Origin of the sequence: Mitsuokella apri (assembly GCF_051886055.1) — a bacterium.
Taxonomy (GTDB): domain Bacteria; phylum Bacillota; class Negativicutes; order Selenomonadales; family Selenomonadaceae; genus Mitsuokella.
Genome location: NZ_JBJEXT010000028.1, coordinates 115,344 through 160,837, shown reverse-complemented (window position 1 = coordinate 160,837; position 45,494 = coordinate 115,344). Strand labels below are relative to the sequence as shown.

Annotated in this window: 44 protein-coding genes and 1 tRNA gene (1 of these 45 only partly in view); 7 read left to right on the top strand and 38 right to left on the bottom strand. The window is 55.4% G+C overall.

Annotated features, from left to right (window positions below; translation table 11 throughout):
• The 11 genes from ACI4OH_RS03545 to ACI4OH_RS03495 all read right to left on the bottom strand — a co-directional run.
• Positions 1–565: GTP-binding protein (locus ACI4OH_RS03545; protein ID WP_439784186.1), on the bottom strand; the 565-nt coding region annotated here is incomplete at its 3' end.
• 17 nt (positions 566–582) lie between these two features.
• Positions 583–2,661, bottom strand: coding sequence for an elongation factor G (gene fusA, locus ACI4OH_RS03540; RefSeq protein WP_435720712.1), 2,079 nt, complete (start codon positions 2,659–2,661; stop codon positions 583–585).
• A gap of 54 nt (positions 2,662–2,715) precedes the next feature.
• Positions 2,716–3,186: a 30S ribosomal protein S7 gene (rpsG, locus tag ACI4OH_RS03535; protein WP_005842089.1), complete on the bottom strand. Its 471-nt coding sequence runs from the start codon at positions 3,184–3,186 to the stop codon at positions 2,716–2,718.
• Between the two features lie 58 nt (positions 3,187–3,244).
• The gene (gene rpsL / locus ACI4OH_RS03530) at positions 3,245–3,628 is read right to left on the bottom strand and encodes a 30S ribosomal protein S12 (protein WP_005842087.1); all 384 of its coding nucleotides are present in this window, start codon (positions 3,626–3,628) and stop codon (positions 3,245–3,247) included.
• Between the two features lie 70 nt (positions 3,629–3,698).
• Positions 3,699–3,956 carry a ribosomal L7Ae/L30e/S12e/Gadd45 family protein gene (locus tag ACI4OH_RS03525; RefSeq protein ID WP_439784185.1) on the bottom strand — a complete coding sequence of 86 codons (258 nt, stop codon included), beginning with the start codon at positions 3,954–3,956 and terminating at the stop codon, positions 3,699–3,701.
• Between the two features lie 254 nt (positions 3,957–4,210).
• A complete protein-coding gene (gene tkt, locus ACI4OH_RS03520; RefSeq protein WP_439784184.1) occupies positions 4,211–6,214 on the bottom strand; it encodes a transketolase in 2,004 nt (667 codons plus the stop codon).
• Positions 6,215–6,348: 134 nt separating this feature from the next.
• Positions 6,349–6,705, bottom strand: a complete 357-nt coding sequence (gene aroH / locus ACI4OH_RS03515; RefSeq protein WP_435720965.1) for a chorismate mutase — start codon at positions 6,703–6,705, stop codon at positions 6,349–6,351.
• Between the two features lie 183 nt (positions 6,706–6,888).
• The gene (locus ACI4OH_RS03510; protein ID WP_435720715.1) at positions 6,889–8,490 is read right to left on the bottom strand and encodes an ABC1 kinase family protein; all 1,602 of its coding nucleotides are present in this window, start codon (positions 8,488–8,490) and stop codon (positions 6,889–6,891) included.
• A gap of 12 nt (positions 8,491–8,502) precedes the next feature.
• The gene (locus ACI4OH_RS03505; protein ID WP_439784183.1) at positions 8,503–10,122 is read right to left on the bottom strand and encodes an ABC-F family ATP-binding cassette domain-containing protein; all 1,620 of its coding nucleotides are present in this window, start codon (positions 10,120–10,122) and stop codon (positions 8,503–8,505) included.
• A gap of 102 nt (positions 10,123–10,224) precedes the next feature.
• The gene (locus ACI4OH_RS03500) at positions 10,225–11,103 is read right to left on the bottom strand and encodes a glucosaminidase domain-containing protein (protein WP_439784182.1); all 879 of its coding nucleotides are present in this window, start codon (positions 11,101–11,103) and stop codon (positions 10,225–10,227) included.
• A 74-nt stretch (positions 11,104–11,177) separates the two neighbouring features.
• Positions 11,178–12,455 (bottom strand): hypothetical protein, encoded by a 1,278-nt coding sequence (locus ACI4OH_RS03495; protein ID WP_439784181.1) that lies wholly within the window; start codon positions 12,453–12,455, stop codon positions 11,178–11,180.
• A gap of 247 nt (positions 12,456–12,702) precedes the next feature.
• Between ACI4OH_RS03495 and ACI4OH_RS03490 the strand changes: the two genes are divergently transcribed.
• Complete coding sequence (locus ACI4OH_RS03490; RefSeq protein WP_432647038.1) at positions 12,703–13,383, top strand: TVP38/TMEM64 family protein; 681 nt, start codon at positions 12,703–12,705, stop codon at positions 13,381–13,383.
• Positions 13,384–13,393: 10 nt separating this feature from the next.
• Here ACI4OH_RS03490 and amrS read toward each other — a convergent pair whose 3' ends face one another.
• Together amrS and amrA are read right to left on the bottom strand one after the other, a co-directional pair.
• Complete coding sequence (gene amrS, locus ACI4OH_RS03485; protein WP_439784180.1) at positions 13,394–14,266, bottom strand: AmmeMemoRadiSam system radical SAM enzyme; 873 nt, start codon at positions 14,264–14,266, stop codon at positions 13,394–13,396.
• A complete protein-coding gene (gene amrA / locus ACI4OH_RS03480) occupies positions 14,259–15,647 on the bottom strand; it encodes an AmmeMemoRadiSam system protein A (protein WP_439784179.1) in 1,389 nt (462 codons plus the stop codon). The genes amrS and amrA overlap by 8 nt, the downstream gene beginning before the upstream one ends.
• A gap of 172 nt (positions 15,648–15,819) precedes the next feature.
• Between amrA and ACI4OH_RS03475 the strand changes: the two genes are divergently transcribed.
• Positions 15,820–17,070 (top strand): metallophosphoesterase, encoded by a 1,251-nt coding sequence (locus tag ACI4OH_RS03475; protein WP_439784178.1) that lies wholly within the window; start codon positions 15,820–15,822, stop codon positions 17,068–17,070.
• A gap of 103 nt (positions 17,071–17,173) precedes the next feature.
• Here ACI4OH_RS03475 and ACI4OH_RS03470 read toward each other — a convergent pair whose 3' ends face one another.
• Entirely contained in the window at positions 17,174–17,404 is a 231-nt protein-coding gene (locus tag ACI4OH_RS03470) for a hypothetical protein (RefSeq protein WP_432647034.1), read from the bottom strand.
• Positions 17,405–17,410: 6 nt separating this feature from the next.
• Positions 17,411–18,364, bottom strand: a complete 954-nt coding sequence (locus ACI4OH_RS03465) for a magnesium transporter CorA family protein (RefSeq protein WP_295631452.1) — start codon at positions 18,362–18,364, stop codon at positions 17,411–17,413.
• A 311-nt stretch (positions 18,365–18,675) separates the two neighbouring features.
• Between ACI4OH_RS03465 and ACI4OH_RS03460 the strand changes: the two genes are divergently transcribed.
• Together ACI4OH_RS03460 and ACI4OH_RS03455 are read left to right on the top strand one after the other, a co-directional pair.
• Complete coding sequence (locus ACI4OH_RS03460) at positions 18,676–19,098, top strand: PPC domain-containing DNA-binding protein (protein ID WP_439784177.1); 423 nt, start codon at positions 18,676–18,678, stop codon at positions 19,096–19,098.
• Between the two features lie 15 nt (positions 19,099–19,113).
• Complete coding sequence (locus tag ACI4OH_RS03455) at positions 19,114–20,040, top strand: ketopantoate reductase family protein (protein ID WP_439784176.1); 927 nt, start codon at positions 19,114–19,116, stop codon at positions 20,038–20,040.
• 86 nt (positions 20,041–20,126) lie between these two features.
• Here the strand turns inward: ACI4OH_RS03455 and ACI4OH_RS03450 are convergent, their stop codons facing one another.
• The 8 genes from ACI4OH_RS03450 to ACI4OH_RS03415 all read right to left on the bottom strand — a co-directional run bounded on the left by ACI4OH_RS03450 (position 20,127) and on the right by ACI4OH_RS03415 (position 24,245).
• Positions 20,127–20,789 carry a DUF4405 domain-containing protein gene (locus tag ACI4OH_RS03450; protein WP_435720724.1) on the bottom strand — a complete coding sequence of 221 codons (663 nt, stop codon included), beginning with the start codon at positions 20,787–20,789 and terminating at the stop codon, positions 20,127–20,129.
• Positions 20,786–21,013, bottom strand: a complete 228-nt coding sequence (locus ACI4OH_RS03445) for a hypothetical protein (protein ID WP_435720725.1) — start codon at positions 21,011–21,013, stop codon at positions 20,786–20,788. Before ACI4OH_RS03445 ends, ACI4OH_RS03450 begins: the two co-directional genes overlap by 4 nt.
• Positions 21,014–21,225: 212 nt before the next feature.
• Positions 21,226–21,879, bottom strand: coding sequence for a flavodoxin (locus ACI4OH_RS03440; RefSeq protein WP_435720726.1), 654 nt, complete (start codon positions 21,877–21,879; stop codon positions 21,226–21,228).
• A 17-nt stretch (positions 21,880–21,896) separates the two neighbouring features.
• The gene (locus ACI4OH_RS03435; RefSeq protein WP_435720727.1) at positions 21,897–22,367 is read right to left on the bottom strand and encodes a flavodoxin; all 471 of its coding nucleotides are present in this window, start codon (positions 22,365–22,367) and stop codon (positions 21,897–21,899) included.
• A 30-nt stretch (positions 22,368–22,397) separates the two neighbouring features.
• Positions 22,398–23,084 carry an NAD(P)H-dependent oxidoreductase gene (locus ACI4OH_RS03430; protein WP_435720728.1) on the bottom strand — a complete coding sequence of 229 codons (687 nt, stop codon included), beginning with the start codon at positions 23,082–23,084 and terminating at the stop codon, positions 22,398–22,400.
• 39 nt (positions 23,085–23,123) lie between these two features.
• Positions 23,124–23,585, bottom strand: coding sequence for a carboxymuconolactone decarboxylase family protein (locus tag ACI4OH_RS03425; RefSeq protein WP_435720729.1), 462 nt, complete (start codon positions 23,583–23,585; stop codon positions 23,124–23,126).
• Between the two features lie 34 nt (positions 23,586–23,619).
• Complete coding sequence (locus ACI4OH_RS03420; protein WP_435720730.1) at positions 23,620–24,039, bottom strand: cupin domain-containing protein; 420 nt, start codon at positions 24,037–24,039, stop codon at positions 23,620–23,622.
• Complete coding sequence (locus ACI4OH_RS03415) at positions 24,036–24,245, bottom strand: hypothetical protein (protein WP_435720731.1); 210 nt, start codon at positions 24,243–24,245, stop codon at positions 24,036–24,038. The genes ACI4OH_RS03420 and ACI4OH_RS03415 overlap by 4 nt, the downstream gene beginning before the upstream one ends.
• A gap of 195 nt (positions 24,246–24,440) precedes the next feature.
• Between ACI4OH_RS03415 and ACI4OH_RS03410 the strand changes: the two genes are divergently transcribed.
• Complete coding sequence (locus tag ACI4OH_RS03410; RefSeq protein ID WP_435720732.1) at positions 24,441–25,334, top strand: LysR family transcriptional regulator; 894 nt, start codon at positions 24,441–24,443, stop codon at positions 25,332–25,334.
• Between the two features lie 31 nt (positions 25,335–25,365).
• Here the strand turns inward: ACI4OH_RS03410 and ACI4OH_RS03405 are convergent, their stop codons facing one another.
• The gene (locus ACI4OH_RS03405; RefSeq protein ID WP_439784175.1) at positions 25,366–26,490 is read right to left on the bottom strand and encodes an MBL fold metallo-hydrolase; all 1,125 of its coding nucleotides are present in this window, start codon (positions 26,488–26,490) and stop codon (positions 25,366–25,368) included.
• A 141-nt stretch (positions 26,491–26,631) separates the two neighbouring features.
• Positions 26,632–27,801, bottom strand: coding sequence for an iron-containing alcohol dehydrogenase (locus ACI4OH_RS03400; protein ID WP_439784174.1), 1,170 nt, complete (start codon positions 27,799–27,801; stop codon positions 26,632–26,634).
• Between the two features lie 225 nt (positions 27,802–28,026).
• Between ACI4OH_RS03400 and ACI4OH_RS03395 the strand changes: the two genes are divergently transcribed.
• Positions 28,027–28,920: a phosphatase domain-containing putative toxin gene (locus tag ACI4OH_RS03395; protein WP_439784173.1), complete on the top strand. Its 894-nt coding sequence runs from the start codon at positions 28,027–28,029 to the stop codon at positions 28,918–28,920.
• On the opposite strand, the gene ACI4OH_RS03390 is transcribed toward ACI4OH_RS03395, so the two are convergent.
• From ACI4OH_RS03390 to uvrC, 6 genes are all read right to left on the bottom strand, one after another.
• The gene (locus ACI4OH_RS03390; protein ID WP_439784172.1) at positions 28,903–30,264 is read right to left on the bottom strand and encodes an MATE family efflux transporter; all 1,362 of its coding nucleotides are present in this window, start codon (positions 30,262–30,264) and stop codon (positions 28,903–28,905) included. The genes ACI4OH_RS03395 and ACI4OH_RS03390 overlap by 18 nt on opposite strands.
• Positions 30,236–30,775: a tRNA adenosine(34) deaminase TadA gene (gene tadA / locus ACI4OH_RS03385; RefSeq protein ID WP_439784171.1), complete on the bottom strand. Its 540-nt coding sequence runs from the start codon at positions 30,773–30,775 to the stop codon at positions 30,236–30,238. The genes ACI4OH_RS03390 and tadA overlap by 29 nt, the downstream gene beginning before the upstream one ends.
• A gap of 131 nt (positions 30,776–30,906) precedes the next feature.
• Entirely contained in the window at positions 30,907–31,875 is a 969-nt protein-coding gene (locus ACI4OH_RS03380; RefSeq protein WP_439784170.1) for a malate dehydrogenase, read from the bottom strand.
• Between the two features lie 272 nt (positions 31,876–32,147).
• Positions 32,148–32,309 (bottom strand): rubredoxin, encoded by a 162-nt coding sequence (locus tag ACI4OH_RS03375; protein ID WP_432647844.1) that lies wholly within the window; start codon positions 32,307–32,309, stop codon positions 32,148–32,150.
• Between the two features lie 143 nt (positions 32,310–32,452).
• Positions 32,453–33,319 (bottom strand): PHP domain-containing protein, encoded by an 867-nt coding sequence (locus ACI4OH_RS03370; RefSeq protein WP_439784169.1) that lies wholly within the window; start codon positions 33,317–33,319, stop codon positions 32,453–32,455.
• Positions 33,320–33,366: 47 nt separating this feature from the next.
• Positions 33,367–35,196 (bottom strand): excinuclease ABC subunit UvrC, encoded by a 1,830-nt coding sequence (uvrC, locus tag ACI4OH_RS03365; RefSeq protein WP_439784168.1) that lies wholly within the window; start codon positions 35,194–35,196, stop codon positions 33,367–33,369.
• Positions 35,197–35,453: 257 nt separating this feature from the next.
• Here uvrC and accC point away from each other — a divergent pair, with 257 nt between their 5' ends.
• Complete coding sequence (gene accC / locus ACI4OH_RS03360) at positions 35,454–36,818, top strand: acetyl-CoA carboxylase biotin carboxylase subunit (RefSeq protein ID WP_439784167.1); 1,365 nt, start codon at positions 35,454–35,456, stop codon at positions 36,816–36,818.
• Positions 36,819–36,915: 97 nt separating this feature from the next.
• Here the strand turns inward: accC and ACI4OH_RS03355 are convergent, their stop codons facing one another.
• The 7 genes from ACI4OH_RS03355 to ACI4OH_RS03325 form a co-directional block, all read right to left on the bottom strand.
• A complete protein-coding gene (locus tag ACI4OH_RS03355; RefSeq protein WP_439784166.1) occupies positions 36,916–38,127 on the bottom strand; it encodes an alanyl-tRNA editing protein in 1,212 nt (403 codons plus the stop codon).
• A 41-nt stretch (positions 38,128–38,168) separates the two neighbouring features.
• On the bottom strand, positions 38,169–38,816 hold the full coding sequence (locus ACI4OH_RS03350; protein WP_435720743.1) for a potassium channel family protein: 648 nt from the start codon (positions 38,814–38,816) through the stop codon (positions 38,169–38,171).
• 21 nt (positions 38,817–38,837) lie between these two features.
• Positions 38,838–40,169, bottom strand: a complete 1,332-nt coding sequence (locus tag ACI4OH_RS03345) for a TrkH family potassium uptake protein (protein WP_439784165.1) — start codon at positions 40,167–40,169, stop codon at positions 38,838–38,840.
• Positions 40,170–40,225: 56 nt separating this feature from the next.
• A tRNA-Leu gene (locus ACI4OH_RS03340) sits at positions 40,226–40,310 on the bottom strand.
• Positions 40,311–40,368: 58 nt separating this feature from the next.
• Positions 40,369–41,559, bottom strand: a complete 1,191-nt coding sequence (locus tag ACI4OH_RS03335) for a D-alanyl-D-alanine carboxypeptidase family protein (protein WP_439784164.1) — start codon at positions 41,557–41,559, stop codon at positions 40,369–40,371.
• Between the two features lie 101 nt (positions 41,560–41,660).
• Positions 41,661–43,043, bottom strand: a complete 1,383-nt coding sequence (radA, locus tag ACI4OH_RS03330; protein WP_435720746.1) for a DNA repair protein RadA — start codon at positions 43,041–43,043, stop codon at positions 41,661–41,663.
• 166 nt (positions 43,044–43,209) lie between these two features.
• Positions 43,210–45,494: the 3' portion of an ATP-dependent Clp protease ATP-binding subunit gene (locus ACI4OH_RS03325; protein WP_435720747.1), read on the bottom strand. 244 nt of this gene lie beyond the right edge of the window; only the last 2,285 of its 2,529 coding nucleotides appear in the window; the start codon falls outside the window, past its right edge; the stop codon is at positions 43,210–43,212.

The following is a 45,494-nucleotide window of genomic DNA, read 5'->3' as shown; positions in this document are numbered from 1 at the left end:
TCTTCTGCTCTTCGTCGCCTTCGAGGGCCTTCAGAGCGGAACCAGCGATAACAGGAACATCATCGCCCGGGAAATCGTAGCTGGAGAGCAGCTCACGAACTTCCATCTCAACGAGCTCGAGGAGTTCCGGATCGTCAACCTGGTCAACCTTGTTCAGGAAGACAACGATTGCCGGTACACCGACCTGACGAGCGAGCAGGATGTGCTCACGAGTCTGCGGCATCGGGCCATCAGCTGCGGAAACAACCAGGATAGCACCATCCATCTGAGCAGCACCAGTGATCATGTTCTTGACATAGTCAGCATGGCCCGGGCAGTCAACGTGTGCATAATGACGTTTCGGCGTCTCATACTCAACGTGTGCCGTGTTGATCGTGATACCGCGCTCGCGCTCCTCCGGAGCCTTATCGATATCAGCATAGTCTTCGAAAGAAGCTTTGCAGCCCGGAGTCTCGGAGAGAACTTTCGTGATTGCAGCCGTCAGCGTCGTCTTGCCATGGTCAACGTGACCGATGGTACCGATGTTAACATGCGGTTTGGTTCTTTCAAACTTTTCTTTAGCCATTGTGATTTTTTCCTCCCTTATTCACCTTTGTTTTTTGCGACAATCTTGTCAGCAATATTTTTAGGAACTTCATCATAGTAAGCAACTTCCATGCTGTAGTTCCCTCGGCCCTGAGTCTTGGAACGCAGGTCAGTCGAGTAACCGAACATCTCGGAGAGCGGAACGTAGCCAGTGATGACCTGAGAACCGTTGCGCGCTTCCATACCATCGATACGGCCGCGGCGGGAGTTCAGATCGCCGATGACATCGCCCATGTACTCTTCCGGTACGGTGACTTCGACTTTAACATACGGCTCAAGCAGAACCGGATTTGCTTTTTCAGCACCATTGCGGAATGCCATGGAGCCGGCAACTTTGAATGCTGCCTCAGAGGAGTCGACTTCGTGGAAGGAACCATCGAAGACCGTTGCTTTGATGTCGACCATCGGATAACCAGCAACAACGCCGGCTTCCATAGCCTGCTTAACACCATCTTCAATCGGCTTGATGAATTCTTTCGGGATAGCGCCGCCGACAACCTTGTTCTCGAATGCGAAACCTTCGCCCGGTTCCTGCGGCTCGAGTTTGAGCCAGCAGTGACCATACTGGCCATGACCGCCGGACTGACGTACGAACTTACCTTCGGACTCAACGGATTTGCGGATCGTTTCACGATAAGCAACCTGCGGCTCGCCGACTTTGCATTCAACCTTGAATTCGCGTTTCATGCGGTCAACGATGATCTGGAGGTGAAGCTCGCCCATGCCGGAGATGATCGTCTGACCCGTTTCCTGGTCCGTGCGGACGCGGAACGTCGGATCTTCTTCAGCGAGTTTCTGAAGAGCAACGCCCATCTTCTCCTGGTCGTTCTTCGTCGACGGCTCAACCGCAACGGAGATAACCGGATCCGGGAATACCATGGACTCGAGGATGATCGGATGTTCTTCATCGCAGAGCGTATCACCAGTCGTCGTGTCTTTGAGGCCGACAGCTGCAGCGATATCACCGCTGTATACGCGCTCGATTTCTTTACGATGGTTGGCATGCATCTGCAGGATACGGCCGATACGCTCTTTCTTGCCCTTCGTGGAGTTGTACACATAAGAGCCGCCATCGAGGATACCGGAGTAAACGCGGAAGAATGCGAGTTTACCAACGAACGGATCCGTCATGATCTTGAATGCGAGTGCCGAGAACGGAGCCTCGTCACTTGCCGGACGATGATCTTCCTCGCCCGTTTCCGGGTTGACACCAGCGATCGGCGGGATATCCGTCGGAGCCGGCATGTAATCAACGATTGCATCGAGGAGCGGCTGAACGCCTTTATTGCGATAGGAAGTACCGCAGGTAACCGGGCAGAGTTTGCATGCGACCGTACCCTTGCGGATTACTGCCTTGATTTCATCTTCCGTGATGTCTTCGCCGCCGAGGTATTTTTCCATGAAGTCATCATCGAGCTCGGAAAGAGCCTCGAGGAGGATTTCGCGGTATTCCTCAGCCTGGTCTTTCATGTCATCCGGAATGGCAACTTCGTCTTCGACTTTGCCGAGGTCGTCTTCATAGACGATGGCTTCCATCTTGACGAGGTCGATGATGCCTTTGAACGTATCTTCAGCGCCGATCGGCAGCTGGATTGCAACTGCGTTTGCGTTGAGGCGTTCTTTCATCATCTTGATGACATTGTAGAAGTCCGCGCCCGTGATGTCCATTTTGTTGACATATGCCATACGCGGAACATTATAATTCTCAGCCTGACGCCAAACGGTCTCAGTCTGAGGCTCAACACCGCCGCGGGCAGTCAGAACTGCTACAGCGCCATCGAGTACACGCAGGGAACGCTCAACCTCTACCGTGAAGTCCACGTGACCCGGCGTATCAATGATGTTGATGCGATGACCTTTCCAATGGCAGGTCGTTGCAGCGGACGTGATCGTGATACCACGCTCCTGCTCCTGAACCATCCAGTCCATCGTTGCAGCACCATCATGTACTTCACCGATCTTGTGGTTGACACCCGTGTAGAAGAGGATACGCTCCGTGGTCGTCGTCTTACCGGCATCGATGTGAGCCATGATACCGATGTTACGAGTCTTTTCAAGGGAATACTCTCTTGCCACTTTTGTTCTCCTTCTTTGAACCCTCCCCCTGCCTGAGCAGCGGGAGACTGAGTCTTACCAACGATAGTGAGCGAAAGCCTTGTTGGCTTCTGCCATCTTATGCGTATCTTCCTTCTTCTTGATAGCTGCGCCAGTGTTGTTGGCTGCATCCATCAGCTCACCGGAAAGACGCTCATCCATCGTCTTCTCACCGCGGAGACGAGCATAATTGACGATCCAGCGGATGCCGAGAGTCATACGGCGGTCCGGACGGACCTCAACCGGAACCTGGTAGTTAGCACCACCGACGCGGCGTGCGCGAACCTCGAGGACCGGCATAACATTTTTGAGAGCAGTCTCAAAAACTTCGAGAGGATCCTTGCCCGTCTTGGCACGGATCGTCTCAAACGCATCATAAACGACGCGCTCAGCAACGCTCTTCTTACCGGAAAGCATTACTTTATTGATGAATTTCGTAACCGTCTTGCTGTGGTACACCGGATCCGGCAGTACGTCGCGCTTCGGTACGGAACCTTTTCTTGGCATTGTTTTACCTCCTTCTTCATTAGCATATATCTCCCACCCTCAGGCAGGAATCCGTTTCTTATTTCTTCTTCGCTTTGGCTTTCTTCGCACCGTACTTGGAACGGCCCTGGCCGCGATCCTGCACACCGGCAGTATCGAGCGAGCCGCGGATGATGTGGTAACGAACACCTGGCAGGTCCTTGACACGACCGCCGCGAATCAGAACAACGCTATGCTCCTGAAGATTATGACCAATGCCTGGGATGTATGCGGTAACCTCGATGCTGTTCGTCAAACGAACACGGGCAACCTTACGCAGAGCCGAGTTCGGCTTTTTCGGCGTAGACGTGTAAACACGCGTGCAAACACCACGTTTCTGCGGGCAATTCTTGAGTGCTGGTGCTTTGGACTTCTCCTGCATGCTCTTTCTGCTCTTACGAACTAACTGATTGATAGTAGGCATACATGCACCTCCTTCCTTCATATTGAGAATTTATTATTTATTAAAACCCTGAAACAAAGTTCCTGAGTTTTTAACAAATAGGCTGTTTGAGGACTGCCGCTGCTGCTGCGCCGACTTCAATGCCGCAGGCATTGCCGAGGTCTTTCATCGTCGCCGCGTGCTCAACGGGAACACCGTGTTCCCTGCAGAGTTTCTGGAGCGGCTCTGTGACATGTGCATCGGCGTCATCCGCAAGGAAAACGCTTTCTGCAGCACCGCGCTTCACAGCTTTGGTAACCTGCTTGATACCCATCACCCGACTGGCGCCTTTCAGTGCATCCAGTGTCATTGCTTTCACTCTCCTGTATCACTAAATCGTGCGCTTAAATCAGGCACTCCTATAATATAACACCCACCAAAACCCTTGTCAACACTTATTTTATAAAGATTTCTGTGTACACGCCGTCTAGCGTGTCTTTTTTCGTTTATGCCAGAAAAACAGACCTTTTTGTACTCTTACAGCACACATAAAATGAAAATGTTTACAAAAATAAAGGCCTGCAGAAAGCAGGCCTTTACAGTATACAAATTTACTTTTGTAAATTATTTGTTGGCGGCGATGACTTTCATGGCAACTTCCGTCACATGCTCCTTCGTGAAGCCGAACTTCTCGAAGAGCTTTGCTGCCGGTGCCGAAGCGCCGAAGCTTTCCATGCAGACCGTAGCGCCGTCGAGACCGACATAGCGGCCCCAGCCGAAGCTCGAGAGAGCCTCAACGGCTACGCGGGCGCGGACATTCTTCGGCAGGATGCTTTCCTTATAAGCTTCATCCTGTTTCTCGAAGAGGTCCATGCACGGCATCGAAACGACGCGGACATCGAGACCGCTCTTAGCGAGTTCTTCCTGTGCCTCAATGGCCAGCGATACTTCAGAGCCCGTGGCAATCAGAATGCCGTCCATGTTTTCGGCATCCTTGGCTTCCGAAACGACGTAAGCACCCTTGAGGGCTTCTTTCGAGGAGCCGGCGAGCTGCGGCAGAGCCTGACGCGTGAGGACGAGAGCCGTCGGGGTCTTCGTAGCTGTAGCAGCGAGGTACCAGCCTGCAGCCGTCTCCGTGGCATCGGCCGGACGGAAGACGTTGATATTCGGCAGCGAACGCAGCATGGCGAGCTGCTCAATCGGCTCATGCGTCGGGCCGTCTTCGCCAACGCCGATGCTGTCATGCGTGAAGACATACGTCACAGGAATGCCCATGAGTGCTGCGAGGCGGACCATCGGCTTCGTGTAATCACTGAAGACGAAGAAGGTCGCGACATAAGCGCGCAGGCCGCCGTGCAGCGTCAGGCCGTTGGCGATGGCTGCCATGGCGAGCTCGCGGACGCCGAAGTGCAGGTTGCGGCCCGCATAGTTCGTCTTGCTGAAGTCGCCCTCGCCTTCCATATGCGTCTTATTGGACGGCGCGAGGTCGGCGCTGCCGCCGATGAGGTTCGGCATGATGTCTTTGAGACGGTTGATCATCTTGCCGGACAGATTGCGCGTAGCGACGGCCTTGTCCTCATAAGCCCAGAATTCGTCGTTGTTGTAGAGGGCCTCGGCGTTGACGGCCGTGTGGTATTTCTCCCAGCGTGCCTTGTCTTCCGGGAACTTCTCGCAGTACTCGGCAAACATCTTGTTCCAGGCTTCTTCAGCAGCCTCGCCCTTCTTGGCGAGCTCTGCATAGTGGTCGTAAACATCCTGCGGGATGTTGAAGGACTTATCCGGCTCCGGCCAGCCGAGGTTCTCCTTCATGGCCTTGACGTTCTCTTCGCCGAGCGGCTCGCCGTGAGCACTGGCCTTGCCCTGCTTTGCCGGGCAGCCGTAGCCAATGAGCGTCTTGACCGTGATGAAGGACGGATGTTCTTTATCGGCCTTGGCTTCTTCAATGGCCTTGCCGATGGCCTCGAGGTCGTTGCCGTCCTCAACCGTGATGGTCTGGAAGCCGAACGCACGCATGCGGGCCTGAACATTTTCCGTGAAGGCGATATTCGTGCTGCCCTCGATGGAAATCTTATTGGAATCGTAGAGAATGATAAGCTTCGACAGGCCGAGTGTGCCAGCGAGCGAGAACGCCTCGGAGGAAATGCCCTCCATCATGCAGCCGTCGCCGCCGAGTGCGAACGTGTAGTGGTCGACGACCGGATAGCCCGGACGGTTGAACATCGAAGCGAGATGTGCCTCAGCCATGGCCATGCCGACAGCCATGCCCATGCCGGCGCCGAGCGGGCCCGTCGTGGCTTCAACACCGACCGTGTGGCCGTACTCCGGATGGCCCGGCGTCAGCGAGCCGTCCTGACGGAACTGTTTCATGTCGTCCATCGTCAGGCCGTAGCCATAGAAATGGAGCAGCGAGTAAAGAAGCGTCGAACCATGGCCGCCGGACAGGATGAAACGGTCGCGGTTGGCCCATTTCGGGTCCTTCGCATTATGGTTCATGTGGTTGGCCCAGAGCTCATAAGCCATCGGTGCGCTGCCAAGGGGCAGGCCCGGATGACCGGATTTTGCTTTCTGGATGGCATCCGCTGCAAGAACACGGATGGCGTTTACGCATTTGGTGTCGATGTTACTCAAAGTGTATCTCTCCTTACCACTTGATTCTGAAAATTCCTAATGAATCCTCTCACAAGGTATATTCTACAAGATTTTCTAGGAAAAGTACAGGGGCCATTTCAAAAATTTATGACCTGATATCAATTCCATATCGTTCAGGCGATGTCAGGACGCAGGGAAACCGCGCGTCCCATATAGACGTGATGGATATCCGCCTGCTTTTTCTCCGTATCTGCGAGCACAAGCACGCGGATGCACATCGGCAGACTGCCTTCGATGGCACACTGGCGCGCATCGAAGAGCGGCACAAGGTCAAAGCCCGGCAGTTTCCGTACACCGGCCGTCGGAAATGCCGCCGTGAGGTCCTCCGTCATGCTGAAGATCACCGCGCCGATCTCCTCCGTATGCAGTTCATTTTTGGCCAGCAGCTCTTTCATCATCGCCGCTGCTGCCTGCCAGATTTCTTCCTTTTCATTGTGCTCCACAGTCGTCGCACCGCGTATGCCTCTCATGCTCATGCTCGTTCTTCCTTCCCAGATACTGTATTTCCAGATACCATATTGTCAATGCCTGAACCAAAACAAAAATTTCTTATGTTCATTGTCATTCTATCATGTCCTCTCAAAACGCGCCACTCAAAATAAAAAGACCTGCCGCAAAAGCAGCAGGTCTTCATTGACCATTTTATATTTTTGTCAGACGCCCTTGTGAATTTCCCAGATGATGCGGATGCTCAGGAAAAAGGCAATGAGGTAGCCCACAAAGCCGAGCAGCGGGATTTCCATGATTTTCGGGGTCATATTCGTCGTGCAGATGGTGCTTGAACCTAAAAGCAGGGCTGCACAGAGCACGGCCAAAATGATTTTGTTGATCATCTTGTCGAGTCGGTTTAAGGGCTCTTCCGAGCCCGTCAGGTCGAGATTGACCTTGGTCTGGCCGCTCATCGTCATCTTCAGGATGTCCGAGATCTGTTCGGGCAGCTGGGCCGACTTGCGCATGAGCACGAGGCCTTCGCGCTTGACCTTGTCCATTTCGTCGCGCCAGCTGAAATTCTTCTTGAAGTCAAGGGACAGGCTCTTGGCGAAAATCTCCACAAAGCTGACCTTCGGGCAGCAGAGGCGCATGACGCCCTCGATGGTCAGCACGCCGCGCGCGAACATCGAGAGCCCCTGCGGGCAGGCGATGTGATGGACGCGCAGGATGTTCATGATCTGGCGCGTCAAAACGCCCATCTGCAGCGAATTGAAGTCAAGCGAGCTGTACTGCGCCATCATGGCATCGATGTCCTGATACAGGGCCGTGTGATTGATGCGGCCGCGCACGACACCGAGTGACAGCACGGCTGCCTTCATTTCAAACGTATCGTGATTCGCGAGGGCCAGTACCGCCTTGCGGATGGAAAGGCGGTCACGGCTCGAGAGCCTGCCGACCATGCCGAGGTCGAGCCAGATGATGCGGCCGTTGCGAATCCAGATATTGCCGGGATGCGGGTCCGCGTGGAAAAAACCGTCCTCGATGATCTGCTTGACGTAATTTTCGCCGAGATGGCGGCCGAGCTGATTGATATCGTAGCCATTGGCGCGCAGGGCATCGAAATCATCGATGCGGATGCCGTCGATGAATTCAAGCACAAGGATGTGCTGGGTCGAGAGCTGACGGTAGACCTTTGGGCAGCCTACGTAGTCGACATCGCGGTTGAGGTGCTCGAATTCTTCGATATGGTCCGCCTCCATGAGAAAGTCCATCTCCTGTTTGGCAATGGTCCACATCTCATCGAGCACCATGTTGAAATCGAGGACATCCTGCGAATGGCTGATGATCTTGAGGAGGGTCGCCGCCCGCTTTAACAGCACGATATCCTTGCTCATGATTTCGTAAATGCCGGGGCGCTGAACCTTGACGACAACTTTCTCGCCCGTAGTCAGCACGGCGCGGTGTACCTGCGCAATGCTAGCCGAGCCTAAAGCCTCTTCGTCGATGAACTCAAAAATCTGATTCCAGCGGCGGCTGTATTCGCGTTCAATCACCTCGAGGATGACGTGGAACGGCAGCGGCTTGGCGCCGGTCTGCAGCTTCATGAGCTCATCGCAGTACTCCGGCGGCAGAAAGTCAGGGCGCATGCTCATAATCTGGCCGAGCTTGACAAATGTCGGGCCGAGGTCCTCAAGGACCTGACGCAGTTTGACAGGCGTCATGCCGCGCACGACCTCGCGCTTTCTAAGAACCGCAATCATTTCCCGCAGGCGCGCCGTGGCACCTGCATCCTCTATCGCATTCTGCAAGAATTTATCGAGCATAGGACCTTATCCTTACTTCTTATACTTCTCCTGAAGCTGCTGTTTGACCGTTTCATTCGCTAAGAAATCATCGTACGTCGAGAGCCGGTCGACGACGCCGTCCGGCGTGATGTCGATGATGCGGTTCGCAATCGTCTGCACGAACTCATGGTCGTGCGAGGCGAAGAGAGCCGTGCCCTTGAAGGCAATCAGGCCGTTGTTGAGCGCCGTGATGGACTCGAGGTCGAGGTGGTTCGTCGGCTCGTCAAGAATCAGCACGTTGGCGCCCGAGAGCATCATGCGCGAAAGCATGCAGCGCACGCGCTCACCGCCCGAGAGGACCGAGGCCTTTTTCTGGCTTTCCTCGCCCGAGAACAGCATGCGGCCGAGGAAGCCGCGCACGAACGTCTCGTCCGGATCCTTCGAATACTGGCGCAGCCAGTCGACGAGGTTCAGGTCCACGCCGTCAAAATACGCAGAGTTGTCCGAAGGCAGATACGCCTGTGTCGTCGTCACGCCCCATTTGAACGTGCCCTCGTCCGGCTGCTCCTCGCCCATGAGGATTTTAAAGAGCATCGTCTTGCCGAGCGTGTTCGGGCCGACAAAGGCGACTTTATCGCCGCGCTTCAGCGTGAAGCTGACATTTTTGAGGACCTGCTCGCCGTCAACGGACTTCGAGATGCCGTCGACCTGCAGCAGCTGGTCGCCGGCCTCGCGGTCCGGCGTGAAGGCGATGTACGGATAACGGCGCGAAGACGGCTTGATATCCTCGACCTTGATTTTGTCGAGCAGCTTCTTGCGGCTCGTCGCCTGCTTGGATTTCGCGGCATTGGCGGCGAAACGCGCGATGAAGTTCTGCAGTTCCTTGATTTTCTCCTCGGCCTTCTTGTTCTGCTCCTTCTGCAGCTGCAGCGCGAGCTGGCTCGACTGGTACCAGAAATCGTAGTTGCCGGCGTAGAGCTTGATTTCGCCGTAGTCGACATCGCAGATGTACGTGCAGACCTGATTGAGGAAATGGCGGTCGTGCGAAACGACGATGACCGTGTTCGGGAAGTTCGCGAGGAAATCCTCGAGCCAGTTGATGGACTCGACATCGAGATGGTTCGTCGGCTCGTCGAGCAGCAGGATGTCCGGGCTGCCGAACAGGGCCTGAGCGAGCAGCACGCGGACTTTTTCCTTCGCCGTGAGGTCTGCCATCTTCATCGTGTGCTCATTTTCCGGGATGCCGAGGCCATTCAAGAGGCGCGCAGCCTCGGATTCCGCGTCCCAGCCGTTGAGCTCGGCAAACTCCGCTTCAAGCTCCGAAGCACGCATGCCGTCCTCTTCCGAGAAATCCGGCTTGGCGTAAAGCGCGTCCTTCTCGTCCATGATTTCCACGAGGCGTTTGTGGCCCATGATGACCGTGCGCAGGACCTCGTAATCATCGTAGGCGTAATGGTCCTGCTGCAGTACGGCGAGGCGTTCGCCCGGCGTGATTTCAATCGTGCCGCCCGTCGGCTCAATGTCGCCTGCCAGCAGCTTCAAAAATGTCGACTTGCCGGCGCCATTGGCACCGATGATGCCGTAGCAGTTGCCCGGCGTGAATTTGAGGTTGACATCCTTGTAAAGGACACGTTTGCCAAACTGGAGGCTGACATTATTGACTGTAATCATCTAGTGATTTCATCCCTTTCTAATAAAACAAACACGACAAAGATATATATGAATTCTTCTAATATAGTATGGCTGCCCGAAGGCAGCCTCATATTTCACTCGTTATTCGGTCAGCATGGCGCGGAACATCGAGAGAATGCTCTGGCCGTACGTATAGCCAGGTACGGCCCAGCGGCCGTTGAGGTCTTCCCATTTGCCGAGCGTGCGCGTGCCGTAGGAATCGCGCACGAGCTGATAGCGCGGGTCCACGACCGGCTCACTCGGTTCGCGCGTCGAGGAATAGGCCAAAAGGTGCTGGATGTGGGCGCGTACGCCGAGCTGTGCCGTCGGGAAGAACGCGCCCTTGACGCCGCCGCCCGTCGTGCCAAGACCGCAGTAGTTGTTCTGCTGCGGGATAACATCGCCGCCATAGCGGAAGAAGCCCGTTTCCTTCAGGGCCTGAGCAAAGGCAACATCCGGACGGATGCCCTCGCGCGCGCCTTCTTCATAATAGTAGGCAACGAGCTGCTGCGGCGAGACCGTGATGTCAGGATACGGATTGTTGCTTAAGAGATAGCGCACGCACTGTTCCTGACTGGCAAGCGGCGTACCGATGATGGAATCATCGTAGGCAGAGACCGTGGCCGGCACGGCAAGCGGCGTCATGGATGAAGCCGCCCCATCCGACGGATACAGGATATTGTGAATGCGCGACTGGAAATCGCTGCCGCCCGAAAGTTCTTTCTCGGACGTCGCATGCAGCTGGTCTTCCCCGCGCAGGTCCTGATGGATATCGAGTTTCGGCTCCGTCTGATGCGCACGCACGCGCGTCTTCTGTGCCCTCTCAGCCACATCCGGTACCGCTACCGTGACTTCCGCGCTGCTCTGCGGTGCCTTATGGACACGCTTTGCCTCTGTGACGGTTGGTGCATAAAACAGGAACGAACCAAGAACAACGCCCGTTAACAAATATTTTCCATAAGAATTCCAATGCTTTGACACGAATACGAACACTCCTTATCAAACTACAAACTCAAACGCACTTTAAAACTTCAATACTGCAAACTACTTTAAACCTATACGATGGACCAAAAGCCAAAGAAAAAATACAGGATGAAGAGAACGGCCAGCAGCCGCTGGAATACGCTGACTTCCCTGCTTTCGCCGGCCAGAATCTTGAGGCTGACATAGGCGATACAGGCAGCGCCTATTCCCGCTGCAATGTTCTGCGTGAGCGGCAGCAGCAAAAAGAGCAGCCCTGCCGCCGTCTTCTCGGGCAGTCCGCCCGCAAAGGCGCGCGCAAAATCCTGCAGCAGCACGAGCCCCGCACCGAACAGGGCCGGCGCGAGAATGGCCGTGAACGAAGCCATGGACTTCATCGTCGGCTCGGCAAAGAGCAGCAGCAGCAAAAATGCCGCCGTAAAGTAAGCCATGCGTCCGGAGCGTCCGCCCAGGGACTGCCCCACGGCCGACTCCGGTGCGGGCGCAAGGGGCATCGAGCCCAAAAGGCACGAGACGAAACTCAGGCCGCTGAGCGTCAGCACGGACTTTGCCATCCGGCCCTCTTCCTGCCGTTTTTCCTGCGGCATCAGGGCCGCAAGACCGCCCCAGCTCGTAAAGCAGAGGTACAGCAGCAGGAAAAGCGTGAGATTGACATAATCACACGCTTTTATATTATCCCACCCATTCATGAATATGAGCTGAAGACCCGTCTTATCGAGGCCTTCGGGCAGGAAAAAAGGCGCGTCCGGCAGGACCCAGAAGCCGCCGATAAAAGCCAGCAGTGCTGTGACAAAGACGCCGCCGAGCACGGCAAAGCGGTTTTTGACCGCCATGAGCGCAAGCATCGCGATGATGCCCGCAAGACTAAGATACGCCACGGGGTCCGAAAGATTGCCGAGCTGCAGAAGCCCGGTCGGGCTCCCCAGCAGCAGATGCCCCTGATAGAATCCCTGAAAGACCAGCATGAGCCCGAGGGCCCCGCGCAGGCCGTCCGCGATGCACGCAGGAAAGAGACTGCCCAGTCTTTTAAGCCGGCCCGACTTTATGAGGATTCCCAAAAGCAAAGTCAGCACGAGCGAAACGGCTGCGCCCATGAAGAGCACCATCTGCCAGCTCACGCCGTGCGCAAGGATGATGACGGAAACCAGCCACGCCGAAAGCGCTGCGGAAGGAGCTGCCGCCACGGGCAGGCCAAGCCTGCCAAAAATCAGGCAGCCCGCTATGGCCATGAACATGGACGCCGTGTAAACGCCCATAAAATCCGCTCCCGCCTGCACAAAAAGAGTCGGCAGCAGCAAAAGAGAAACGGCAAGTGATACAGCTGTCAGGAAGCCCGGCAGCATTTCCCGCATATTGACTCCTCCTCGCTAAAAGACTATACCCTCTATTTTATCATAGAATCGGACGAATCTCCATCAATCCGGCAAATGATCCGGCAAAACTCGTCAAAACTCTGCGGAAAATCGTGCCATCTCCATACAATCTCCATAGAAGAAATGATATAATGACACTGTGTCTTATTGAAACTGCTGAGCCTCTAGAGAAAGCCTGCAGCAGTTTGAGGAGGGTCTGCTTTTGCGTATCAAAAAATCCATGAACATGGTCAAGGTGGCTGCAGCTCTGGCCATCGTCCTGCTCATCATCATCATCCATCTGGCTAATCCGGCGTTTTTTCCGCACCTTGTGGGACTTTTGTCGCGCGGCGATATCAAGGAAACAGCGGTCTACATCGCTTCATTTGGTCCCTGGGCCGTGCTCTTCAGCTTCCTGCTGACCCTTTTTGTCAACGCGCTCGGCTTCCCGCCGGCCATCATTTTTTCTACGGCCAACACGCTGATTTTCGGCATTTTCTGGGGCATTTTCCTGTCCGTCGTCGCTGAGACCGTCGGCGTGACGCTGAGCTTCGTGCTGCTGCGCTTCTTCTTCCGCGATGCGGCCGAAAGAATCATCAGCAAGCACAGGACGCTGGCGAACCTCGATAAATACAGCGGCAAGCGCGGCTTTGTCGTCATGCTGATCGCGCGCATGGTCCCGTACTTCCCTTCCATCCTTCTGAACGCACTCGGCGCCATCTCCGCCATGTCGATGCGCGATTACGTCATCTCCTCATTTGTCGGCAAATTCCCCTCAACGGGCATCGAGGCCATCATCGGCCACGATACAATCACGCATCAGGAGGATCCGACACGCCTCATCGTCGTCTGCATCTTTGCCGTTCTGCTGATTGTCGGGGCCTGGATTTACGAAAAGCGCGCGGCCAAGAAAGCCTCGGAAGCATAAAAAGCATAAGTCAGACATTGCCGAGATGGACAAAACGCAGATGGCGCCCCGCGATCGCCGCTAAGTTTTTCAGCGTAGGATACGGCGTCATGGGGATCTTTACATGATAGCGCGGAAAATACCGCGAGAGATGCAGCGGGATTTCAGGGGAAATCCCGGCGAGCCACTCTGCCTCCGCTGCCATTTCCGCAGGGCTGTCATTTTTCCCCGGAATCACGAGCGTCGTGACCTCCACATGTACGTGATTTGCTGCCGCCATGGAAATGGCGGCTTTTGTTGTCTCAAGACTGCCCCCAAGCCAGCTGTAAAAATCCTGCGTAAAACCCTTGAGGTCGATGTTCACGGCATCGACGTAAGGAAGGAGTTTTCCCCAGGGCTCTTTCTCGATTTGGCCATTCGTCACAAGCACGACGGCAAGATTTTTCTCCTTGAGCAGTTTCGCCGTATCATAGACGAATTCATAGCCGACTAAAGGCTCGTTGTACGTGAAGGCCACGCCGATATTGCCAGAAGTTTCTTCAAGGCGCTGCGCGGCAGCCGCGATTTCTTTTGGCGTCACCTGCTCCGTGGGCAGCCTTTCCCCCTCGAAGCCATCAGCCCCGGCCTGCGAAATCGTGTAATTCTGGCAGAACGGGCAGCGCAGATTGCAGCCAAAGCTGCCGACTGACAGGATGAAACTGCCCGGATGAAAGTGGTAAAGCGGCTTTTTCTCAATCGGGTCAAGGGCCGCCGATGTCAGTTTGCCATAATTCAGCGATACGACTCTGCCATGTTCATTTCTGCGGACACGGCAGAAGCCGACGGCCCCTTCCTTTAAACGGCAGTGATGCGGGCAGAGCGTACAGATGACATAGGCGGCTGTTTTTTCTGCAGCTTCAGACATGGCGCGTTACCTCGAAGCGCCAGAGCGTGTATTTCTCTTTGGCGCCGATATTGCCCTTGCGCCGTGCGATGTCAATCTGCTGCGCGACGGTGTCGACGCCGGCGAGGTCCGGCAGCAGCACGCCGCGGCGTTCGCCGCACTGCACGATGACGCCGTAGCGCTTGACGTCGAGCTGTTTCGGCGAGTCGATGGGCTCGGGCTCCGAGAGCACGTCGACGTCGTAGACGAGCCGAGGAAGTTCCTCGGGCGTGACCTGCGGGAAGCGCGGGTCGTGCATGCCGGCTGAAACGGCATTACAGATGATTTCTTCGGCGAGATTCCTCCTGCCGGGGGCCAGCGTGCCGATGCAGCCGCGCAGGCGTCCTTCCTTCTTGATGGAGACAAAGCAGCCGGCCCGCCTGTCCTGCAGGTCCTCGGGCAAATCCTTCGGCACGGGCAGGACGACATGGCTTCTGACATACGTCTCGAGGCTCAGCCGCGCGAGGTGTACATAGCCGTCTTCCTTCGCGCGCAGGGCTTCGATGTCCTTCTTTTCCTTCTGCAGCAGCTGCCTGCCGATATCGCGCGAATCATCTTCGCCCAGGGGCTTTAAATAAGCCACGCCGTAGCCGACGCCAAAGGTTCCCTCATATGACAGAAGCTCACCTGCGACTTTCTGCCGGTCCAAAGCACCCGTCATAATCCAGAACGAACGCAGTCCGCACTCGGCCGCCCCCTCGGCAAGGTCGTGGTTAATAGTCAAAAGCGAGAGGAAGTCCGCACGGTCCAGAGCTTCCGTGACATCATGGTCAAAGACAGGCCCCTCCTTGGCAAAACCGTAAGGACCGTCGGCCTTGAGTTTATGCGAGAGGTCGCCGCTTGCAATGAAGACCACGCGGCGGCCGAGTTCATCGGCTGTCTCGCGGATGAGCTCGCCAAAGCGGTAATGCACGTCGGCAGAGAGTCCCGAAAGACCGATGCGCACGACTTTCACGGGCTTTGTGAGCTCCGGCTGCAGAAAATAGAGCGGTATCATCGTGCCGTGGTCAAGAGAAGGTTCGCGCTCGCCGAGGAAGCCTGCGGGCAGGTCCTCCTGCATGCATTTAGCCGCGAGCGTCTTCGCAAAGGCTTCATCATAATCGACTTCAATCTGCACTTCCGGAGCGCGGAAGGCCGCAAAATCCCCCATGGCCTTTTTGCCCGGTGAAATATGGAAATAATCGCTGTACATCGTCGCATGCGGGCTCGTGATGACGACCGTATCCGGCTCAAGTGCCGCGACGCGCTGCATGACCTCTTGATACGCCGCACTCGTCTTCGCAATCTTTTTCTCCTCGCCCTGACCGACTTCCGGCAGAATAATCGGCGGATGCGGCACAGCCACAGCTGCAAGAATTGACATGGAAATCCCTCCTCTATCCTGTAATCCATGTTTTTTCCATGGTGTTTCTTTACATTACTAAGTTAATATTACGAGAAAATTTGTGAAAATCCTGCCATATCACAGCAAAATCATAAGAAGTACGGCTCATCCTGTATTATAATAGAAGAAAAACGGAGGCATTATGTCCCATATGACCAGAAGAAATTTCCTAAAGCTCTGCACGAGCGCCCTTCTAGCGCTCGGACTCGGCCGCTTCGTGCCGGCCGCCGCCATGGACCTCAAAATAAAATTCCCGCGCCAAATCATCACGAAGGATGCTTCGCGCAGCCGCACCATTATGTGGCAGACAGACGGAGCGCGTGAGAATGCTTCTTTCGTGCTCAAAAATCCCGACGGTACGGAAGCGTCCTTTACGCCCGAGGCCAATACCCTGCTGCAGGACGACACGACCACGACGTTTTACACCGTGCATTTAAATGACCTGCAGCCCGCTTCGACATATCACGGCACGATTATGATGGCCGATGAAGCCCTTTCTCTTGCCATCGTGACGCCTGCGGCGGAGCTCACGGCCTTCACGGCCCTGCTTATCGACGATTCCCAATGCGGCGAGACATATGCGCCCTTTGAGAGTCTCCTGCAAAAAGCCCTCGCCCGCCAAAAAGATGCCGCGTTTCTCGCGGACCTCGGCGACCTCACGGACAACGGCCAGTCTTCGTGGCACTGGGATTCGTTTTTTTCCGTGCTCGACGAATGCAGGGCTAAGACGCTGCCCTTTGTGCCGGTCATGGGCAACCACGAATGCTACAGCCTCGACTGGCAGTTTGCCCTGCCGCGCCGCTATCTCGCCTCATTTTCCGTGCCGCCTAACGGCAGCCGGAATTTTGACGGCTATTACTATTCCTTTGACTACGGCCCCGTGCATTTCCTCGTGCTCAACACGCAGTTTGAAGAGCTCAATGAATTAAAACCCGGCCTTTTGCAGGAAGAACTGCTCTGGCTCAAGCATGATGCCGAGAGCACCAAGAAACCTTGGAAGGTCGTACTGATGCACAAGGACATCATCGCCTACGATGAATATCAGCCCCAAGCCGGCCATGCCGGCGGCATCAGCGATGTCGGCCACGATTTCATGAAAGCCTTTGACGCGCTCGGCATCGACCTCGTGCTCACGGGCCATATGCACACCTACCGCAACCGCGGTCATATCTATGACGAAAAGCCAGCGGACCACGGCCCCGTCTATCTGATGTTCGGCCCTGCCGGCAACGAGCGCTACTTCGTGCCGCCTGACGAGACCTTCGACAAAGTCAGCCTCGACCAGTCCGACCCGAACGTTTACCGCAACTACCTGACGCTGACCGCTTCGCCGCAAAAGCTCAGCACGGCCTGCTATCTCGAAGACGGCACACTCATCGACCGCGTCGTGCTGACAAAGTAAAATAAAGTAAAATCATAAAAGAAAAAGACGATAGAAGAGACACTCACGACACGACATCGTGGCATATTTCTTCTATCGTCTTTTTTTTGCAGCGAAGCCCCTGTCAGCAGGAGCTCTCACCCCAAATCGGGTGCTTCGCCGGCTTCAGGCTGCGCACGCGAATGAGGCGCAGGGCCTCGTGCATATCGACATCGAAGCGCCCTTCCCTGTCTTCGTAAACGCAGACGGGGTCTTTGACGCCGAGCTCGCTGGCCGGCATATAGACGTATTCGTGATTTTCAGAGTCGCCGTAAATAACGCCGACCCGAAGTTTTGCTTCGGCAAGTATCATCATTTTTCCTCAAAACATATCGCGGTGCCAGAGCACATAGGCACTGACGATGCTGATGCCGAACGCGATGCACATGACATAAAGGAAGCCGTGGCTGTTGTCGGCAAACGGCACGGGCACGTTCATGCCAAAGAAACTCGAGACGACGGTCGGGATGGCGAGGATGATCGTCATGGCCGCCAAGAATTTCATGACGAGGTTCTGGTTGTTCGAGATAATCGACGAGAACGTATCGGCGAGACGCGCGAGGATTTTGCTGTACATCTCGACCATTTCCTTCGCCTGCTTGTTCTCGATGATGACATCCTCGAGGAGGTCTTCGTCCTCTTCGTACGCCTTGAGAATTGGCGTCAGGCTCGTGTTATTGCGCATGCGCAGCAGCTTGTCGAGCACGGCGCCGTTCGAGCGGATGGCCGCGTTGAAATACGTCAGGCCTTTCTGCAGCTCCAAAAGGCGCAGGATTTCACTGTTCTTCATATCGTGGCGCAGCTGATCCTCGATTTCATCAGAGAGCTTCGAAATCTGGCGCAGGTAGCGCAGAAAGTACGTCGCCGATTTATAAAGAATCTGGAACAGAAAGCGCGTTTTTTTATACGTACGGAACAGGCGCGACGTGCGCTCATTGAATTCCGTGATGACGGGCGTTTCTTCGAGGCAGACGGTGATGATGTACTCATCCGTCACGATGATGGCTAGAGGCAGGGCATCGTAGCTGTCCTCGCCGCGGAACACCGGCACATTCGTCAGGACCATGACCGAGTTCTCTTCAACATCGGTGTGCGAGCGTTCCTCATCATCGAGTGCGGAGCGCAGGAAGTCGGGGTCAACCTCGGTGAGATTGCTGACGACTTTGAGCTCGTACGGCGTCGGATCGACGATGTTGATCCAAGCCCCCTTCTCGAGTGTTTTGAGCGTCAGCTCCTGCAGCGGGCCGCTCTCAAGGGATTTATAAATTTGCAGCATGGATAGAATCTCCTTTCAGCGGGAAGACTCCACCAGCTGTCAGAGGCAGGAGATGGACGTCATTTCCCTGTTCGTATCTGTTCTTCGCTTGGGATCTATCGTACTAGGGTGATCGTCCATGTTCCCACCTTCCTTTCTCATTGCATACTGCCAACTTTTCCGCATTTCATTATATTACCAACGCCGCAATTTTGTCCAGCTCCCGCATGTAAAAAATATGTTAAGCGGCAGATGCCTGCAGGCTGCTGACCAGCCTCATAAAAGCAGGATTCCCGCCGGAAAAAGCGAATAAGATACAAGAGGTGATTCCCATGGAATATACGAAAATTGATAAAAAACATCTGCTCGTGCGGCTCGACCCCAATGACGAAATCGTCGCATCCCTCATGAAGGTCGCAGCTGAGGAAAAAATCGAGCTCGCCATGGTACAAGGACTCGGTGCGGTCAAGAAGGCCGTCATCGGCGTCTACAATGTGCCGGAACAGAAATACTACGCCAATACGCTTGAAGGTGCCTTTGAGATGCTCTCGCTGACCGGCACGATTGACACGATGAACGGCAAGCCCTACAGCCATTTCCATATCGCCCTCGGCGACGAAAAAGGTCTCGCGCACGGCGGCCACCTGAACGAAGCCTACATCAGTGCGACGGCAGAAATCGTCATCACGAAGCTCAATGGCACGGTCGACCGCGTCAAGAGCCCCGAGACCGGCCTGAACATCTGGAAATTCTAAAGGAGCTTCATTGATATGAAATTTGCCATCTTCGGCGTCGGCGGCACGGGCGGCGTCATCGGCGGCTACCTTGCCAATGCCGGCAATGACGTGACGTTCCTCGCGCGCGGCGCACATCTAAAGGCCATGCAGGAAAAGGGCCTGACCATCCACACGAATCATCGCGGGGATATCCATATCGAGCCCTGCAAAGCCCTGCCCGTCGCGGACTACCACGAAACACCCGATGTGCTCTTCATCTGCGTCAAGTACTACAGCCTTGAGGCGGCCATCGAGCTCACGCGCCGCATCGCGGGCCCCGACACCCTCGTCATCCCGATTCTCAACGTCTTCGGCACAGGTGCCGTCATGCAGGAAAAACTTCCCGATAAGACCGTGCTCGACGGCTGCATCTACGTCTTTGCCAAGCGCAGCGGCCCCGGCGTCATCGAGCAGCCGCAGGAAATCCTGCGCGTCTTCTACGGCTTCCGCCCCGGACAGGACAGCCGCCTTGCAGAAAAAGCTGCAGAGCTTGAAAAAATCATGCGCGCGGCCGACATCCACGCCCATTTCACCGATGACATTCAGCGCGATGCCCTGACGAAGTTCTCCTTCGTCTCGCCGATGGGCGCGGCCGGTCTCTACTTTGGCGTCACGAGCGAAGCTTTTCAGGAGAATAAGGAAGTCCGCGAGACCTTTATCGGCCTCGTCAAAGAAGTCGAAGCCCTCGGCCATGCCATGGGCGTCACGTTCGACCGCGACCTCGTCGCGACGGACCTCAGGCTCATGGATGCCTTTGCACCGGGCCTCACGACCTCGATGCAGCGCGACGTCGCCGCGGGCGGTCCGTCGGAATTCTCTGGCCTCGTCTCGCGCATTGTCACGCTCGGAAAAAAATACCACGTGCCCACACCGCTTTACAAAAAAATTGACGACTGGTGCAAAGCTCACGGCCTTGCCTGAAGCTGCCTGAACGCGACGACAAATAAAAAAGCCTTGTTCCTTCCATTATATAAGGAGCAAGGCTTTTCTTTTGTCCGGTCCGTATATCAAGGCCTGCGCTGAAGGGCCAACTGCCAGAGCAGCCAGCCCGCTTCGGCAAAGAGCAGGAACATACCAAGCTGCGTCAGGATATAGCCAGCCGTGTCGTACTGCAGAGCCGGCGTCATAAAGACATGTGCGCCTTCCAGCCTCTGTAAAAGCTTATCCTGCAGGGCCGCATAGATGCCGCCCGCAGCAAGCAGCAGTCCCATCACGCCCATCAGGGCCTTCGCAGGAAAAGGACGGCTCGTGATGCCCGCCGTGCGTTGGAGCTTTTGCCACCAAACACTTGCATGCAGACCAAAGTGCAGACCGGCAAAAACAAGGAACCACCTTGCCGAGGCGCTGTGCAGCGAAAACAGCACAGGATTGCTGCGCAGCGACAAAGGCATGATATCGGCAAACAAAATATTTGAGATCAGACAGCCGCTGATCATCGACGTCAGGCACGCTGCAGCGAGGAGCAGATTGACAGCTGCCCCGAGCACGCGCGGCAGAGACCATCTGCCCTTTGTCAAAGCTTTGAAGAAAAAACGGTTTTGATAGAGGTGCACGAAAATCGGGATGAGCAGAGCAGCCCCTACGACTTCATGGAAAAACGGCGGCAGATAGAGAAAACTCATCTCAAAGACGAGCAGCAGCAGCAAAAGTACATCGAGTAAATATCTCATGGCCGTACCTCATTCAAATTCTTCTCATAGTCCCAAGCGGCCGGCATAGGCCCCTCTTTGACGCTGTCTTTCACAATCTGCTGTGTCATATGAACATAGTCATCTTCCGAAACGTGCCCCTGACGCAGGACGCAGGTAAAGCAGAGCCAGGCGTAGACAAGGCCTGCCAAAACGAGCAGACTCATCAAAAGGCCCGGCAAATCTTTTCTATATCGTTCCAGCATGTTCATCTTCCTTTCTCAATAAATCTGCCCCGATGGTCTTTTCCTTTTCTGCTTTTATCATAGCAAGATATGCCCGTAATGTGAAATGCTTATATCTTAGGCAGTGCAATACGTTTCATCTATGAAAGCTTTCTCTATAGAAAAAGCAGGAATGATGTGTTTCGATCACATCGTTCCTGCTCTTTCCGCTAAAAATCTTTTTTGTCCGCAGATTACTTCAGGGATTTGGCCCATTCTGCGACCTTGGCATCGTCAATGCGGCCCGTGAAGCAGGTACCGTCCTGCCAGTCGCCCTTACCCCCGGCCATTTCCTTCAGCAGCTGTCCGCTGCTGCCGAGCGGCGAGCTCGCGGCCGTGGCAAACGTCACGACATGTTTGCCCGTGAAGTCATTGCCCTTGACAAAGGCATTCATCGGCCAAGCGGCAATGCCCCACCAAATCGGGTAGCCGATGTAGACCGTGTCATACTCGGCCCAATTGTCCGGTGTCGTCTTCTTCAGCGTGATCTTGTCGCGCAGGGACTCGTCGTCATGCTCCTTGCTGACGCGGCTGTCGGGATTGTTGTAGTCGAGGTCCTCTTTCGTATATTCATTTGTCGGTTCAATTTTCATGATGTCGGCGTTCTTGGCTTTTGCGAGATCCTTCGCGACCTGTTCCGTGCGGCCCGTATTCGTGTAGTAAACGACCAGAGCCTTCCTGCCCAAAGCCTGCTGCGTTGAATCCGACGAAGACGAAGAATTCTCACCTACGACGGCCTTCTGCGAAGAAGAGCCCGAAGCACCGGCCGAATCACTCGAGCCGCAGCCGACCAGAGCCACGGCCATGATAACGCCCAGAACGAGCATCAGGATTTTCTTGATTTTCATAAGTTCAGCTCCGTTTCTTAATAGGATTTAGCCCAGTCTGCGAGTTTGCTATCCGAGAAACCGTTGAGTACTTTGCCCGCCTGCCAGTCGGCTTCGGGGCAGATGCGCCTGAGGTCTTCTACGGTCCTGCCCATGCCGCTGCCGCCCGAGGTTGCAAACGGCACAATTTTCTTGCCTGCGAAATGATAGCTTTCTACAAATGTGTAGATGATGCGCGGCGCGATGTACCACCAAATCGGGAATCCCAGATAAATAGTATCGTAGTCCGCCATATTCTTGACCTTGCCGACAATCTCCGGACGCGACGCATCGTCATCGCGCTCGAGGACGTTGCGGCTCTTTTTATTCGTCCAGTTTAAGTCTGCCGAAGTATACGGCTCGGCCGGCACAATCTCGAAAAGGTCCGCACCGGCGGCTTTAGCCAGGCGCTCCGCCACGCGTTTTGTCGTCCCCGTGGCGGAAAAATAAGCTACGAGCTTTTTGCTCACAACAGTCACCTTCTATAAAATATCAAAATATCACAGATTTTTACCCATCTTCTCGGCCATGTCGCCAAACTGAGAATGTTCGACAAGGGACCGTGAGCCGCAGCCGATGCCGAGCACTTTGCCGGCATCCTGCCACTCCATGTAGCGGACCAGCGTGTCGTAATGGTCGACAAGAGCCGACATCGTCCAGTCGTCGCGGTTGTAGGCCGTGGCAATCAGGATGGACTTTTTGTTATGCAGTTTGCCCGTGCGCGAATAAAAACGGTCGACGATGGTCTTGAGCTGTGCCGACATGCCGAAATAATAAAGCGGTGTCGTTAAGACGAGCAGGTCGGCTTCGAGCATCTTCGGCATCAGCGTGTTCTCGATGTCATCCTTGAAGATGCACGGACCGTCCATATGGCACTGGTCGCAGCCGCGGCACGGATGCGTCTCGCTGTTGGCAGCGTCAAATGTGAACACCTCATGTCCGGCAGCTTCCGCGCCTTTCGTAAAGCGGTCCGCGAGATAAATCGACGTGGACTCATCGTGTGGATGCGGACTGCTGGTAATCACCACTATCTTCATATTTTGCCTCCCGAAAACAGCACCGGGACTTGAAGCCGCGCCCTGTGCCTTATCCTTTTGTCCATCGAGCAGAGCCGACAGGCCGCAGCCGCTCAACAATATCGTCATCGCGCCCATGCCGGTCAATTTTAGAAATTCTCTGCGGTTCATGTCCTCATCCCGCTTTCTTTTCCGCACATTCAATCTGTGTTATTCTGCATAAACTTCCTTGGCATAACGGAATGCTGCCCAGGCCTTCGGCCAGCCGCCGTAGAAGCCAACCTGTGTGATGATTTCAGCCATCTCAGCCTTTGTCACGCCGTTTTTCTTGGCCTCGCCGATATGATACTTGAGCGAGCTGTCCGTAATGCCCTGCGCGATGAGCGCGGAAACCGTCACAATGCTGCGGTCGTGCAGCGAAAGCACGTCGTTCTTGCTCCAGACCTCGCCGAAGAGAATATCATCGTTGTAGCGCGCGAAATCCGGTGCAAAATCGCCGAGCTGGTCACGTCCGGCCGTCTGCACAACTTTTACGGCCTTTTTCTGCGTTTCTGTCTTAACGTTATTATTCTGTTCCATAGCACTTGCCTCTTTCATCGAAAAACCACTGCCGAAAAGCATGACACCTGCAAGCAGGGCAGCCATAATTTTTTTTCTGCCACTCTGTTTCATTCTTTTACCTCATGGATTTCAGTATTTCATAGTATCACTGCAGAGCATCGTAGGCAGCCGGGTCCACCGGCTCGCACCACTCATTGCTTGTCTCTTCGCCCGGCACCTCGATGGCCAGATGCTGAAATGCACTGTCCTTCGCCGCGCCGTGCCAGTGCTTGACTTCCGGAGGGATATTGACAACATCACCGGCCTTAAGCTCTCTTGCCGGTTTGCCCCACTCCTGATACCAGCCGCGGCCGGCCGTGACGAGAAGAATCTGGCCGCCACCCGATTTTGCATGGTGGATGTGCCAGTGATTGCGGCAGCCCGGCTCAAATGTCACATTGCCGACATAAACCTGCTGCAGCGAAAGCCCATTTAAATAGCTCTTGCCATCAAAATACTGTGCATAGTTGACATTTTCCCCGCCGATGGCAAAGGGACTTGCTTTCTTGATTTCATCGAGCGTCATACGATCTCCCGTCCTTTCGAATGCTGTTCAAGTGTAAAAATCATATAATCGAGGCAGGAAAGCATTTCCTGCTGCTGGTGCAGATTCTCAACCAGATGACGTCTATGCCGTTTCAGATAACAGAGACGCGCCTCATCGTCGGGCAGGGCATCGTACTCTGCCTGACATTCCGGCGAGCAGCCAGCGTCAAGGAGTTCATCGTGCATATCTTTCGCTCCTTTCCTCTCTTGATAGTTTTATCATAGCAGGATGGCATCGTAATGTGAAATGCTTATACATTAGGTCGTATTATGTATTTTTCGTATTATAGAGATTGTCAAAAAATCATCGGCCCTGTAAAATGAGAGCAGATACTACAGAATGAGATGATAGATCATATATGGAAAGAAAGGCTTGATAATATGGAACTTCGCACGCTTGCTTATTTTTTGGCCGTGGCCCGCGAGCAGAACATGACGGAGGCCGCCAATGTGCTGCATGTGACGCAGCCGACCTTGTCGCGGCAGATTGCCGACCTTGAGGACGAACTCGGCAAGAAACTATTCACGCGCACAAGCCGCAGCACGCTTTTAACCGAGGACGGCATGCACCTCCGGCAGCGCGCGGAAGAAATTCTCGCGCTCGTGAATCAGACCGAGGACGAAATCAAGAACGACACCATCGATCTTTCTGGCAATATCCGCATCGGTGCGGGCGAAACCTACTGCATGCATCTGCTCGCCGAGCTTTTTGCCGACCTGCACAGCCGTTATCCGAAGCTAACTGTGGACCTTTTCACGGGCAATGCCGATACGGTTGAGGAAAAACTCGTGCACGGCCTCATCGACTTTGCGCTGATGATTGAGCCGTTCTCACTTGAAGATTATCATTATATCCGCCTGCCCGAGCCCATTCACATTGGCATCGTGACGCGCAATGACAGCAAATGGGCCACCAAAAAAGGCATCACCCCCGAGGACCTCAGGGAGATGCCGCTTTTCATTTCCTCACGCCAGAACACGAGGACTTATGATTATGCCAGCTGGTCAGGCGGGAAAATCTCCCCAGGGCAGCTCCATATTGTCGGCCGCTTCGACCTCATTGGCAATGTCTCGCACTTCATCCGCGCGGGCATTGGCAACGCCATTGGCATCGATGAACTGCTGCAGCTTGAGACCGGCCATCTCAAATTCATCCCGTTCGAGCCGGCCCTCACGACCACGGCCGTCGTCGTCTGGAAAAAATACCGCCTGCTGTCAAAATCCAGCGAGGCCTTCCTCAACGAACTGAAAAAACGAGCACAGCCCCCTGCCTGAAAAAGACACAGAATGCTTTTTTAGGCGATGTTCAGGCCTTCTGCCACCAGGACGAGAACGTTTCCATCCGGTCAAAACGCACCAGAGCGCCAATTTCCGGTGTCAGCATCTGGTAGGATTTTCCTTTGCTCACTGCCTGCAGTTTTGCCATCGGCTCCTGCCACGGATGGCGCGCCAAGGCGAATTTGCTGTTGTGCGCAGGAATGACGAATTTCGCCCCGACATCTTCAGCAGCCTTGGCCGTTTCCTCGGGCAGCATATGAATCGGATGCCACGCAAGGTTGTACTGGCCGTTCTCCGCGAGCACGCAGTCAAAGCCGCCGAATTTTTTGCCGATGGCCTTGAAATGTTCGCCGTAGCCGCCATCGCCCGTATAATAGAGGCTGCGCTGCGGCGTGATGAAGGCCATGCCGCACCAGAGCGTCGGATTCTGTTTGAGAAAACGGCCGGAAAAATGCTGCGACGGCAGAATATGAACGGAGAGCGTATCCGAAAGCTTGATTTCCGTATCCCAGTCTTCCTCATGAATACGATTCACATCAAAGCCCCACTGCTCAAAATAGGCGCCGACACCGAGCGGGCAGACGACCTGATGAACCCTTGACTTCAGGGCCATGACCGTCGGATAGTCGAGGTGGTCCCAATGATCGTGGCTCATGGCCAGCACATCGATTTCGGGAAAATCCTCGGCCGTGTAGACATTGGAGCCTGCAAACGCGCGGTTGATAAACCATAAAGGCGAAGCATAGCTGCTGAATACGGGGTCAATGAGGATGCGATGGCCGCCGAGCTGCACATAAAAGCTCGAATGACCGAGCCAGACAACGGCATCCTGCTCGCGCGGCAGAGCCAGAAGATTTGTTTTTGCAGATGGCAGGGGATTATCGGGCACCAACCCTTTTTTATCACCGAACAGGAATTTCCACGTGGCCACAAGGCGGTTTTCATGCTCGCCCTCGTCTTCCGACATCACGGGCACAGGCACGAGGTTTTCAAAATGGTCCCAATGGTAATGCGGCGAGGCCTGCATGCGCCTTAAGCGTTCCCCCGATGGCAGCTCGCCAAATTTTGGCCGATGCACGTAGGAATAAACACCGCCCGCAGAAGCTGCGCCTATGAGCCCGAGGCCGGCTAAAATAAATTCACGTCTTGTCATTCATTGATTCCTCTCATGATGTGAAATTATCGAAATTATATTGAAAACAATTATAGCGCATCTTTTTTCGTCTGCCAACAAAAAAGACCCGCTGACAGACAGCAGGTCTTTTTAACTGCATGAATCGCACGTCAGGCATCTTTACATGGCCTGACGGAAAATCGTGCGGATTTCTTCTTTTGTCAATATACGATAGCCGCCTTGAAGAATCAGCGTGCCGTTCACGAGGTCGTCGAGCATGGTCTCATCCGCGCCAAGTTCCTTGAGATGAAGAACAAGGCCCAGTTCCTGCATCCAAGCTTTCATCTTTGCAAGGCCTTCTTCGGCAGTCTGCTCATCGCTCTTACCTGCAGCATCGACGTTCCATACGTTTTTCGCAAAGCGGACAAATTTCGGCAGACCATCCTTCATGATAAACTTGTAATACGGCAGCGATACAGCGGCCAGCGTCATGCCATGCGTGGTATTCGTGCAGCCGCCCACGGACTGACCCAGCATATGGACCATCCAGTCCGTCGTCTTGCCCTTGGCAATCAGGGTGTTGAGTGCCCAAGTCGCATCCCACATCAGATTCGAACGGGCCTCATAATCTTCGGGATTCACGACAGCTTTGCGGCCGGCCTCAATAACATTGCGCATCAGCCCTTCGGCGAGATAATCGCTCGTGTTGTCATCCGTGCCGGAGAAATACTGCTCGCAGATGTGATTGAAGATATCGTAAATGCCGGCTGTCATCTGATATTTCGGCAGCGTCATCGTGTAAACAGGATTCAGGATAGAAAAACGCGGCATGATTTTTTCATCAGCAAACACATGGCCAATCTTGAGTTTCTTCTCTGGATAGGTAATGACCGAGCCAGCGTTCATTTCCGAGCCCGTGCCGACCATCGTGAGGACCGTGCCGACGGGAAGCGTCGCGCAGTCCGGTTCTTCAAATTTGACGAAATACTTCTCCCAAAGGTCCTCGTCACAGTGGACCGAAACCGACAGAGCCTTGGCATAATCGATGACGGAGCCGCCGCCCACGGCCAAAATGAACTCCGTGCCCTGCTTTCTGGCAGTCTCCACGCCTTCGCGCAGCTTATGGATGGTCGGATTCGACATGACGCCGGCGATTTCGACGACATCTTTGCCTTCTTCCTGAAGAATCTTCGTCACAGCATCATAAATGCCGTTTTTCTTGATGGAGCCGCCGCCATAGACCAGCGCGACTTTCTGGCCATATTTTTTCAATTCGCCATGCAGATTTTCCAAAGCTTCTTTACCGAAGTAGAGTTTCGTCGGATTGCAGTATGTAAAATTGCCTAACATCTTGATATTCTTCCTTTCCTTCTTATATACTTCTTATATAACTTATATAACCTGAAAGCCTGTCGGGCTCAAGCAAAAAACTTTTCTCGATTCCCTGTTTGCCTTTATTTTAGCAGGATTTCCCTGTCCGTTGAAATGCTTATCATGAAGACGGTATTATGCATTTTATCTATAGAAGTTTCACCTTCATACATCGATTTCCGTAAACAGAAAGGATGCTGCCCCTTGCCTTTTCCCACGATACGTCTTATACATCAAAAAACAGTCCTCTCGTTCCTTTGCCTGAGCTGGCTGATTTTACTGCTCGTCTCGCCGCTGATTTCAGCGGCAGTTCCGGCAGAACCAGCCTGGCGCCTTGACGCGGCCGTCAGCAGCGGCGAACCGATTCATTTTCGGCGTGACGAAAGCCTCAAAATCGCGGGCAGCGGACAGCCGACAAAGGAAGTTCTCGCGCATCTGCCTGAGCTTCTCGAAGTTTCTCCCGATACGCCTGTCTGGGATATCGACCTGCGGCAGGAGTCCCATGGCTTCTTAAACGATGCGGCCGTGAGCTGGCACGGGCCGCAGAATGCAGCAAACCGCGGCCTTTCGGCAGTCGATGTCGAAAAAGACGAAACAGCCCGCCTGCAGAAAACATCCGGAACATTCGTCCGGGCTCTGCCGATGGGCCGCTATGATGAAGAGCATATCAAAGAATTATTTGCGGAAGAAGCTGCGAGCTGGTCGACGGAGCGAGGACTCGCACATCAGGCCGGTCTTGGCTACCAGCGCTTTGCCGCAACCGATATGGAATGGCCAACACCTGACGTCATCGACGAATTTGTCGATTTTTACCGCAGCCTGCCGAAAAATCACGGCTGGCTCTTTTTCCACTGTCAGGCAGGACAGGGACGCACGACGACGTTTATGGTGCTCTATGAACTGCTCGCCGAGCCTGACTGCACACCTGCAGAGGCTGTGCGCCGTCAATATGAACTTGGCGGCGCAGACCTCAGTCAGGGTGAGCGCTGGCAGAATATCCAAAAATTTGCCGAATATGTCAAAGAAAACCGTTCGTCGGACTTTCAGCAGCCTTGGAGCATATGGCTGAACCAGAAAAACTCAGAGCCGCGGCGCTAACGGCTTGATGTGCTGCCGGTAAAACGCGTAAATGCCGATGAGCAGCACGGCTGTCACGGCCCAGCTGATTGGATAGGCAATCATGATGATTTTAAACGTCGGCTCCGCGGCAAAAACCGTGTAAATCCACGTGATGCGGACACCACAGACCGTCACGAGCATTAAAAGGGCCGGCGGCAGCGAATAGCCGTAGCCGCGCAGGGCGCCGGAGAGAATCTCGATGAAGACGCAGAGAAAGTAAAAACCGATGATGTAGTAGATGCGGATGCGGCCGACGCTGATGACGGCAGGATTGTCGTTGAACAGGGCCAAAAGTGCATCCGAGAAAATGCAGGCCAGTGCCGAAAGCACGACGGTCACGAACATCGTCACGTTGAAACCGACTCTTGTGGCTTTGCGGCAGCGCGCGAGATTGCCCGCACCGTAATTCTGGCTCACGAACGTCGTCACGGCCTGCCCAAAGGCGATGAGCAGCACGTAAATATTGATTTCGACCGTAAAAGCCGCCGTCGAGGCTGCCATGACGACCGCCCCAAGGCTGTTGATGGCCGCCTGAATGACGAGATTCGACAGCGAGAACACCATGCCCTGAATACCGGCCGGCAGGCCGATGCGCAGAATTTCTTTGGCATACGCTTTTTCCATGCGGATGGCCCCGGGCTCAAGGCGGATGATGCCGTGTTCATGGCAGAGGCCGCGGTAAAGGATCCAGGCCGCGAGATAATTGGAAACGGCCGTCGCTGCCGCCACACCGGCCACGCCCCAAGAAAAAACGAGCACAGCCGCGAGATTCAGGATGATATTGAGCCCGCTCGCCGCCGCCAGTGCCTTTAAGGGCATCCACGTATTGCCGCGGCTCCTGTAAATCGCCGCTTCAAAGTTGTAGAGACCGATGGCCGGCATGCCGAGGAAGTAAATGCGCAGATAGAGCTCTGCAAGCGGCATGACAGAATCCGGCACCGAAAGCGCCTCGAGCATCGGCCTTGCCATGAGCTCACCGATGACGGCGACAAAAATACCTAAAATCAAAGCCAGCAGGAAGGACGTATGAACGGCCCGAATCGTTTCTTTTAAATCGTGTGCCCCGATGAAGCGCGCAATGACGACATTGGCACCGAGCGAAACGCCCATGAAGAGGTTGACGAGCAGGCCGATGATTGGCGAGTTGTTGCCGACTGCTGCCAGGGCATCCGTGCCGACAAACTGCCCGAGCACGAGAACATCGGCCGTATTGAAGAGCTGCTGCAGCACACCCGTCAGCGCGAGCGGCAGGGCAAAGATGATCATCGGCCCTGCCAAAGGACCGTGCAGCATGTCAATCTTCATCTTTTTCTGCAGGTTCATCTTCTGCTGCCCCCTTTTGCTGCTTAAGTTTTTTAAGCTTTTTGAGTTCCTTCTGCTGCTCGCGCCGCATCTTGAAGAAGCGTTTCATGATGCCGGCACATTCCTCCTGCAGGACGCCGGCCGTAATTTCTGGGCGATGGTTCAAGGTCGGATTGCCCGGGATATTGAAGACGGATTCGCAGGCACCGGCCCTTGCATCCGTGCTGCCGTAGACGACACGGTCGACACGGCTCATGACGATGGCACCGGCGCACATCGGGCACGGCTCAATCGTCACATAGAGCGTGAGTCCCGACAAGCGCCAGCGGCCCAGGCTCTCGCAGGCCTCGCGAATCGCAATCATCTCGGCATGGGCTGTCGCATCGTGCCAGATTTCGCGCATATTGTGGCCGCGCGAGACGATATTCCCCTCTTTATCGACGAGAACTGCCCCAATCGGCACTTCCCCAAGGTCATAGGCCTTCTGCGCTTCTTCCAGTGCAATTTTCATATAAAAGGCATCGTCCTGCATAAAAATCCTCCTGATAAATTATTTCTTACTTTCATCATAGCGCAGACCGCTCCCCATGGTCAAATGAGACACAAAAAAGCTCCTGCCAAGCAGGAGCTTTTGTTATGCGACTTTTGCTTTTAAAGAGGCAATTATTTGAGGGCAGCACCGAGTTTTGCGTTCGTGTTGCGGGCAGCCTGAACGCTCTCCTCGAATTTTGCTTTCTCTTCGCCGTCGAGTTTGACTTCGACAATCTTCTCGAGACCATTCTTGCCGAGGATGCACGGTACGCCGATGCAGAGGTCCTTCTCGCCATACTCGCCTTCGAGGTAGACGCAGCACGGGATGAGCTTCTTAGCATCGAGAGCAATGGCTTCAACCATCGTTGCAGCTGCAGCGCCCGGAGCAATCCAAGCGGACGTGCCGAGGAGCTTCGTCAGCGTAGCGCCGCCGACCTTCGTCTGAGCGACAACATCGTCAAGAGCTTCCTTGCTCAGGAGCTGCGTTACAGGGATGCCGCGCAGCGTTGCATAGCTGACGAGCGGAACCATCGTCTTGTCGCTGTGACCGCCGATGACCATGCCATCAACGTCAGCCGGCGTAGCCGGATAGCCAGCTTTCGTCAGAGCCTGTGCGAGGAAATAACGGAAACGGCTGCTGTCGAGCATACCGCCCTGGCCGAGGATGCGGTTGCGCGGAAGCTTCGTGTCTTTGAGCGTCAGGAACGTCATAGCGTCCATCGGGTTGGAGATGATGATGAAGTAAGCATTCGGGGAATACTTGAGGGCCTGGTCAACAACGCTCTTAACGATCTTAGCGTTGACACCGATGAGGTCTTCACGGCTCATGCCCGGTTTACGCGGCATGCCGGAAGTTACAACGATGACGTCAGAACCAGCCGTCGGAGCGTAGCCTTCCGGATCGTCAACCTTTGCCGTGACACCCGTTACCGTCGTGTCAAAGTTCAGCATATGAGCCGTCTGCATGATATCCATTGCTTTGCCCTGCGGGACACCATCTTTGATATCGACGAGAACAACCTCGCTGCAGAACTTCTTCGTAGCAAGAACGTTTGCGACCGTAGCACCAACATTACCTGCACCAACAACTGTTACCTTCATAATAAATTGCCTCCTTATAATTTGAAAGCGTCTTTCTGCGCATCTTGTCAGAAACCGCTTTCGGAATGCCAACAAAGTATGCATCAGATTTATGATTCATTACGTGTAAATTATAGCAAAGTATCGTCAAAAAATCAATGCATCCTGTATACTTTTTATTTCATAATTAGCATCATTTATTCAGAGAATACTCCAACAACACGCCGCAATGAACCTAAAAAATATAAAAGAGGAACCAATGAGTTCCTCTTCAATTGTCCAATATGAAATTATCAGGACTGTTCTTCAAACATATCCTTGCCTACGCCGCAGAGCGGGCAGACGAAATCATCCGGCAGGTCCTCAAACGGAACGCCCGGTGCGAGATCGTAATCCGGATCTCCCTTTGCCTCGTCGTAAATCCAGCCGCAGACTGTGCAAACCCAAACTTTCATCAGAAAAGCCTCCTTAAAATAAAATAACTTCCTATTATTGTGCTCTATAACATTTTGATTATCAGGCCAGGGCCTGTCTGTTCCTCAATCTGTTACGTTCTTTAAATTCGCGGTTTCCCTGCCGTTTTCCTGCTTCCCTTTCATTATTTATGAAATTTTTTGCAGGAAAGAATAACTTTCTCATAAACGCGGTACGGAACGGCCATATTGCCGTCGATGCCATGACCCATCTCGATATTCGGGCGGTTCGAGCCGTGAAAATCCGTGCCGCCCGTCGTGAGCAGCCGATATTTTTCAATCATGTACGCGGCAAAGTCGCGGTCTTCCTGCGTGTAATTCGGGTACCAGCGCTCCATGCCGTCAAGGCCGAGTTCGTGCAGGCGCACGATGGCCCTTTCCTGCTCGGCGCGCGTCAGTCCCTTGAGGCCGATGTTCTTATGGAAATGCGCGAGCGACGTCACACCGCCGGCCGCATGAATGACGGGCAGGGCTTCCTCTGCAGGGACATTTTGGTCGAGCCCGAGCATTGCGACAGCAGGGTCGAGGTAATTGTCCCAGAGCGGCTGCGCGCGGTCGTAAAGGTGCAGCGAAACGAGATAGCGCATGACGGCGTAGCGGTCCATACGGCCATAGGCATACGGCTGAACCTTCTCCAGTGAAATATCGATGCCTTTTCCGCGCACATAGTCGATGATTTCCGGAATTTTTCCTTCTTTGACGCGGCGCATTTGCTGATAGAGCTTCTGGAAAGCCGGATGCTCCTTGTCAAAGCCGAGGCAGACGATGTGGAGCTTGCGCCCTTCAAAATCCGTCGTGAGCTCCATGCCGTTTACAAAGTCCACGCCCTGTTCCTTCGCGGCGGCCGCGGCCTCTTCGTTGCCCGCAATGTTGTCGTGGTCGGTCAGGGCAAAAGCCGAAAGACCGACCTCTTTGGCATGAACGGCGAGGTCATGCGGCGTGTAGCTGCCGTCTGACACAAGTGAGTGAACATGCAGATCTATGATTTTCATATAGTTTTTTCCTTCTTTTCTTCTTTTTTCTTTTCCGTTCGGTCTTTTCAGTCTTTCCGTCTCAACTCGCGCTGTGCCTGAAAAAAGTGGTACACAGCTTCGGCGGCCGGACGGTTCATGCCCGGTGCCTGCAGGAGTTCTTCGACACCGGCTTCGCGGATACGGGCGAGTGTGCCAAAATGCGTGCGCAGAGCCTGACGCCTTTTCGGGCCGATGCCGACGATATGGTCGAGCACCGAAACGAGATTGCGCTTGCCGCGCAGTTTGCGGTGATACGTGATGGCGAAGCGGTGTGCCTCATCGCGGATGCGCTCGATGAGATAAAGGGCCTGACTGTGGCGCGGCAGTACGACAGGCTCGCTCTCTCCTTCTTTGAAGACGAGTTCAAACTGCTTCGCAAGGCCGACCACGGGCACATCCTTATGGCCGCCCGCCTGCCGAATGATTTCGAGAGCCGAGGAGAGCTGCCCCTTGCCGCCGTCGATGACGATGAGGTCCGGCAGTTCTTCTTCGGGCAGGCCGACATAGCGGCGCGTCGTGACTTCGCGCATCGAGAGAAAGTCATCGGGCTTGCCCTCCGTGCTGTGAATCTTGAAGCGGCGATAGTCCGACTTTTTGGGAAGTCCCCCTTCAAAGACGACCATCGAAGCCACGGTCTCCGAGCCCTGAATATGCGAGATATCAAAACACTCCATGCGGTAAGGCTCTTTCTTGAGGCCGAGGTATTTGCCGAGCTCGCGCACGGCCCCCATCGTCTGGTCATTGGCCTGCTTGAGGCGCGCTGCCTCGTCGGCAAGGTATTTTTCCGCGTTGCCTGCGGCCATCGCGACGATATCGCGCTTCGTGCCGCGCTGCGGCACAAGGAGCTGCACATGAATGCCTTTTTTCTTCTCCGTCAGCCAGCTCTCGAGCAGTTTTTTCTCGTCTTCCGCAATGGCAAACGGCAGCAAAATCTCGCGCGGCACGAAGGCCGCACGGTGGTAATACTGCGAAAGAAAGGCCTCGAGAATACCCGCGTCGCTCTCTTCCTCGCTGCCCTGCAGCAGAAAATGCTCGCGGCCAATCATCTTGCCCGCACGGATGAAGAAAATCTGCACGCAGACGCCGATTTCCGAGCGCGCGAGGCCAATGGCGTCCTGGTCGCCGGCTCCCGTCACGATATTCTGCTTTTCGGCGATTTTCTGCACGGCGCGCAGCTGGTCGCGCAGGCGCGCAGCCGTCTCAAAGTGGAAGAGCTCCGCTGCTTTTTCCATGCGCATCTTGAGCTCGCGCTCGACATCTTCCGTGCGGCCTTCCAGAAAGAGCAGCACGGCGCGGATCATGACATCGTAATCTTCCTTCGTGACTTTGCCCACGCACGGCGCGAGGCAGCGCTTGATATGGTATTCAAGGCACGGCCTGTCCTGCAGATGGCGGCAGGTGCGCAGCGGAAAAAGCTTGCGCAGGAGCTTCAGGCTCTGATGCACGGCCGTGACATCCGTATATGGGCCAAAATAGCGCGCGCCGTCCTTTAGCACACGGTGCGTGAGAAAAACGCGCGGAAATTCCTCGTTGACCGTGACTTTGACGTACGGATAGCTCTTATCATCCTTCAGGCTGATATTGTAATGCGGCCGGTGCTTCTTGATGAGATTGCACTCGAGAATCAGCGCCTCGACCTCCGAATGCGTCATGATGATTTCAAAATCCGCGATATGCGAAACCATGGCCTTGACTTTTGGCGAATGGTTCTTGTTCTGCTGGAAGTACTGCCGCACGCGGTTCTTCAGCACCACGGCCTTGCCGACGTAGATGATCTGTCCGCGGTCGTTCTTCATGATGTAGACGCCGGGGCTGTCCGGCAGCAGCTTGAGTTTTTCGGCAACAATTTCGGTCAATTTCTCACACCCTTTTCCTTATGATAATATCCGTTTCTGAAAATCCGCTTCCATTATACTCTAAATTGCTTTTTCATGCTATTATTGCAATTCGTGCAGGCATGTGATAAAATCAAGTCAGATTAGAAATTAGCATCTGGTTATAATATCTGCTAATTTTTTCCGCAGCCATGCGCTGCTCGCTTATGCATCCAATCACAATCACAAGCAAAATCACGACTGTAGACTGTATATTTTAAATTCAGGAGGAATACTCTATGTTCAAACGCGTTCTGATTGCCAACCGCGGCGAAATTGCGGTGCGCATCATCCGTGCCTGCGAAGAACTCGACATCGAGACGGTCGCCATTTACTCCGAAGCCGACGAAAACGCCCTGCACGTGCAGCTGGCCGACCATGCTGTCTGCGTTGGCGGCGCTGACGCCACGGACAGCTACCTCAACAAGGACTCCATCCTGCGCGCCGCGCTTGAGACGGGCGCCGATGCCATCCATCCGGGCTACGGCTTCCTCTCCGAGGACGCTGACTTTGCCGAGCAGGTCACGCAGCACGGCATCACGTGGATCGGACCGATGCCGGAGACCATCCGCCTCGTCGGTGACAAGGACGTGGCCCGCGCCTCGATGCTGCCGTCCGGCATCCCGATGGCCAAAGGCAGCGAGCCGCTGAAGAACAACAAAGAAGCTGTCAAGATGGCCAAGGAAGTCGGCTATCCGGTCATTTTGAAGCCGGTTTCGGGCGGCGGCGGCAAGGGCATGTATGTTGCCCATAACGAGGATGACCTCAAGAACATCCTCGACGCCCTCGTCGACCTCAAGAAGTCGAATTACTACTTCGAGCATTACATCGAACGTTCGCGCCATATCGAAGTACAGATTGTCGCCGACAACTACGGCGAAGTCATCCACCTCGGCGAACGCGAATGCTCCATCCAGCGCCGCAACCAGAAACTCCTCGAGGAGTCGCCGTCGATTGCCCTGACACACGAGATGCGCAAACGCGTGGGCACGCTGGCCGTCAAGGCTGCCAAGAGCGTGCACTATTCCAATGTCGGCACGGTCGAGTTCCTTTTGGACCTCAAGGACAATCAGTTCTACTTCATGGAAATCAACCCGCGCATTCAGGTTGAGCACGGCGTCACGGAAGAAGTCACGGGCATCGACCTCGTGCGCACGCAGATCCGCATCGCAGCAGGCGAGCCGCTCGACATCACGCAGTCTGACATCCACTTTGAAGGTCATGCCATCGAATGCCGCATCAATGCCGAGGACCCGGACAACAACTTCATGCCGTCTCCGGGTCAGATCACATTCCTGCACGAGCCGAGCGGCCCGCGTGTCCGCTTCGATTCGGGCGTCACGGCCGGCCTCTCGATTGAGCCGTACTACGATTCGATGATCGCCAAGCTCATCGTCCACGGCCGCACGCGCGGCGACGCCATCAAGATCATGCAGCGCGCCCTCAAGGAGTTCCGCATCGACGGCGTCAAGACGACGATCTCGCTGCACCAGAAGATCCTCAGCGACAGCTACTTCCGCACGGGCAACATCGACACGCAGTTCATCAAGAAGCGCATCGCGACGTACGAAGCCCAGAAGAACGGCCAGAACTACTTCGCCTGATTAAAGCGAAAAACACAGCAATAAAAAGGAGATATCCGCAGTTTGGCGGGTATCTCCTTTTTTGTGCTTTTTGCTTCTTTATGTTTTGATCTTATGCTCAGATGCCCGCCATCAAGTTCTTGGCCTTTTCCTGCCAATTTTCCTCATAAGCGCCGCTGCCCTGACACGAATTCGGGCGTCCGCCGCCGCGGCCACCGAAAGCTTCATTGACCGTGCGGATGACCTGCTGGCAGTTCACATCGCAGCCTTCCGACGATGCGAACATGTAATTGATGCGTTCGCCGCTGCGGTAGAAAATGGCGGCAAAGGCCTCAGGAATTTCGCCGAGGCGCTTCATCAGGGCCTTGGCTTCCTTCGGCGTCATATCCGCTTCCGTAAAGATAAATTTTTTGGCGCCATTCTGCGTCGTTTCCGGATGCTGCTGCATTTCGGCGAGGCGGTAGTCGAGGAGTTTCTGCGTGCACTCCGTCAGGCGTTCGCCGATTTCCTTTTTCTCCTGCTGCAGGCGCGCCACGCCTTCCGGCAGTTCCGTTTCCTTGATGGAGAGCAGATTCGAGGCTTCAAGGGCTGCCAGCATATAGCTTTCGACGCGCTCGAGGGCTTCGCGGCCGCAGAGGAAACTGATGCGCGAACCCTCTTTGTGTTTCTCGACCTTGAAAATCTTGACGAGACCGACCATGCCGCTCGAAGTCGGATGCGTGCCGCAGCAGGTGCACGAGTCACTGCCCTCGACCGAGACGATGCGCAGCATGCCCGTGAGCTTATCATTGAATTTGCGCAGATGCATCTTCGCCGCTTCTTCGGCCGGCACAAGCTTCGTCGCAATTGCATGGTCCTCCTGAATCTGGCGGTTCGTGAAGCGTTCGGCCTGCAGGGCCTGCTCCCATGTCATTTCCTTATCGAGGTCAATGCCGACCATGTCCGCCGTCATATGGAAGCCGACATTGTGCGCGCCGAAGAGTTTGAAAAACGCATACGACAGCATGTGTTCGCCGCAGTGCTGCTGCATGTGGTCAAAGCGCACGGTCCAGTCGAGCTCGGCCGTGACTTGCGCGCCGATTTCAAGCGGCTCTTTCGTCTCGTGGAAGATGCAGCCGTTCTTTTCGTGGATATGCAGGACCCTGATCTTCTTTTCACCCGCGGACAGTGTGCCTGTGTCGCTTAATTGCCCGCCGCCCTCAGGGAAAAAGACGGTCTGGTCGAGTACCATAGCATAACCGTCCTTGTACGGTTCACAGTTTAATACCTCAGCCGTGCAGGTCTTCTGCATGACATTTTCATCGAATAAGCGTTTTGTTTCCATAGCCATATCATCGTATCCTTTCTCAAAAATCTTCAGTCTCCCATGGCTCAAAGCGCGGTGAGTTTGCCCAGAGACTCTCTCGAACCGAGGATCAGGACGGAATCTTCCGTTTTCAGGGCCGTCTGCGGCGTGACGTCCACGTGCAGACGACCAGACGAGCGTACGCCCAGAACGTTGACGTGATAGACGCGGCGGATGTCGAGCTCCCCGACCGTGTGCTCTGCCCATTTCTTAGGCATGGCAATCTCGTAAATGGCATAACTCGGGCTGAGTTCAAAGTAATCGAGCAGATGGTCGGAGCCGCAGCGTATGGCCGTCCAGAGGGCCAGCTGCTTTTCGGGGTAAACGACTTCATCGGCACCGTTGCGCAGCAGGAATTTCTCCTGGATGCTGCTCGAAGCGCGTGCGACGACGTATTTGGCCCCGAGCTCATGCAGCTGCAGCGTTGTCTCAAGGGAACTCTGGAAATCGTCGCCGATGGCCACGATGCAGACGTCAAAATCGCGCACGCCGAGGGATTCCAGAAAATGCGGGTCCGTGCTGTCCGCAATCAGGGCGCTGTTCGTATACGGCAGCACCTGATTGACGAGTTCTTCATTCTTATCGACGGCCATGATCTCGTGGTGCATGGCGTGCAGCTTGCGCGCGACATGGCGGCCATAACGGCCAAGGCCTATGAGCAATATGGATTTCATCTTTTCACCTCATGAGAAAAATCAGCCGACCGTGATCTTGCCGACGGGCAGCCGGCACGGTGCGGCTTTGCGGCGTCTGTGCAGCGCGTAAATCATCGTCAGGGCACCGACACGGCCGAAATACATCAAAAACATCAGCAGGCACTTCGAGAACGGGCAGAGATTTTCAGTCAGGCCAATTGAGAGGCCCACCGTGCCGAGCGCCGAGGAAACTTCGACCATCGCATCGAACATCGAAACATGGTCGAGAAAACCGATGCAGATGCTCGTGCCGAAGAACAGGAACAAATACATCAGGAAGATGGCCAAAGCCTGACGGACCGTTTCCGTCGGGATGCGGCGCGCGCTGCATTCGACATCATCACGCATGCGCAGCACGGCCAGCATGGCCATAAAAAGCGTAAAGGCTGTCGTCGTCTTGATGCCGCCTGCCGTGGACCCCGGCGCGCCGCCCGTGAGCATCAGGATAATCATGATGCAGCGGCTGCCCTCGCTGAGGTCTTCGATATCCATGGTATTGAATCCTGCCGTGCGCGTCGTGACGGACTGAAAAAGGGACTGCCAGAAATGCATGGCACTGCCCGTGCCCATGCTTTCCTGCGTGTAAAAAACGATGGCCGGCACCAGAATGAGCACGGCCGTCATGAGCACGACGATGCGCGTCTGCAGGCTCCATTTCCGCCAGTGAAAGCGATTGACGGAAAAATCCGCCCAAGTAAGAAAACCGAGGCCGCCCGCGACAATGAGCCCCATAATCGTGAGATTCACGAGAGGGTCTGCCGCATACGCCATGAGCGAACCGCCGCCGCGCGTGCCCATGATATCAAACCCCGCATTGCAGAACGCCGAAATCGCATGGAAAAATGCCATCCAGATGCCCTGTGCCCAGCCGTAATCTTTGACAAAGACCGGCATCAGGAGCAGCGCGCCGAGAAGTTCCACGCCGGCCGTGAACTTCAGGATGAAGCGCAAAAGGCGCACGATGCCGCCCACCTGCGTGGCCGAGATGGCATCCTGCATCGTACTGCGCTGCATGAGACTCACGTGCCGCCCCGTGCCCACTGTGATGGCCACGGCCATCGTCACAACGCCGAGGCCGCCAATCTGGATGAGCAGCAGAATGACGCACTGCCCAAAAAGCGACCAGTACGACGCCGTATCGACGACCGTGAGCCCTGTCACGCAGGAAGCGGAAACCGCAGTAAAAAGGGCAGCCATCGGCGTTGCTCCCTGACCGCTCTGCGTGGCCAAAGGCGTCATCAGGAGCAGGGCCCCACAGCCAATCAGCAGGGCAAAGCTCAGCACGATAATCTGGAACGATGAGAGCCTGCCCAGCAGATGTGTGATATTCATGAAAACCTCCCCAATAGAAAACAGGCAGCATCGTGGATGCTGCCTGTCGGTATGTCTGGTGCGGATGAAGGGGCTCGAACCCATACGCCTCGCGGCACTGGATCCTAAATCCAGCGCGTCTGCCAATTCCGCCACATCCGCTCAAATGAACGTGCCTATTATATCATATCCTGATTTTCTCTGTCAATTTTCAGCTTGGTCAGAACCAGCTGAGCGGTGTCTCGAAGAGGCCGACGAGCCAAGAGCCAAGGCCAAAGCCTGCCGGCGCCTCGTCGGCCGTCATATCGACGCTGCCGACTGGGTCTCCGTCATAGGTGATGACGGCTCTGCCAACCACCTGACCGGCGTAGAGCGGGCCGCTGAGGACCTTTGGCACTTCATAGCGGACGCCGAATTTCTTCGCATCCTCGCCCGGCAGCACCGGAAAATCAATGTCCGCTGCCGGATGCACGCGCACGCGCGAGTTCACGCTGTTCTTGACCCAGACATGGCGCGAGGCGTCTTTCGTCGTCGGACCGTTTGCGAGCGTGACATTTTCGAAGCCATAGTCGAGAATCTGGCGCATATCAGTGAAGCGGTCATTCTCCGTCGGGGATTTCATGACGACGGCGATGAGATGCACGCCGCCGCGTTCCGCCGAAGCGGCGAGGCAGCCGCCCGCGGCCTTCGTCCAGCCCGTCTTGACGCCCGTCAGGCCCGCGTATTTGCCGAGGAGTTCATTCGTGTTTTCCGCAAGAATCGTTTTGCCAGATGGTGAAAGCCAGCTAATCTGGCGTTCCTTCTGGCGCACAAAGTCACGGAACACGGGATTCTTCATGCCGTACTGGGCGAGCCGTGCCATATCATGCGGCGTTGAATAATGATTGGGGTCCGTCAGGCCGTTCGGATTGGCAAAATGCGTATCGTTCATGCCGATTTCGGCGGCCTTTTCATTCATGCGCTCCGCAAAAAGTGCGGTGCTGCCGTCAATCTGTTCGGCAACGGCCACGGCCGCGCCGTTGTCCGACATCATCATCATGCCGCGCAGGAGTTCTTCTGCGGTGATGACATCGCCTTTCGCGATGTGCAGCGGCGTATCCTCCGTGTTCGCGGCATTCTCAGAAATCGTGATTTTCGCATCGGGCGGCAGCAGGCTGATGCCAAGAAGGCACGTCATCATCTTCGTCATGCTCGCTGGATAATGGCGCTCTTCGCCGTTTTTCGACCAGAGCACGCGGCCCGTGTCCGCGTCGATGAGGATGGCGGCTTCGGCCTTGACGGCAGGTGCATCCGCGCCCGCCTCACCTTCCGCAAGGGCCGGTGCAGACTGCAAAAAAAGCAGCGGCAGGACCAGTACAGAAGCGAGCAGCAGGGCTGTTATTTTTTTATGAAGACTGTGCAGGAGTTTCACAGAATCATCCTTTCTCTTCCAGAAATTACATTCCCATTATAACATGGAACGCGCTTTCTGGCATCCATGGGATATTTCCAGGATATTTCTGTCTCAGGTTCTTAAGTGCGCGGCATCGCAAGCCGCAGCGCATCGCCGATGGTCTCGGCGCCGTAAAGCGTGATGCCCCTTGTGCTGTCATTTTCCTGCAGCTGGCGGTAATTCTTCATCGGCAGCACGACGTGCGTAAAGCCGAGGCGCTTTGCCTCGTTGACGCGCAGGTCGGCCTGACTGACGGCGCGGACCTCGCCGGAGAGTCCGACTTCGCCAAAGACGATGGTCTTTGGGCGCAGCAGGCGGTTCGCAAAACTCGAGGCCATGGCCACGCAGATGCCGAGGTCTGCTGCCGGCTCATCGATGCGGATGCCGCCGGCGACTTTAACGTAGACATCGCAGGCACCGATTGAAAGGTGCACGCGCTTTTCGAGCACGGCCAGAAGGAGCTGGATGCGCTTGATGTCGACGGAATCCGCCGTGCGCCTTGGCGGCACATAGGGCGTTGGTGCGACAAGGGCCTGCAGCTCGACGAGCAGCGGCCGCGTGCCCTCAACCGTCGGGATGATGACCGTGCCCGAATCCTGCTCGCGGTCCGACAGAAATAATTTTGAGGCGTCGGGCACGTCGACGAGGCCGACATCGCGCATCTCAAAGAGTCCGAGTTCATTCGTGCTGCCGAAGCGGTTTTTGACGGCGCGCAGCACACGGTATTCCGCATTGCGCTCCCCCTCAAAATAGAGCACGGTATCGACGATATGCTCGAGGACGCGCGGGCCGGCCAAAGTACCATCCTTCGTTACATGGCCGATGACAAACGCGGCGATGCCGTTCTGCTTCGCGATGCGCAGCAAATCAACAGCACACTCCCTGACCTGCGAGACGCTGCCGGGCGCGCTCTGTACATCGGGCTTGAAAATCGTCTGAATCGAGTCGATGACGAGAAGGTCCGGCTTGACATTGGCCACATGCGTCTCGATGGTCTCGAGATTTGTCTCGCTGACAACGAGCAGACTGTCGGCAAGGGCGTGCAGGCGGTCGGCGCGCATGCGGACCTGCCGCGTGCTCTCCTCGCCCGTCACATAAAGGACCCTGCGGCCGCCGCGTGCGACATCGGCGCAGACGCGCAATGTCAGGCTCGACTTGCCGACGCCCGGGTCACCGACAATCAGCACCATCGAGCCTGGGATAATGCCGCCGCCCAAAACGCGGTCGAGCTCGCCCGAGCCCGTCAGAAAGCGCGGCATATCTTCGATTTCAACTTCTGCGATTGGCTTTGGCTTCTGTGCATCAGAAAGGCCGAGGCGCAGACCGCCCTTATCCGCCTCCGGCGCCACCGTCTCTTCGACGAGTGTATTCCACGCGCCGCAGGACGGGCAGCGGCCCATCCACTTTGGGGTATCGTAGCCGCATTCCTGACAGACGTAGACGGTCTTTTTCTTTTTCGGCAAGACAGCCACCTCCTAAGATTTTCCTTCTATATAAATACGATATCACTCAGAACGCTGCAGAAATTTCCTGAGCAGACGTATGGTCCACCGCCCTAACCAGACGATGGACCATAGGCCATTTATGATGAAATTCTGCAGCTGTGCCCAAAATCCTTCCGGACGCAGCTTATTTTTCCGCATGACTCAAAGCCTCCGCCGGCTTTTGTTCAGTCTCAGCGGCTTCTTTCTTGACCGGGTCTTTGCGCACAAAATCGAGCTTATCGCCGTTCTTGCGCACCTGAACCGTATCGCCGGCCTTGAAATCGCGCGCGAGCAGATGCTCGGCAATCTCATCCTCGATGAGTTTCTGGATGGCACGTTTCAGAGGTCTTGCACCGTACTTGAAGTCTGTGCCCTTGTCGACGAGCATATTCTTCGCGGCAGGGCTGACCTCGAGGCGGATATTCTTTTCGGCAAGGCGCTCACGCACATCGCGCAGCAGGATGTCGATGATTTTCGAGAGCTCCGTGCGGCCGAGCGGATGGAAAACGATGAGCTCGTCGATGCGGTTGAGGAATTCGGGCTTGAAGATGTGGCGCACTTCGCCGAGCACGCGCTTCTTTGCGGACTCCTCTGCTTCTTTCTCTTCCTCGGCTTCCGTAGTATGTGCGGCAAACCCCAGCGAAGTGCTCTGTCTGCGCAGAAGATTTGCCCCCGCGTTGCTCGTCATGATGATGACGGTGTTGCGGAAATCGACCGTGCGGCCCTTGCCATCCGTCAGGCGGCCGTCGTCTAATACCTGCAGCAGCACGTTGAAGACGTCCGGATGCGCCTTTTCGATCTCGTCGAGCAGGATGATGGAGTACGGTTTGCGGCGCACGGCGTCCGTGAGCTGGCCGCCCTCTTCGTAGCCGACATAGCCCGGAGGCGCGCCGACCATGCGCGAGACGGCATATTTTTCCATGTACTCCGACATATCGAAGCGGATGATGGCATCCTCTGTGCCGAAGAGGGCTTCCGACAGGGCTTTCGCGAGCTCCGTCTTGCCGACGCCGGTCGGGCCGAGAAACAGGAACGAGCCAATCGGGCGCTTTGGGTCCTTGAGTCCGGCGCGGGCGCGGCGGATGGCCTTGCTGACGGCCTCGACGGCTTCCTGCTGGCCGACCACGCGGCGCGTGAGGATGCGTTCCATATGGAGCAGGCGGTCGGACTCTTTGGCCGCAATCTGCCGCACGGGCACGCCCGTCCAGAGAGCCACGACATCGGCGATATCGTCGGCCGTGACTGTGATGCGGCTCTTGCCGCGCTTTTCGAATCTGCGCTTGGCTTCCTCGAGCTCTTCCTTGGTCTTCTGCTCCTTGTCGCGGATGCCTGCCGCGCGCTCGTAATCCTGCGCCGAAATCGCCGCTTCCTTCTCGACGCCGAGTTTTTCGAGGCGCGAGCGGATTTCCTGCAGCTTTTCAGGCTGCGCGACCTGTTTCATGCGCACCTTCGAAGCCGCTTCATCCATGAGGTCGATGGCCTTATCGGGCAAAAAGCGGTCCGTGATGTAGCGGTGCGAAAGGCGCACGGCCGCCTCAACGGCTTCATCCGTGATATGCGCACAGTGGAAGTCCTCGTATTTGGGGCGCAGTCCGAGAAGGATTTTCTTGGCATCTTCGATACTTGGTTCCTCGACCATAATAGTTTGGAAACGGCGCGACAGGGCCGCGTCTTTTTCAAGATGCTTTTTGTACTCGTCGAGCGTCGTCGCACCGATGATCTGGATTTCGCCGCGCGAGAGTGCCGGCTTCAGGATGTTTGCGGCATCGAGCGCGCCTTCTGCGGCACCGGCCCCGACGAGCGTGTGCATCTCATCGATGAACAGGATGGTATTGCCGTCCTGGCGCACCTCGTCGATGAGGCCCTTGAGGCGTTCCTCGAACTCGCCGCGGTATTTTGCACCGGCTACAAGCGAGGCAAGAGACAGCGAAACGACCTTCTTGTCCTGCAGCATGTAAGGCACGGAGCCCTCGACAATGCGCTCTGCGAGGCCCTCGGCGATGGCCGTCTTGCCGACGCCCGGTTCGCCTAGAAGGATTGGATTGTTTTTCGTACGCCGCGAGAGAATCTGGATGACGCGCTGGATTTCTTTTTCACGCCCGATGACGGGGTCCATGCGGTCCTCCTTGGCCATCTCATTGAGGTTGCGGCCGTATTTTTTGAGGAGCTGGCCCGCCTGGCGGGCTTTCATCTTTTCCGCGCGCGAGGGCTCGGGACCGTCGTCTGCCGGATGCGGATGGTCGATGCGGTCGAGGACCTCGTTCTGCAGGGCATCGATGTCGACGCCCATGCCTTCGAGCAGTTCCGCCGCCGCGCCCTCGGATTCCTCGAGCAGGGACAGCAGGATGTGCTCCGTGCCGATATAATTGTGGCCGAGGGTCTGTGCTTCTTCGACAGCCCCCTCCATGACGCGCTTCGCACGCGGTGTAT

Excerpts from the sequence above, each read along its gene's own strand:
- ACI4OH_RS03475 (WP_439784178.1), top strand. The coding sequence starts at position 15,820 with ATGACCAGAAGAAATTTCCTAAAGCTCTGCACGAGCGCCCTTCTAGCG.
- aroH (WP_435720965.1), bottom strand. The coding sequence starts at position 6,705 with ATGAGAGGCATACGCGGTGCGACGACTGTGGAGCACAATGAAAAGGAA.
- ACI4OH_RS03350 (WP_435720743.1), bottom strand. The coding sequence starts at position 38,816 with ATGAAATCCATATTGCTCATAGGCCTTGGCCGTTATGGCCGCCATGTC.
- ACI4OH_RS03390 (WP_439784172.1), bottom strand. The coding sequence starts at position 30,264 with ATGAACCTGCAGAAAAAGATGAAGATTGACATGCTGCACGGTCCTTTG.
- ACI4OH_RS03445 (WP_435720725.1), bottom strand. The coding sequence starts at position 21,013 with ATGCTGGAACGATATAGAAAAGATTTGCCGGGCCTTTTGATGAGTCTG.
- ACI4OH_RS03415 (WP_435720731.1), bottom strand. The coding sequence starts at position 24,245 with ATGCACGATGAACTCCTTGACGCTGGCTGCTCGCCGGAATGTCAGGCA.
- ACI4OH_RS03490 (WP_432647038.1), top strand. The coding sequence starts at position 12,703 with ATGGTCAAGGTGGCTGCAGCTCTGGCCATCGTCCTGCTCATCATCATC.
- ACI4OH_RS03465 (WP_295631452.1), bottom strand. The coding sequence starts at position 18,364 with ATGCTGCAAATTTATAAATCCCTTGAGAGCGGCCCGCTGCAGGAGCTG.
- ACI4OH_RS03425 (WP_435720729.1), bottom strand. The coding sequence starts at position 23,585 with ATGAAACAGAGTGGCAGAAAAAAAATTATGGCTGCCCTGCTTGCAGGT.
- ACI4OH_RS03470 (WP_432647034.1), bottom strand. The coding sequence starts at position 17,404 with ATGATGATACTTGCCGAAGCAAAACTTCGGGTCGGCGTTATTTACGGC.
- tadA (WP_439784171.1), bottom strand. The coding sequence starts at position 30,775 with ATGCAGGACGATGCCTTTTATATGAAAATTGCACTGGAAGAAGCGCAG.
- ACI4OH_RS03440 (WP_435720726.1), bottom strand. The coding sequence starts at position 21,879 with ATGAAAATCAAGAAAATCCTGATGCTCGTTCTGGGCGTTATCATGGCC.
- ACI4OH_RS03380 (WP_439784170.1), bottom strand. The coding sequence starts at position 31,875 with ATGAAGGTAACAGTTGTTGGTGCAGGTAATGTTGGTGCTACGGTCGCA.
- ACI4OH_RS03345 (WP_439784165.1), bottom strand. The coding sequence starts at position 40,169 with ATGAATATCACACATCTGCTGGGCAGGCTCTCATCGTTCCAGATTATC.
- ACI4OH_RS03525 (WP_439784185.1), bottom strand. The coding sequence starts at position 3,956 with ATGACACTGGATGCACTGAAAGGCGCCAGTCGGGTGATGGGTATCAAG.
- amrS (WP_439784180.1), bottom strand. The coding sequence starts at position 14,266 with ATGTCTGAAGCTGCAGAAAAAACAGCCGCCTATGTCATCTGTACGCTC.
- ACI4OH_RS03450 (WP_435720724.1), bottom strand. The coding sequence starts at position 20,789 with ATGAGATATTTACTCGATGTACTTTTGCTGCTGCTGCTCGTCTTTGAG.
- ACI4OH_RS03355 (WP_439784166.1), bottom strand. The coding sequence starts at position 38,127 with ATGGCTATGGAAACAAAACGCTTATTCGATGAAAATGTCATGCAGAAG.
- ACI4OH_RS03370 (WP_439784169.1), bottom strand. The coding sequence starts at position 33,319 with ATGAAAATCATAGATCTGCATGTTCACTCACTTGTGTCAGACGGCAGC.
- accC (WP_439784167.1), top strand. The coding sequence starts at position 35,454 with ATGTTCAAACGCGTTCTGATTGCCAACCGCGGCGAAATTGCGGTGCGC.
- ACI4OH_RS03495 (WP_439784181.1), bottom strand. The coding sequence starts at position 12,455 with ATGCGGGAAATGCTGCCGGGCTTCCTGACAGCTGTATCACTTGCCGTT.
- ACI4OH_RS03405 (WP_439784175.1), bottom strand. The coding sequence starts at position 26,490 with ATGACAAGACGTGAATTTATTTTAGCCGGCCTCGGGCTCATAGGCGCA.
- ACI4OH_RS03400 (WP_439784174.1), bottom strand. The coding sequence starts at position 27,801 with ATGTTAGGCAATTTTACATACTGCAATCCGACGAAACTCTACTTCGGT.
- ACI4OH_RS03375 (WP_432647844.1), bottom strand. The coding sequence starts at position 32,309 with ATGAAAGTTTGGGTTTGCACAGTCTGCGGCTGGATTTACGACGAGGCA.
- ACI4OH_RS03420 (WP_435720730.1), bottom strand. The coding sequence starts at position 24,039 with ATGACGCTCGATGAAATCAAGAAAGCAAGTCCCTTTGCCATCGGCGGG.
- ACI4OH_RS03455 (WP_439784176.1), top strand. The coding sequence starts at position 19,114 with ATGAAATTTGCCATCTTCGGCGTCGGCGGCACGGGCGGCGTCATCGGC.
- ACI4OH_RS03430 (WP_435720728.1), bottom strand. The coding sequence starts at position 23,084 with ATGAACCGCAGAGAATTTCTAAAATTGACCGGCATGGGCGCGATGACG.
- ACI4OH_RS03510 (WP_435720715.1), bottom strand. The coding sequence starts at position 8,490 with ATGCTCGATAAATTCTTGCAGAATGCGATAGAGGATGCAGGTGCCACG.
- ACI4OH_RS03505 (WP_439784183.1), bottom strand. The coding sequence starts at position 10,122 with ATGATTACAGTCAATAATGTCAGCCTCCAGTTTGGCAAACGTGTCCTT.
- ACI4OH_RS03460 (WP_439784177.1), top strand. The coding sequence starts at position 18,676 with ATGGAATATACGAAAATTGATAAAAAACATCTGCTCGTGCGGCTCGAC.
- ACI4OH_RS03410 (WP_435720732.1), top strand. The coding sequence starts at position 24,441 with ATGGAACTTCGCACGCTTGCTTATTTTTTGGCCGTGGCCCGCGAGCAG.
- rpsL (WP_005842087.1), bottom strand. The coding sequence starts at position 3,628 with ATGCCTACTATCAATCAGTTAGTTCGTAAGAGCAGAAAGAGCATGCAG.
- rpsG (WP_005842089.1), bottom strand. The coding sequence starts at position 3,186 with ATGCCAAGAAAAGGTTCCGTACCGAAGCGCGACGTACTGCCGGATCCG.
- amrA (WP_439784179.1), bottom strand. The coding sequence starts at position 15,647 with ATGTCAATTCTTGCAGCTGTGGCTGTGCCGCATCCGCCGATTATTCTG.